The organism is Pedobacter hartonius (assembly GCF_900107535.1).
In the GTDB taxonomy this organism is placed as follows: Bacteria; Bacteroidota; Bacteroidia; order Sphingobacteriales; family Sphingobacteriaceae; genus Pedobacter; species Pedobacter hartonius.
Genome location: NZ_FNRA01000004.1, coordinates 1 through 57,671 on the forward strand (window position 1 = coordinate 1; position 57,671 = coordinate 57,671).

Annotated in this window: 55 protein-coding genes and 5 tRNA genes (1 of these 60 running past the window's edge); 34 read left to right on the forward strand and 26 right to left on the reverse strand. The window is 42.3% G+C overall.

Annotated elements, in window-relative coordinates; all coding sequences use genetic code 11:
• Positions 1 to 33: 33 nt before the first annotated feature.
• Positions 34 to 279, reverse strand: a complete 246-nt coding sequence (locus tag BLW16_RS08475; RefSeq protein WP_090556165.1) for a hypothetical protein — start codon at positions 277 to 279, stop codon at positions 34 to 36.
• 398 nt (positions 280 to 677) lie between these two features.
• Here BLW16_RS08475 and BLW16_RS08480 point away from each other — a divergent pair, with 398 nt between their 5' ends.
• The 4 genes from BLW16_RS08480 (at position 678) to BLW16_RS23680 (ending at position 3,137) form a co-directional block, all read left to right on the forward strand.
• Positions 678 to 1,238 (forward strand): hypothetical protein, encoded by a 561-nt coding sequence (locus BLW16_RS08480; protein WP_090556166.1) that lies wholly within the window; start codon positions 678 to 680, stop codon positions 1,236 to 1,238.
• 444 nt (positions 1,239 to 1,682) lie between these two features.
• The gene (locus BLW16_RS23670; RefSeq protein WP_245735182.1) at positions 1,683 to 2,180 is read left to right on the forward strand and encodes a recombinase family protein; all 498 of its coding nucleotides are present in this window, start codon (positions 1,683 to 1,685) and stop codon (positions 2,178 to 2,180) included.
• The gene (locus tag BLW16_RS23675; RefSeq protein WP_245735183.1) at positions 2,141 to 2,656 is read left to right on the forward strand and encodes a recombinase family protein; all 516 of its coding nucleotides are present in this window, start codon (positions 2,141 to 2,143) and stop codon (positions 2,654 to 2,656) included. The genes BLW16_RS23670 and BLW16_RS23675 overlap by 40 nt, the downstream gene beginning before the upstream one ends.
• 43 nt (positions 2,657 to 2,699) lie before the next feature.
• Entirely contained in the window at positions 2,700 to 3,137 is a 438-nt protein-coding gene (locus BLW16_RS23680) for a hypothetical protein (RefSeq protein ID WP_245735184.1), read from the forward strand.
• Positions 3,138 to 3,197: 60 nt separating this feature from the next.
• Here the strand turns inward: BLW16_RS23680 and BLW16_RS08495 are convergent.
• From BLW16_RS08495 to BLW16_RS08515, 5 genes are all read right to left on the reverse strand, one after another.
• Positions 3,198 to 3,285 (reverse strand) — tRNA-Leu (locus BLW16_RS08495).
• A 49-nt stretch (positions 3,286 to 3,334) separates the two neighbouring features.
• Positions 3,335 to 3,407, reverse strand: a tRNA-Gly gene (locus tag BLW16_RS08500).
• A gap of 43 nt (positions 3,408 to 3,450) precedes the next feature.
• Positions 3,451 to 3,535, reverse strand: a tRNA-Leu gene (locus BLW16_RS08505).
• Between the two features lie 49 nt (positions 3,536 to 3,584).
• Positions 3,585 to 3,657 (reverse strand) — tRNA-Gly (locus tag BLW16_RS08510).
• Between the two features lie 136 nt (positions 3,658 to 3,793).
• The gene (locus BLW16_RS08515) at positions 3,794 to 4,273 is read right to left on the reverse strand and encodes a regulatory protein RecX (RefSeq protein ID WP_090556168.1); all 480 of its coding nucleotides are present in this window, start codon (positions 4,271 to 4,273) and stop codon (positions 3,794 to 3,796) included.
• 71 nt (positions 4,274 to 4,344) lie between these two features.
• On the opposite strand from BLW16_RS08515, the gene BLW16_RS08520 reads away from it, so the two are divergent.
• Both BLW16_RS08520 and BLW16_RS08525 read left to right on the forward strand, forming a co-directional pair.
• Complete coding sequence (locus tag BLW16_RS08520; RefSeq protein WP_090556169.1) at positions 4,345 to 6,804, forward strand: bifunctional UDP-N-acetylmuramoyl-tripeptide:D-alanyl-D-alanine ligase/alanine racemase; 2,460 nt, start codon at positions 4,345 to 4,347, stop codon at positions 6,802 to 6,804.
• Positions 6,805 to 6,813: 9 nt separating this feature from the next.
• Positions 6,814 to 7,416 (forward strand): DUF502 domain-containing protein, encoded by a 603-nt coding sequence (locus BLW16_RS08525; RefSeq protein WP_090556170.1) that lies wholly within the window; start codon positions 6,814 to 6,816, stop codon positions 7,414 to 7,416.
• 1 nt (position 7,417) lies between these two features.
• On the opposite strand, the gene BLW16_RS08530 is transcribed toward BLW16_RS08525, so the two are convergent.
• Both BLW16_RS08530 and BLW16_RS08535 read right to left on the reverse strand, forming a co-directional pair.
• The gene (locus BLW16_RS08530) at positions 7,418 to 8,125 is read right to left on the reverse strand and encodes an LOG family protein (protein WP_090556171.1); all 708 of its coding nucleotides are present in this window, start codon (positions 8,123 to 8,125) and stop codon (positions 7,418 to 7,420) included.
• Positions 8,126 to 8,147: 22 nt separating this feature from the next.
• Positions 8,148 to 9,626: a sodium:solute symporter gene (locus BLW16_RS08535; RefSeq protein ID WP_090556172.1), complete on the reverse strand. Its 1,479-nt coding sequence runs from the start codon at positions 9,624 to 9,626 to the stop codon at positions 8,148 to 8,150.
• An 84-nt stretch (positions 9,627 to 9,710) separates the two neighbouring features.
• On the opposite strand from BLW16_RS08535, the gene recR reads away from it, so the two are divergent.
• From recR to trpA, 6 genes are all read left to right on the forward strand, one after another.
• The gene (gene recR, locus BLW16_RS08540; protein WP_090556173.1) at positions 9,711 to 10,328 is read left to right on the forward strand and encodes a recombination mediator RecR; all 618 of its coding nucleotides are present in this window, start codon (positions 9,711 to 9,713) and stop codon (positions 10,326 to 10,328) included.
• Positions 10,329 to 10,333: 5 nt separating this feature from the next.
• On the forward strand, positions 10,334 to 11,146 hold the full coding sequence (locus tag BLW16_RS08545) for an SDR family oxidoreductase (protein ID WP_090556174.1): 813 nt from the start codon (positions 10,334 to 10,336) through the stop codon (positions 11,144 to 11,146).
• 233 nt (positions 11,147 to 11,379) lie between these two features.
• Positions 11,380 to 12,366 (forward strand): anthranilate phosphoribosyltransferase, encoded by a 987-nt coding sequence (gene trpD / locus BLW16_RS08550; RefSeq protein ID WP_090556175.1) that lies wholly within the window; start codon positions 11,380 to 11,382, stop codon positions 12,364 to 12,366.
• Complete coding sequence (locus BLW16_RS08555) at positions 12,363 to 12,986, forward strand: phosphoribosylanthranilate isomerase (protein WP_090556176.1); 624 nt, start codon at positions 12,363 to 12,365, stop codon at positions 12,984 to 12,986. Before trpD ends, BLW16_RS08555 begins: the two co-directional genes overlap by 4 nt.
• Positions 12,987 to 13,017: 31 nt before the next feature.
• Positions 13,018 to 14,199: a tryptophan synthase subunit beta gene (trpB, locus tag BLW16_RS08560; RefSeq protein WP_090556177.1), complete on the forward strand. Its 1,182-nt coding sequence runs from the start codon at positions 13,018 to 13,020 to the stop codon at positions 14,197 to 14,199.
• Between the two features lie 28 nt (positions 14,200 to 14,227).
• Positions 14,228 to 14,995, forward strand: coding sequence for a tryptophan synthase subunit alpha (trpA, locus tag BLW16_RS08565; protein ID WP_090556178.1), 768 nt, complete (start codon positions 14,228 to 14,230; stop codon positions 14,993 to 14,995).
• Between the two features lie 384 nt (positions 14,996 to 15,379).
• Here the strand turns inward: trpA and BLW16_RS08570 are convergent, their stop codons facing one another.
• Positions 15,380 to 16,000: an L-threonylcarbamoyladenylate synthase gene (locus tag BLW16_RS08570; RefSeq protein WP_090556179.1), complete on the reverse strand. Its 621-nt coding sequence runs from the start codon at positions 15,998 to 16,000 to the stop codon at positions 15,380 to 15,382.
• A gap of 78 nt (positions 16,001 to 16,078) precedes the next feature.
• Here BLW16_RS08570 and BLW16_RS08575 point away from each other — a divergent pair, with 78 nt between their 5' ends.
• Positions 16,079 to 17,737 carry an FMN-binding glutamate synthase family protein gene (locus BLW16_RS08575; protein ID WP_090556180.1) on the forward strand — a complete coding sequence of 553 codons (1,659 nt, stop codon included), beginning with the start codon at positions 16,079 to 16,081 and terminating at the stop codon, positions 17,735 to 17,737.
• A gap of 101 nt (positions 17,738 to 17,838) precedes the next feature.
• On the opposite strand, the gene asnS is transcribed toward BLW16_RS08575, so the two are convergent.
• A complete protein-coding gene (gene asnS, locus BLW16_RS08580; RefSeq protein ID WP_090556181.1) occupies positions 17,839 to 19,287 on the reverse strand; it encodes an asparagine--tRNA ligase in 1,449 nt (482 codons plus the stop codon).
• 523 nt (positions 19,288 to 19,810) lie between these two features.
• The gene (gene sucC, locus BLW16_RS08585) at positions 19,811 to 21,001 is read right to left on the reverse strand and encodes an ADP-forming succinate--CoA ligase subunit beta (RefSeq protein ID WP_090556182.1); all 1,191 of its coding nucleotides are present in this window, start codon (positions 20,999 to 21,001) and stop codon (positions 19,811 to 19,813) included.
• Positions 21,002 to 21,133: 132 nt separating this feature from the next.
• Between sucC and BLW16_RS08590 the strand changes: the two genes are divergently transcribed.
• Genes BLW16_RS08590 through BLW16_RS08605 form a run of 4 tightly spaced genes read left to right on the forward strand, consistent with a single transcriptional unit; the run spans position 21,134 to position 24,559 of the window.
• The gene (locus BLW16_RS08590) at positions 21,134 to 21,784 is read left to right on the forward strand and encodes an ABC transporter ATP-binding protein (protein ID WP_090556183.1); all 651 of its coding nucleotides are present in this window, start codon (positions 21,134 to 21,136) and stop codon (positions 21,782 to 21,784) included.
• 3 nt (positions 21,785 to 21,787) lie between these two features.
• Positions 21,788 to 22,279 (forward strand): ATP-grasp domain-containing protein, encoded by a 492-nt coding sequence (locus BLW16_RS08595; protein WP_139298296.1) that lies wholly within the window; start codon positions 21,788 to 21,790, stop codon positions 22,277 to 22,279.
• Entirely contained in the window at positions 22,279 to 22,890 is a 612-nt protein-coding gene (locus BLW16_RS08600) for an HAD family hydrolase (protein ID WP_090556185.1), read from the forward strand. The genes BLW16_RS08595 and BLW16_RS08600 overlap by 1 nt, the downstream gene beginning before the upstream one ends.
• Positions 22,891 to 22,924: 34 nt before the next feature.
• Entirely contained in the window at positions 22,925 to 24,559 is a 1,635-nt protein-coding gene (locus BLW16_RS08605; protein WP_090556186.1) for a S41 family peptidase, read from the forward strand.
• Positions 24,560 to 24,775: 216 nt separating this feature from the next.
• On the opposite strand, the gene BLW16_RS08610 is transcribed toward BLW16_RS08605, so the two are convergent.
• From BLW16_RS08610 to lpdA, 8 genes are all read right to left on the reverse strand, one after another.
• Positions 24,776 to 25,717 (reverse strand): M20/M25/M40 family metallo-hydrolase, encoded by a 942-nt coding sequence (locus BLW16_RS08610; RefSeq protein ID WP_090556187.1) that lies wholly within the window; start codon positions 25,715 to 25,717, stop codon positions 24,776 to 24,778.
• A gap of 315 nt (positions 25,718 to 26,032) precedes the next feature.
• The gene (locus BLW16_RS08615; protein WP_008242129.1) at positions 26,033 to 26,893 is read right to left on the reverse strand and encodes a sigma-70 family RNA polymerase sigma factor; all 861 of its coding nucleotides are present in this window, start codon (positions 26,891 to 26,893) and stop codon (positions 26,033 to 26,035) included.
• Positions 26,894 to 27,249: 356 nt separating this feature from the next.
• Complete coding sequence (locus BLW16_RS08620; protein ID WP_090556188.1) at positions 27,250 to 27,855, reverse strand: hypothetical protein; 606 nt, start codon at positions 27,853 to 27,855, stop codon at positions 27,250 to 27,252.
• On the reverse strand, positions 27,821 to 28,621 hold the full coding sequence (locus tag BLW16_RS08625) for a metallophosphoesterase family protein (protein WP_090556189.1): 801 nt from the start codon (positions 28,619 to 28,621) through the stop codon (positions 27,821 to 27,823). Before BLW16_RS08625 ends, BLW16_RS08620 begins: the two co-directional genes overlap by 35 nt.
• A 52-nt stretch (positions 28,622 to 28,673) precedes the next feature.
• Positions 28,674 to 29,513, reverse strand: coding sequence for an MBL fold metallo-hydrolase (locus BLW16_RS08630; RefSeq protein WP_090556190.1), 840 nt, complete (start codon positions 29,511 to 29,513; stop codon positions 28,674 to 28,676).
• Positions 29,514 to 29,613: 100 nt separating this feature from the next.
• Positions 29,614 to 30,342: an aldo/keto reductase gene (locus BLW16_RS08635; RefSeq protein ID WP_217631549.1), complete on the reverse strand. Its 729-nt coding sequence runs from the start codon at positions 30,340 to 30,342 to the stop codon at positions 29,614 to 29,616.
• Positions 30,338 to 30,574, reverse strand: coding sequence for a hypothetical protein (locus tag BLW16_RS23485; RefSeq protein WP_217631543.1), 237 nt, complete (start codon positions 30,572 to 30,574; stop codon positions 30,338 to 30,340). Before BLW16_RS23485 ends, BLW16_RS08635 begins: the two co-directional genes overlap by 5 nt.
• 287 nt (positions 30,575 to 30,861) lie before the next feature.
• Positions 30,862 to 32,250 (reverse strand): dihydrolipoyl dehydrogenase, encoded by a 1,389-nt coding sequence (lpdA, locus tag BLW16_RS08640; protein WP_090556191.1) that lies wholly within the window; start codon positions 32,248 to 32,250, stop codon positions 30,862 to 30,864.
• A gap of 336 nt (positions 32,251 to 32,586) precedes the next feature.
• Here lpdA and BLW16_RS08645 point away from each other — a divergent pair, with 336 nt between their 5' ends.
• From BLW16_RS08645 to BLW16_RS08670, 6 genes are all read left to right on the forward strand, one after another.
• Positions 32,587 to 35,733 carry a TonB-dependent receptor gene (locus BLW16_RS08645; protein ID WP_090556192.1) on the forward strand — a complete coding sequence of 1,049 codons (3,147 nt, stop codon included), beginning with the start codon at positions 32,587 to 32,589 and terminating at the stop codon, positions 35,731 to 35,733.
• A gap of 169 nt (positions 35,734 to 35,902) precedes the next feature.
• Positions 35,903 to 36,511 carry a TetR/AcrR family transcriptional regulator gene (locus tag BLW16_RS08650; protein ID WP_090556193.1) on the forward strand — a complete coding sequence of 203 codons (609 nt, stop codon included), beginning with the start codon at positions 35,903 to 35,905 and terminating at the stop codon, positions 36,509 to 36,511.
• A 5-nt stretch (positions 36,512 to 36,516) separates the two neighbouring features.
• Positions 36,517 to 37,866: a TolC family protein gene (locus tag BLW16_RS08655; protein ID WP_090556194.1), complete on the forward strand. Its 1,350-nt coding sequence runs from the start codon at positions 36,517 to 36,519 to the stop codon at positions 37,864 to 37,866.
• A gap of 5 nt (positions 37,867 to 37,871) precedes the next feature.
• Complete coding sequence (locus BLW16_RS08660; protein ID WP_090556195.1) at positions 37,872 to 39,035, forward strand: efflux RND transporter periplasmic adaptor subunit; 1,164 nt, start codon at positions 37,872 to 37,874, stop codon at positions 39,033 to 39,035.
• Positions 39,036 to 39,057: 22 nt separating this feature from the next.
• Entirely contained in the window at positions 39,058 to 42,231 is a 3,174-nt protein-coding gene (locus BLW16_RS08665; protein WP_090556196.1) for an efflux RND transporter permease subunit, read from the forward strand.
• Positions 42,232 to 42,655: 424 nt separating this feature from the next.
• Positions 42,656 to 42,913 carry a hypothetical protein gene (locus BLW16_RS08670; RefSeq protein ID WP_090556197.1) on the forward strand — a complete coding sequence of 86 codons (258 nt, stop codon included), beginning with the start codon at positions 42,656 to 42,658 and terminating at the stop codon, positions 42,911 to 42,913.
• 191 nt (positions 42,914 to 43,104) lie between these two features.
• On the opposite strand, the gene BLW16_RS08675 is transcribed toward BLW16_RS08670, so the two are convergent.
• Both BLW16_RS08675 and BLW16_RS08680 read right to left on the reverse strand, forming a co-directional pair.
• A complete protein-coding gene (locus tag BLW16_RS08675) occupies positions 43,105 to 44,286 on the reverse strand; it encodes an AIR synthase related protein (RefSeq protein WP_090556198.1) in 1,182 nt (393 codons plus the stop codon).
• A gap of 106 nt (positions 44,287 to 44,392) precedes the next feature.
• The gene (locus BLW16_RS08680) at positions 44,393 to 46,576 is read right to left on the reverse strand and encodes a glutamine synthetase III family protein (RefSeq protein ID WP_090556199.1); all 2,184 of its coding nucleotides are present in this window, start codon (positions 46,574 to 46,576) and stop codon (positions 44,393 to 44,395) included.
• A gap of 259 nt (positions 46,577 to 46,835) precedes the next feature.
• Between BLW16_RS08680 and BLW16_RS23860 the strand changes: the two genes are divergently transcribed.
• The 7 genes from BLW16_RS23860 to fbp all read left to right on the forward strand — a co-directional run bounded on the left by BLW16_RS23860 (position 46,836) and on the right by fbp (position 50,387).
• Positions 46,836 to 46,967, forward strand: a complete 132-nt coding sequence (locus tag BLW16_RS23860; RefSeq protein ID WP_262497156.1) for a hypothetical protein — start codon at positions 46,836 to 46,838, stop codon at positions 46,965 to 46,967.
• A gap of 2 nt (positions 46,968 to 46,969) precedes the next feature.
• Positions 46,970 to 47,338: a hypothetical protein gene (locus BLW16_RS08685; protein WP_090556200.1), complete on the forward strand. Its 369-nt coding sequence runs from the start codon at positions 46,970 to 46,972 to the stop codon at positions 47,336 to 47,338.
• Between the two features lie 66 nt (positions 47,339 to 47,404).
• Positions 47,405 to 47,665, forward strand: a complete 261-nt coding sequence (locus BLW16_RS08690; RefSeq protein WP_090556201.1) for an energy transducer TonB — start codon at positions 47,405 to 47,407, stop codon at positions 47,663 to 47,665.
• 68 nt (positions 47,666 to 47,733) lie between these two features.
• A complete protein-coding gene (gene gloA2, locus BLW16_RS08695) occupies positions 47,734 to 48,117 on the forward strand; it encodes an SMU1112c/YaeR family gloxylase I-like metalloprotein (protein WP_090556202.1) in 384 nt (127 codons plus the stop codon).
• A 1-nt stretch (position 48,118) separates the two neighbouring features.
• Positions 48,119 to 48,826, forward strand: a complete 708-nt coding sequence (locus BLW16_RS08700; RefSeq protein ID WP_090556203.1) for a tRNA1(Val) (adenine(37)-N6)-methyltransferase — start codon at positions 48,119 to 48,121, stop codon at positions 48,824 to 48,826.
• A gap of 16 nt (positions 48,827 to 48,842) precedes the next feature.
• On the forward strand, positions 48,843 to 49,334 hold the full coding sequence (locus BLW16_RS08705) for a metallophosphoesterase family protein (RefSeq protein WP_090556204.1): 492 nt from the start codon (positions 48,843 to 48,845) through the stop codon (positions 49,332 to 49,334).
• Between the two features lie 24 nt (positions 49,335 to 49,358).
• Positions 49,359 to 50,387, forward strand: coding sequence for a class 1 fructose-bisphosphatase (fbp, locus tag BLW16_RS08710; protein ID WP_090556205.1), 1,029 nt, complete (start codon positions 49,359 to 49,361; stop codon positions 50,385 to 50,387).
• Between the two features lie 11 nt (positions 50,388 to 50,398).
• Here fbp and rnhA read toward each other — a convergent pair whose 3' ends face one another.
• Both rnhA and BLW16_RS08720 read right to left on the reverse strand, forming a co-directional pair.
• A complete protein-coding gene (gene rnhA, locus BLW16_RS08715; RefSeq protein ID WP_090556206.1) occupies positions 50,399 to 50,872 on the reverse strand; it encodes a ribonuclease HI in 474 nt (157 codons plus the stop codon).
• Between the two features lie 83 nt (positions 50,873 to 50,955).
• A tRNA-His gene (locus BLW16_RS08720) sits at positions 50,956 to 51,031 on the reverse strand.
• 408 nt (positions 51,032 to 51,439) lie between these two features.
• On the opposite strand from BLW16_RS08720, the gene BLW16_RS08730 reads away from it, so the two are divergent.
• The 4 genes from BLW16_RS08730 (at position 51,440) to BLW16_RS08745 (ending at position 55,447) form a co-directional block, all read left to right on the forward strand.
• A complete protein-coding gene (locus BLW16_RS08730; protein WP_090556208.1) occupies positions 51,440 to 52,012 on the forward strand; it encodes a UbiX family flavin prenyltransferase in 573 nt (190 codons plus the stop codon).
• Between the two features lie 126 nt (positions 52,013 to 52,138).
• Positions 52,139 to 53,458 (forward strand): tRNA (N(6)-L-threonylcarbamoyladenosine(37)-C(2))-methylthiotransferase MtaB, encoded by a 1,320-nt coding sequence (gene mtaB / locus BLW16_RS08735; RefSeq protein WP_090556209.1) that lies wholly within the window; start codon positions 52,139 to 52,141, stop codon positions 53,456 to 53,458.
• A 29-nt stretch (positions 53,459 to 53,487) separates the two neighbouring features.
• Positions 53,488 to 54,642, forward strand: a complete 1,155-nt coding sequence (locus tag BLW16_RS08740) for a prolipoprotein diacylglyceryl transferase (RefSeq protein WP_090556210.1) — start codon at positions 53,488 to 53,490, stop codon at positions 54,640 to 54,642.
• Positions 54,643 to 54,652: 10 nt separating this feature from the next.
• Positions 54,653 to 55,447 (forward strand): inositol monophosphatase family protein, encoded by a 795-nt coding sequence (locus BLW16_RS08745; RefSeq protein ID WP_090556211.1) that lies wholly within the window; start codon positions 54,653 to 54,655, stop codon positions 55,445 to 55,447.
• Positions 55,448 to 55,512: 65 nt separating this feature from the next.
• On the opposite strand, the gene BLW16_RS08750 is transcribed toward BLW16_RS08745, so the two are convergent.
• The 3 genes from BLW16_RS08750 to BLW16_RS08760 form a co-directional block, all read right to left on the reverse strand.
• Positions 55,513 to 56,064, reverse strand: a complete 552-nt coding sequence (locus BLW16_RS08750; RefSeq protein ID WP_090556212.1) for a NifU family protein — start codon at positions 56,062 to 56,064, stop codon at positions 55,513 to 55,515.
• Between the two features lie 76 nt (positions 56,065 to 56,140).
• The gene (purB, locus tag BLW16_RS08755; RefSeq protein WP_090556213.1) at positions 56,141 to 57,487 is read right to left on the reverse strand and encodes an adenylosuccinate lyase; all 1,347 of its coding nucleotides are present in this window, start codon (positions 57,485 to 57,487) and stop codon (positions 56,141 to 56,143) included.
• Positions 57,488 to 57,588: 101 nt separating this feature from the next.
• Positions 57,589 to 57,671, reverse strand: partial view of a hypothetical protein gene (locus BLW16_RS08760; protein ID WP_090556214.1) — the 3' end only. The gene runs 136 nt beyond the window's last position; 83 of the gene's 219 nt are visible here — the last part of the coding sequence; the start codon falls outside the window, past its right edge; its stop codon occupies positions 57,589 to 57,591.

Below are 57,671 nucleotides of genomic sequence, written 5' to 3' on the forward strand. Positions count from 1 at the left end.
CCCTTATAATTGTATTGAAAAGTGGCCCACTGATTATCGTAATGACTGGCCCGCTATCATCCGTTTTCGCTGGCCCAGTATCACCGTTATAGACACCCTTAATAAAGGGCATAGGCGATGATCAGTTAGAATGTCATGAATTACCTCAAGAAAGAAAGTAACTTCTTCATAGGTATATTTTGAATTGATTGCATCAATTGCGGCCTGTTCCTTTAACGAATAGGGTGTTGTAGTTATACCTTTTTGTTCCGATGGTAAACTTGATGTGTTTTTTGTCATATCTCTCAGGTTAATCTGAAAGACTGGGAAAGCAAAAAAGGGTCGCCCTTAACGCTCATTCTGTAGTGAAGGTGTAGGACCACCACCGTTTTTCAACGGCCGAACACAGAACAAGCAGGCGACCCAAGTCCTAAGACTATACGCAAATATAGCTCAAGATTTGAGTATTCACCTACTTCTTGCATTCGAACGTCCTACTTTTCACTACAAGTTCTTTCAGTAATTGTATAAATTATTCCAATTATGGATACTTAACTCATTTTTCTAATTCATTATTTTCAATAGTATAAATCAAATTTAAAATATTATTTGCTAAATAACAAATTTAAAATACAAATATAAGCAATAAATATCATGTTGCTTGTTCCCCACACTATATGCCTTTACATTCATATGAAATGGCATTGACAAGTAAAAAGGTATATCAGCATTTAGGCTCATTTTTGAAGAATCAGAATATCAGTAACAATGAAATTTATTTTAAAACTGGTATAGATCCAACAAGAATAAGTAAGCTGAGCAGACCTGAAAAAGATACCATATCGGCTTTAGAATTCTACTTAATTGCTCTTGCTATCGGTGCTGATTTAGATGAAATGGCAAATCACGTATTTAGTGATTACAGGCTTAAAGAAACCCCAATCAGTTCTACTGCCCAGACTCATAAGCTTACCGAACTTGGTAAATTTCTGAATGAAGGTTTGATCCTTCAGAAGACTGTTGCACACAGGACAAATATCAAAGAAAGCAAACTTAGTAGCCTTTCAAATGATAAGAATATAGTGCCAATGGCCAAAGATTTATATCTGATTGCTTTGGCTTTAAATAAAAAGCCAAGTGATGCATTTAATTTTGTGAATAAGGATGTTGTACTTAACTCCTCCAACGAAGAAGAGCAACTAAGAGAAAAGTATAAGAAATTGCTTCTCAATGCTAAAACTAAACGGGATGGTATCTAACAGAGGCCTACAAACCTTCGTTTGCCGTCTCCATTTTCAGGTAACACTTCTTGCATAATTGGACTTCGGATAGAGTAAAGGCCAGAGGCCTTTACTCTATCCGAAGTGTTTATTCTTTCGCCCCGCCAATCTATACAACCATTGTATCGCAGTGTTACATGGGTAAATCAGGTTCCTGCATCTTGCTCAAAATTTAAGAATATGCGAGTTGAGGATCGAAAAGTCACACCGGAGATAGCCGTAAAAATCCTTCAGGAACATGGAACAATTGTCTCTTTGGATGAAGCAGAATTGATTTTGGATTTTATGTACCGATTTGCTAAATTGGTAAGTGATCAGCGTGTTACAGTCGAAAAACATAATCGTTATGATCATAATCCGGACTGCGAAACTCACACAAGGTAAGCAGGATTCATAATCTATAATCTTATTTAAGGAGGGCTTATGGCAATCGCACATTTGTACATTCGTGTCAGCACTGACGAACAGGCTGATAAAGGATTTTCTGAAAGAGACCAGGAAGAAAGGCTACGTACTCATTGCACCCGCAATAATATACAGATTGGCAAAGTGCTGATCGAAGACTATTCCGCCAAAACATTTGATCGTCCTGAATGGAAAAAAATAATGACAGAACTCAAAAGAACCAAAGGCAAAAATTGTGATTACATCATGTTTACCAAGTGGGACAGATTCAGCAGGAATACTGCCGATGCATACGGTATGATCAATTCCCTAATGTTGCTTAAGATAGAGCCGGTTGCAATCGAGCAACCCCTTGACCTTTCTGTGCCTGAATCCAAAATCATCTTGGCAGTTTACTTATCTATGCCAGAAGTAGAGAATGACCGTAGAGCGTTGAACATCTTTTATGGTATGCGCAAAGGAAGAAAAGAGGGGAGATGGATGGGGAAAGCATTCCGGGCTATGTCAATAAAATAACTGAAGATGGGAAGAAATATATCACGTTTTCCGAGCCTGAAGCTTGGCACATGAAATGGGCATTCGAAACAATATCCAAAGGGCTTTTAGCCACGGAGCATGTGTTTAACCAAGCTAAAGAAAAGGGACTAAAGTGTAATAGAAATAGTTTTTTGCAGGCAATCAAAAATCCTTGTTATTGTGGAAAGGTGATTGTTCCTCAATTTAAAGATGAAGATATGTACCTAGCTGAAGGAAAACATAAACCTTTGATCTCAGAAAGGCTATTTTACGAAGTGCAAGATGTTTTAAAGGGCAAAAACCGGAACAAAGGAATAAAGATAGTATCCCATAACCTTTTACCTCTGAGAGGCTTTCTTCTTTGCCCGGAATGTCAAAAGGTATTAACTGGTAGTCCTTCAAAAGGCCGTTACGCATACTATTATTACTACCATTGTCAGAAACAATGTAAAGTCAGGTTCAAAGCAGGTAAATGAAGCCTTTGAATACGAATTACAGAAATTTGTACCTAAGCCAGGCATGGCAGCACTGTTCAAAGAAATTGTCAACGATGCAACCAGAGATAGCACAGCACATGTCCAGTTAGAACGTAAAAAATGTATCACTGAGATCACTACTCAGAATAACCGCATCACCAAAGCGAGGGAGCTTTTATTGATGGATCATATTGAAGGCGAAGAGTACAAAATACTTAAAAAAGAATCTGAAAAAAAGATCATCAGACTGGAAGCTAAACTCAAAGATTTGACCACGGAAAATTCAGTTGACACCGAAATTCATTCAATTCTTGATAAAGCATTATATAGCCTCATAAACTTGACTCAGCTATATAGAAATGCAGATGTTGAAGGGAAACGTGTGATAATTGGTTCGATATTTCCAGAAAAATGGAGTTTGACGGCACTATACATCGAACCACCCAAATCAATGAAGCAGCCTCTCTTATCTACTTCATAAACACCAATTTATCTCAAAAAAAAACAGGAGTCAAGTCGAAAAAACGAACTGACTCCTGTATGGTACTCAGAGCGGGAATCGAACCCGCACGACTTTTAAGGTCACAGGATTTTAAGTCCTGCGTGTCTACCAGTTCCACCATCTGAGCAGGTGTAAAACCTTATAAATATAAAAGCCTTCAATAAAGAAGGCTTTAGAGCGAAAGACGAGATTCGAACTCGCGACCCCGACCTTGGCAAGGTCGTGCTCTACCAACTGAGCTACTTTCGCATTGGTATGTAAAACTGTATACTAAGGATACAGGTAATGTTTGTACTCAGAGCGGGAATCGAACCCGCACGACTTTTAAGGTCACAGGATTTTAAGTCCTGCGTGTCTACCAGTTCCACCATCTGAGCAGGTGTTAACCTTTTAAATTAAACGCCTTCCGGTAAAGAAAACATTTAGAGCGAAAGACGAGATTCGAACTCGCGACCCCGACCTTGGCAAGGTCGTGCTCTACCAACTGAGCTACTTTCGCATTGGTTTTATTCACATCATCCGATGTTTCCCGGCTGAATACAAGTTAAAAACTGATTACCTTGTTTCCGTTTGGGTTTGCAAATATAAATACTTTTAGATTACTGTCAAGTTATTTTTCATAATAAATAGGGGTTCTAGCTTAAGTTATTGGCCTTCAGTACCTCCGAAATCAAATTACTTTCAAATCCCTTTCCCATCAGGTAGGTTACCAGTTTATATTTCTTTTTATAGGGGTCTTTTTCTGCAATAAAGGGTGCTTTTTTTTCTGCTGCAGCTAAAATAGCGCCCACATAGTCATCATAGTCAATCGTATTTAACGCTTTGATGATCATTTTCTCCGGAACCCTTTTCAGTTTCAGTCCCTGTTTGATCTTAATCTTTCCCCATTTCTTGATATTGAACTTTCCCGATACATAAGCCATGGCAAAACGCTCCTCATTCAGGAAATTATTGAGAATAAGTTCTGAGATGACCTCTTCCACTTCGTCATGGTGCAGGCCCCATTCGTACAGTTTGTCCCTCAGCTCCTGTTGTGAACGTTCCTGGTAAGCGCAATAGTTTTCCGCCCTGGCGGATGCAGCTCTTTTATCGTAAACGGGTTTTGATTTTTCCAATGGTTATACAGATCAGAACGCAAATATCTGCATTTACTTATTAACTTTACCCAAACCTTTTATCCTGATCAATGAGTGAGAGCAGCTACACAATTCAGCAGATCGCTGAGCGCTTAAATGCCGAATCTTTCGAAGTAAAACATGATACTTTGATCAATACACTTCTAATCGACAGCAGGAGTGTGGTCAGTCCGGGAACCTCCCTGTTCTTTGCCATAGAGGCCCATCGGGACGGACATGAGTTTATCGGCGATGCCTATAACACGGGTGTCAGGAGTTTCGTGATCAGCAATGCCAGCTATCGGGATGTTTTCCCGGATGCTAACTTTCTGCTCGTACCGGATGTATTGCTGGCGCTGCAGCAGCTCGCTGCGGACCACCGCGGTAAATTTGACCTGGATGTAGTGGCAATTACCGGCAGCAATGGTAAAACTGTAGTCAAAGAATGGCTGTATCAGCTGCTGGCGGCCGATTTTAACATCGTACGCAGCCCTAAAAGTTTCAATTCCCAGATTGGCGTGCCATTGTCTGTCTGGCAGCTCAGTGCTGATCATACGCTGGGGATCTTTGAAGCGGGGATCTCCAAAAGTGATGAAATGGAACAGCTGGCCACCATTATTCAGCCCACCATAGGTATTCTTACAAACATCGGGGAAGCACATGCCGAAGGTTTCTCCTCAGCCGGTAAAAAGCTTTTAGAAAAGCTAAAGCTTTTTACCGGCGTTAAACTTTTTGTGTATTCACCGGATTATACCGGGGGTATAGCCCTGAAAGATCTTCCCGGGGAGCGCAGATTTTCCTGGAGCACAACAGTGAAGGCCGACCTGGAAATTCTGTTCGTGGAGCCGATCAAAGGCAGAAGTTATATCAGGGCGCGCTACAAAAGCGAAGAAATAGAATGCCTGATTCCCTTTAGTGACAGGGCATCAGTAGAAAACGGGATCATCTGCTGGGCTACCCTGCTGGCACTGGACTATACGCCTCAGGAGGCTGATCTCAGGCTGGAAAAGCTCACTTCGGTCAACATGCGCCTGACCTTGAAGAACGGCATCAACCAATGTTCAGTCATTGATGATTCCTATAGTGCCGATATCTCTTCCCTGGCAATAGCGCTGGATTTTCTGAGACTGCAGAACCAGCATGTGCTGAGAACCCTGATCCTTTCCGATCTGTATGAAACAGGGAAGAATGATAAAGACCTGTACGCCGAAATCGCATCCCTGCTCAAGCAGAAGCAGGTGAACCGTCTGATTGGCATCGGGCCGCATATTTCCGAATCTGCAGGGATTTTTGAGTTGGAAAGTACATTTTATGAGAGTACACAGGCCTTTCTGGAAAACTTTCCGGCAATGCATTTTAACAATGAGACCATCCTGGTGAAGGGAGCAAGGCGTTTTGAATTTGAGCGCATCAGTAAATTACTTACGCAGAAGATCCATGATACGGTGATGGAGATTGATTTGAATGCGCTGGCGAATAACCTGAAGTTCTATCAGTCGAAATTAAAACCTGGTGTAAAGGTGATGGCAATGGTGAAGGCCTTTTCCTATGGCAGCGGAAGTTTTGAGATTGCCAACCTGCTGCAGTACCACAAGGCAGACTACCTGGCCGTAGCCTATGCCGATGAAGGGATCTCCCTGAGGAAAGCAGGTATTACCCTGCCGATCATGGTGATGAGCCCTGAGCCTTCTGCATTCGAAGCCATTGTAAAGCACAAGCTGGAACCGGAACTGTACAATATGGATATCCTGAAGGCCTTTGTAGATTTTCTGCCTGATACACAGTTTTCCTATCCCGTGCACCTCAAAATAGATACAGGTATGCACCGCCTGGGATTTGAAGAACCCGATCTGCCCGATCTGCTGCCTGTGCTCCGGCTGGAAGAAAAGATTAAAGTGGTCTCGGCCTTCTCACATCTGGCAGCCAGTGAGGATGCGCGGCATGATGAGTTTACCACATATCAGCTAGACCGTTTCCTGGCGATAGTGAAACAGGTCCGTGCAGAGTTAGGTTATGATTTTATACGTCATATTTCCAATACCTCGGCAATTACCCGTCATCCGGAAGCGCAGCTGGATATGGTGAGGATTGGAATTGGTCTCTATGGTTTTGATTCCGGTTTGAAGAGCAATGCCGGGCTGCATACCGTGGGTGTGCTCAAAACTACCATTACCCAGATCAAAACCATAGGTCCTTTAGAAACTGTCGGTTATGGCCGCAGGGGAGTTTTACCCGAAGGGGGGACAATCGCTACCGTGAAGATCGGTTATGCTGATGGCTACCGCCGTTCATTTGGAAATGGGGTAGGCAGGATGCTGGTCAGCGGGAAACCTGCACCTACGATCGGTTCCATTGCAATGGATATGTGCATGCTCGATATCACGGGAATTGAAGCAAAAACGGGGGATGAGGTGATTGTTTTCAACGATCAGTTAACTATTGGCGATTTAGCAGATCAGATAGGGACCATTCCATATGAGATTTTAACAAATATTTCTCAAAGGGTTAAACGGGTGTATTTTTATGAGTAATTTTGTGTTATGAACAAGATCGGAGGCGCTTTATTAAATTATCTAATTAAGGGATTATTGATTGTTCTGCCTATCGCGCTGAGTATTTATATCGTGATCTGGGCTGTAACGACTGTAGACAGCTGGCTGAATGTCAATAATATTCTGGGGGTTGATCCGCGGACAGGAGGAAGCAGGAACATTCCCGGCTTAGGGCTGGCGCTGGTGGTTACACTGATCCTGGTAGCGGGAATATTTGTCACCAACTTCGTGACCGAACCGATGTACAACTGGTTTACCCGCTGGATGAACAGGTTGCCGGGGCTGAACTTTATCTATTCTTCCATCAAGGACCTTACCGAAGCATTTGTTGGTGATGAAAAGAAATTCAACCACCCTGTGCTCGTAGAATTGAATGGTGATATCAAAAGAATAGGCTTTCTGACACAGAATGACCTGGCATCTATTGGCTTGCCGGGAGAATGTGTGGTGTATTTTCCTTTTTCCTATTCCTTTGCAGGGCAGGTATGTGTAGTCACAAAAGATAAGGTAAAAGAACTGAATATGAGTGCTGCCGAGGCGATGAAGCTGGTGGTATCAGGAGGGGTTAGCCATATCAGCACCCCCCTGTAATTTAGAAATTCGGTTTCAGTACATATTTGTCGTAGAACCTGAAGATATGCTCGGCTGCATCTTCAGCGCTGTCTACCACGCGGAAGAGGTTCAGGTCTTCTGCATGAATATTGTGTTCTTTTTCAAGCATTGTATTTTTTATCCATTCTACCAGTCCGCCCCAATAGTCTTTGCCCACCAGTACGATAGGAAAACGGGCAATCTTACCGGTCTGGATCAGGGTGATCGCTTCGAAAAGCTCATCCATGGTACCCATCCCGCCTGGCAGGACAATAAATCCCTGGGAATATTTCATAAACATCACCTTCCTGATAAAGAAATAATCAAATTCCAGCAGTTTGTTATGATCTATGTATTTGTTGTGGAACTGCTCAAAAGGAAGGTCTATGTTTAAGCCAACAGATTTACCGCCGTTCATATGTGCACCTTTATTGCCGGCCTCCATAATGCCGGGGCCGCCGCCGGTGATGACGCCATAACCGCGATCGGTGAGCAGTCTGCCGCATTCTACGGCGATCTCATAGTATTTACTGGTTTCTGCGGTTCTTGCTGAACCAAAGATGGATACACAGGGGCCAATTTTAGCCAGTTTCTCAAAGCCGTCTACAAATTCGGCCATTATTTTAAAGATCTGCCAGGAGTCGGTCACTTTAATCTCCTGCCAGTTTTTATTTTCAAAAGCGCTTCTTATTTTCTCTTCACTGGTCATGCTGTAAACTCGTTATTAATAATTAAAATTTGGTTTGGGTAACAGCTATTTTTCCTGTTATCCAAAGTAATATAAATGTAATGAGGGCATTCAAGATAATCAATTCAAAACCTATTTCATAACCAAACCAGTGTACACTGTTACTTTTGATAAAGAAAGACAATAAAGGTGACGCCACACAGATATATGGCACCATTTTATCTGCTACCGCGCGGTTGGTGAACATACCTAAGGTAAATAATCCCAGTAACGGCCCGTAGGTATAGGTTGCCGCGATGAACATAGAGTTGACAACAGAATCATCATTGATGACCTTAAAGATCAGGATCACGACTACCATCAGGACGGAGAACCCGATATGTACCAGGTGCCTTTTTCTCACCAGTTCAGGCGTGTTCTGATCTTCCTTTTTATCGAAGTGTAAAAAATCCATACAAAAGGAGGTCGTCAATGCCGTTAACGCTGAATCTGTCGTTGCAAAAGTAGCGGCAGTTAATCCCAGCATAAAGATGATTCCGGGAATAATATTCAGGTGGTTCAGGGCGATTTCCGGATAGAGATTATCTGGTGTTTTTAACGCCGCAACATCAATTCCGTTCTTTTCGGCAAAGATATAGAGCAGTGCGCCCACGCTCAGAAAAAAGATGTTCATGATGACAAAAACACCGGTAAAGGTGAACATATTTTTCTGTGCTTCGCCAATGGTCTTCATACTCAGGTTTTTCTGCATCAGGTCCTGATCGAGGCCCGTCATGGCAATGGTGACGAAGATACCGCCCAGGAATTGCTTCAGGAAGTGCGATTTGGTTCCCATAAAGTCGTCCCAGAAGAACATCTTTGAATAACTGCTGTTCTTCACCGCTTCAAATGTTCCGGCGACGTCGAGATGTAACGACCGGGATATAAAGATTATGGACAGGATAACGGAGAGCAGCAGGAACACTGTTTGCAAAGTATCCGTAATAATGATTGTTTTCAGTCCGCCTTTATGGGTATACAACCAGATGAGCACCAGGCAAAGGACAATCGTAAGCCAGAAGGGTACATTCCAGGCATCAAATATAAACCGCTGCAAAACTATAGCTACCAGGAACAGGCGCAAAGAGGAACCGATTGTTCTGGAAAGCAGGAAAATAACAGCCCCGGTTTTATAACTGTGCGGCCCGAGGCGTCTTTCCAGGTAAGTGTAGATCGAGATCAGGTTCATCCTGTAATAAAGGGGCAGCAGTATTGTTGCGATAATGATAAACCCTACGGCATTTCCCAGAACGAACTGAAAATAGCCGAATTCACTTTTACCGACAGCTCCCGGTACAGAGATGAAAGTCACGCCGGAAAGTGCGGTACCGATCATTCCAAAAGCTACCAGGTACCATTTTGAGTTCCTGTTGGCGATAAAAAATGAGGCATTGTCTGACGAGTTCCTTGAGGTAAAATAAGCTACTCCTACTAACAGGGCAAAATATCCTAGGAGGAAAGATAAAAGTATGGCTGGGGTCATGGTTCGGGTTCGGCTTGAAAGCGAATGTAAGAAAAATCATATTTTAAAAATCAAAATAACAGAAGATAAATCTAAATTTGTAGAATGAACTTTTCTTCCAAGCTTCTTGAAGATGCTGTTAATGAATTTTCTAAATTACCGGGGGTAGGGCAAAAAACTGCATTGAGGCTGGTACTGCACCTGCTGGGCAAAGAGCAGGAGGAAGTGGATACTTTCGGCAATTCCATGATCAGGCTAAAAAGGGATATTAAACACTGTAATATCTGCCATAACATATCAGACCTTCCTGTATGCAGTATCTGTTTGTCGCCCAAGCGCGAAAAGGAAGTGATCTGCGTGGTAGAAGATACCCGTGATGTAATGGCGATAGAGAATACTTCACAGTATTTTGGTGCCTACCACGTGCTTGGCGGTTTAATCTCACCTATGGATGGCATCGGCCCCTCAGATCTTTTTATTGATTCACTGGTGCAGCGTGTGGCTACAACCCCTGTAAAGGAGATCATCCTGGCACTCAGCGCAACAATGGAAGGTGATACCACGCTGTTCTATCTCTATAAAAGACTTAAAGATTTCCAGGTTCCCATTACAACCATTGCCCGCGGAATAGCCTTCGGGGGTGAGCTGGAATATGCAGATGAGATCACACTCGGCCGGTCTATCGTAACAAGGGTACCTTACGTCAATTCAATTATAAAATAATAACCATGGATTTTAAAGATAAAGTGGTCATCGTAACCGGTGCCTCGTCCGGCATAGGAAAATCATGTGCAGAGGAATTCGCAAAACGCGGTGCAAAAGTGGTTCTTGCCGCAAGACAATTTGTAACGTTGTGTGAAATTGCAGCCGGCCTGGAACAAAAGTACGGTGTCAAGGCACTGGCGGTGCAGGCAGACGTAACCAAAGAGGAAGAATGCGAGCAGCTGATCAAACAGGCCGTATCAACTTTTGGTAAGGTAGATATCCTGCTGAACAGCGCTGGTATATCCATGCGCGCGCTGTTCATTGAAATGGATCTGTCTGTGATCAGAACGGTGATGGAAGTGAACTTCTATGGTGCTGTGTATTGTACAAAATTCGCTTTACCGGAAATCCTAAAAACCAAAGGGGCTATTGTTGGGGTATCTTCTTCCGCAGGTTATCGCGGATTGCCCGGAAGGACTGCATATACGGCCTCTAAATTTGCTTTAAATGGTTTTATGGAGGCATTGAGGACGGAATTGTTACGGAAGGGGGTACTCGTGATGGTGGCTTCCCCGGGTTTCACTACTTCTAATATCCGTGTCACGGCATTGGATAAAAATGGAGAAATGCATGGCGCTACCAATATGGATGAAGGTAAAATGATGTCTCCTGAAGAAGTTGCCGAAAGGATTGCAAATGGAATAGCAGGCCGCAAGCGTGATTTGATTATGACTGTTCAGGGAAAACTAGCCATCTGGATGAATAAACTGTTTCCCGCACTTACCGATAAGCTGGTTTACAAACACTATCAAAAAGAAGGAACACTGAAGGAATAACCCGGTGGACCAGTGCTGGTTTCTGTTTAAATAATGCCATAACTGCCTGAAATTTTAGAAATGTTTGCAAATATTAAAAAACTATTACATATTTGTTTCAATGATACTTACAAACGGACATAACAACTGGTGGTGGCACAGCGCTTAGCGTGTGTAACCCCATTCTGTACGTTTTATTTTATATAAAAATATTTTGAGGGTTGCTTTATAGCAACCTTTTCTGTTTTACAACCATGAAGAAAATACTGAACCACTTATTTGAAAACAAATCTTTTAGCCGACAGGAATCCCAGCGGATTCTGACGGCAATCGCATCAGGTGAATTTAACAATTCGCAGATCGCGGCATTCATCACTGCTTTTGGCATGCGTAATATTACCGTTGCCGAGCTGCAGGGCTTCCGCGATGCAATGCTCGACCTCTGTGTAAAAGTAAACTTATCAGATTATGACCTGATAGACCTCTGCGGAACCGGCGGTGACGGAAAAGATACCTTTAATATTTCTACGCTGGCTTCGTTCGTTGTAGCCGGAGCGGGATATAAAGTTGCCAAACACGGTAACTACGGCGTTTCTTCAGGTTGTGGCTCTTCCAATGTGATGGAATACCTCGGCTATCAGTTTACAGCCAATGAAGATGAACTGAAACGCAGCCTGGACCGCGCAGGGATCTGTTTTATACATGCTCCTTTGTTCAACCCGGCGATGAAAATAGTTGCCCCGATACGTAAAGACCTGGGGGTTAAAACATTTTTTAATATGCTTGGGCCAATGGCAAATCCTGCACAACCCAGGAATCAGATTGTTGGTGTATTTAGCCTGGAGCTTGCCCGCCTTTACGCCTACCTGTACCAGGAAACGGATAAGAACTATACCATTATACATGCCGTAGATGGCTTCGATGAGATATCCCTTACCTGTGATGTGAAAACCTTTAGTAAAAGCGGCGAAGCATTGCTTAAAGTTAGCGACCTGGGGTTTGAGGAGATCAATGAAAATGAGATCGTAGGCGGTGATACGGTTCATTCATCTGCTGATATCTTTATGCATGTACTGGAAGGGGTAGGAACAGACCCTCAGCAAAATGTAGTACTTTGTAATGCAGCCATGGCCATCCAAACCATCAAGCCCGAACAATCCTTTGCAGATTGTTACTATGAGGCTGAAACCTCACTAGTGGGCGGACTGGCCCTGAAAAGTTTTAAAAGCCTTCTAGGATGAAAGCTCAGCTGAAAATTTGCGGAATGAGAGTACCGGCCAATATTGCCGAGGCCATTGCATTACAGCCGGCATATATGGGTTTTTTGATGTATCCCGGCTCTAAAAGATTCATAGCAGATCTCGACGCAGCGACCATCATTTCTATTCCTGCAGATATTAAAACTACTGGTGTTTTCGTTAATGAAGAGCTGGAAGCAGTGAAAAAGGCAATTGACCTGTACCATTTTAAAGCCGTTCAGTTACATGGAAATGAAAGCCCGGATTACTGTATGGAGCTGCAAGGCAAAGCCGAAGTGATTAAAGCCTTCGGAATCGATGAGACATTCGATTTCAGTACACTGGAGGCATACGCTGATGCAGTAGACTATTTTTTGTTTGATACCCAAACGCCGGAGCACGGAGGTTCAGGAAAGGCATTCAACTGGCACCTGCTGGAGAATTATACTTTGCAAAAGTCCTATTTCCTCAGTGGTGGAATAGGCCTGGCGAATGCTCCCGGATTACTGGAGATCAGGGATGAACGTTTTTATGCTATTGATGTGAACAGCCGGTTTGAACAGTCCCCGGGTTTAAAGGACATCGCCCGGCTCACCGAATTTAAAAAATTATTAGGCTGCTAACGGATACAGTGGCTGATTAAATGATAACACTATGAACTATTTTGTAAACGAAAAAGGTTACTACGGAGATTTTGGGGGAGCATATATTCCTGAAATGCTTTACCCGAATGTTGAAGAACTGAGACAAAACTATCTTAAGATCATCAACGATGCAGATTTTCAAAAGGAATTTCATGCATTGCTGAAGGATTATGTTGGAAGGCCTTCGCCACTTTATCTGGCTAAACGCTTATCAAAAAAATATAATGCCCATATCTTCCTGAAAAGGGAAGACCTGAACCATACAGGGGCGCATAAGATTAACAATACGATCGGTCAGATTTTACTGGCCGAGAAGCTGGGAAAGAAAAGGATCATTGCTGAGACCGGTGCCGGGCAACATGGCGTGGCCACTGCTACCGTTTGCGCCCTGCGCGGCCTGGAATGTGTGATTTACATGGGTGAAGTGGATATTCAACGTCAGGCACCCAATGTGGCAAGGATGAAAATGCTGGGTGCTACGGTTATTTCGGCAGTATCTGGCAGTAAAACACTGAAGGATGCAACCAATGAGGCCATGCGCGACTGGATCAATAACCCTGTTGATACACACTATATCATCGGTTCTGTTGTTGGCCCGCATCCCTATCCTGATATGGTATCCATCTTTCAGTCTGTCATTTCTGAAGAAACGAAAAAACAGCTGATGGAACAAACCGGAAGCGACCAGCCGGATTACGTACTTGCCTGTGTAGGTGGCGGCAGTAATGCCATGGGTATGTTCTATCATTTCATTGGTGATGAAAATGTAAAACTGATTGCCGTAGAGGCTGCAGGTAAGGGCGTAAGCAGCGGATTTTCTGCGGCCACTACATTCCTGGGCAAAGAAGGAGTCTTACATGGCAGCAGGAGCATCCTGATGCAAACGGCAGACGGACAGGTGGTGGAACCGCATTCTGTTTCTGCCGGACTGGATTATCCCGGAATTGGTCCGCAACATGCACACTTGTTTAAAACTACAAGAGCACAATATGCTTCCATTACAGATGAAGAGTCACTGGAAGCAGGATTGTTGTGTACCCAGATGGAAGGCATCATTCCTGCCATTGAAAGTGCCCACGCCCTCGCTTACCTGGAGAAAATGGAATTCACAGGAAATGAAAATGTTGTGGTGTGCCTTTCCGGAAGGGGAGATAAGGATATGCAGACTTACATGAACTATTTCGGATTTTAACACAGCAATTTTCTACAACAAAGAACAAATGAACAGAATTGACCTATTATTCAAGGAGAAAAAGAACAATATCCTTTCTATATATTATACCGCAGGTTATCCTGGTTTGGGAGATACCGTTGCGATTGCAGAGGCCCTGCAGGAATCAGGAGCAGATATGCTGGAAATCGGATTTCCGTATTCAGATCCGGTAGCGGACGGGCCGGTGATACAGGCCACCAGCAAGCAGGCGCTGGATAATGGAATGGACCTGAACCTGTTATTCGAACAGCTGAAACAATTGCGTAAAAAGGTAACTATTCCTGTACTGCTGATGGGTTACGTTAATCCGGTATTGCAATATGGCGTAGAAAACTTCTGCAAGGCTTGTGCCGATGCAGGAATTGATGGTTGTATAGTACCAGATCTGCCGATGTATGAGTATGAAGAGTTATATCAAGGTGTTTTTCTGAAATATGGCTTGCGTAATATCTTTTTGGTTACCCCCCAGACTTCTGATGAACGTATCCGGAAAATAGACGGATTAAGTGATGGGTTTATCTATTTGCTTTCTGCATCAGCTACTACAGGGAAAAACCTGAATGTTTCTGATGTCACTACAACTTACTTCTCCAGGGTTGCCGCAATGGAACTGAAGAATCCTACGCTGATCGGATTTGGGATCAGCAGCAAGGAGACCTTTGAAAAAGCATGCAAGTATGCCAATGGCGGAATCATCGGTACCGCATTTGTAAAGGCTGTGGCAAAGGGAGATCTGAAAGAGAATATCAGCTCTTTTATGAAGATGTTCAGGTAATATCAGGCTGTCCTCTTTGATGTGCAAAATTCAAAGTCTTTTACATCATTGGCTGGGATGATCTCATTTGGATATCGGCATGTTATCAGCCTTTTCAGTTGAGTTTTCAAGGGCTTTGCTGAAAAACAAGCCCTCTTTTCCCGGCGAGTGTTTTAAGCTCCGTCTGTAGCACGGTGGCATAGAAGATCCCTGAGAAGATCTTTAAAAATATGGTTGTTTGTGTCATTCCGGCCTTGTCGTTCTTTTGCGCAGCAAATTAATGCAGTCGGAATGATACAACAACTATATTTTCCAATCAGATGATCTTTTGTTAAACGATACCATCCAGGAAAACAGCCAGGGCACAAATTATTCCTGAATACAGCGAATGACCACGGTATAAAATTACAGGTAATTTTCCAGTATACCCTTTCCTTCGCGGATGATTTCAAAGTCGCCCATAGTACAGTCTACTACTGTAGATGGCTCATTGTCTCCATAACCGCCATCGATGATAAGGTCAACCAGGTCTTTATACTTCTCATGGATCAGTTCCGGATCAGTAGAATATTCGATGAGTTCATCATCATCTTTGATGGAGGTAGAGAGGATTGGATTTCCCAGCACCTTTACAATTTCCCTCGCAATGTTATTGTCAGGCACCCTGATACCCACAGTTTTTTTGTTTGAACTAAGTAGTTTCGGCACATTGTTATTGGCATTAAAGATGAAAGTAAAAGGACCGGGCAATGCTTTCTTCAACAATCGAAATACCGTGGTGTCAATGGGTTTTACATAATCTGAAATGTGGCTCAGGTCTGAGCAGATAAACGAGAAATTTGCTTTTTCAGGCTTAATTCCCCGGATCTGGCAGATCCTTTCTATAGCCTTTTGATTGGTAATATCACAGCCCAGCCCGTATACGGTATCGGTGGGATAAATGATAATTCCTCCTTTTTTAAGCACCTCGACAACCTGTTCGATGGCCTTTGGATTAGGATTCTCCGGATATATTTTGATAAGCATATGTAAATTTACTAAAAACTTTCATCCGTAATTTGATAATTATCGTACTATTGATGATTAATTGTTAAACCTGTTTGTATGAGAAAAGCATTTATTGCGATTGCCGCGTTCCTGGTCGCGGCAACTTTGATGATAAGCATAGCATGGCCACCTTTTTACTGGGCATTTATCTTTATCGGCCCGGTTGTCTTATTGGGTATATATGACCTCTACCAGCCTAAACATAGTATTGTAAGAAACTATCCCGTAGTAGGCCGGTTACGGTATCTTGCCGAAGACCTGCGCCCTAAAGTGTACCAGTATTTCGTGGAGAGCGACACCAATGGGAAACCCTTTAACAGGTTAAACCGGTCGCTGATCTATCAGCGTGCAAAAAAAGAAAATGATACTATCCCTTTTGGTACACAGCTGGATGTCTATGAGAATGGTTATGAATGGCTAAGCCATAGTATCGCGGCTATCAGCCATCATGAACTGGATGAAGACCCGAGAGTGCTGGTAGGAGGGCCTGATTGTGCATTGCCTTATTCCGCCAGTATATTTAATATCTCTGCCATGAGTTTTGGTTCCTTAAGCCAGAATGCAATCCTTGCGTTAAACGGAGGCGCCTTTATGGGAAACTTTGCGCACAATACAGGCGAGGGTGGGATCAGTGATTACCATGCCGGCCCCAAAGGTGATCTGATCTGGCAGATCGGGACGGGTTATTTCGGTTGCCGCAACCATGACGGAACGTTCAATTACGACGCTTTTTCAGTGAGGGCAAAGGCAGAACAGGTGAAGATGATCGAAATCAAGCTCTCGCAGGGCGCCAAGCCCGGGCATGGGGGAATACTTCCGGCAAGAAAGGTGACGCCCGAAATTGCAAGGATCAGACTGGTGAAGGAAGGCTATGATGTGATCTCTCCCCCTGCGCATTCTGCATTCTCTACGCCCCTGGAAATGATGGCTTTTGTGAAAAAATTAAGGGAGCTCTCCGGCGGAAAGCCTGTGGGTTTTAAGTTATGCATCGGGCGTAAAAGTGAATTCTTTGCTATTTGTAAGGCCATGACAGAATCAGGTACCTATGTGGACTTTATCACTGTAGATGGAGGTGAGGGTGGTACGGGTGCCTCTCCGCAGGAGTTTTCTAATGCTGTAGGGATGCCATTAAGAGAAGGACTGGCATTTGTCTATGATGTGCTCAGCGGGTTTGATCTCAAGAAACATATAAAGATCATTTCTTCCGGAAAGGTATCCTCAGGATTTGACCTGGTGAAAAATATAGCCCTTGGAGCCGATATGTGTAATTCTGCCAGGGGGATGATGTTTGCCCTCGGATGTATCCAGGCTTTAGAATGCAACAGCAACACCTGCCCTACGGGCGTAGCTACCCAGGACCCCAGTTTAATGAAAGGACTGGTTGTTGATGATAAAAAGGTACGTGTGTTCAACTATCACCGTTTAACGGTGGCCAGTGCAGTAGAGTTACTGGGTGCTGCAGGACTGCGGCACACCTATCAGCTGACCCGCGCATATATTAACAGAAGGATCTCAACGAATGCAATTCAATCCTATATGGAGACCTTTCCCTATATCCCTGAAGGAAGTTTATTGAATACGCCTTATCCTTTACGGTTTGAACTGGGGATGGCGCTGAGCACAGCGGCCAGTTTTGCACCAACAGACTACCAGGTAACTTCTATCGATTACGCGCATGCGAATTCATTTTCGGATACCTTACCGCAATCCAATTAAACGTTCAGTTACTGGTTGACCGGTCAGCCGGAATAGGTAGTTATAAACAAAAAACTCCCTGTAAGGGAGTTTTTTGTTCGATATTGTATGAGCGCAATTGATTAAAACTCGGCGTTCTTCGGGTAACGCGGGAAAGCGATCACATCTCTGATGTTGGTCATGCCGGTAACAAATAATACCAGGCGCTCAAATCCCAATCCAAAGCCTGCATGCGGAGCTGATCCGAATTTCCGTGTATCCAGGTACCACCATAGTTCCTCCTGAGGAATATTGAGTTCTTCCATACGCTGGGTAAGTTTGTCCAGGCGTTCCTCTCTTTGTGATCCGCCGATCATTTCACCAATACCAGGGAACAAGATATCCATTGCGGCTACGGTTTTCCTGCCTTCTGCATCAGGTTCATTCTGGCGCATGTAGAACGATTTAATATCCGCAGGATAATCTGTAAGGATCACCGGCTTTTTGAAATGCTTTTCTACCAGGAAGCGTTCATGTTCAGATTGCAGGTCGGCACCCCATTCATTGATCAGGTATTTGAATTGCTTTTTCTGATTTGGTTTTGACGAACGTAAAATGTTGATCGCTTCCGTATAGGTAAGACGCTGGAAATCGTTATTTAAGCAGAAATTCAGTTTGTCCAGGAGTGAAAGTTCAGAACGCTCATTTTGCGGTTTCGTTTTTTCATCTTCAAGCAGGCGGGTATTTAAAAACTCAATTTCTTCCTTACAGTTTTCCAGGGCATAGCTGATCACATACTTCATCATATCCTCAGCAAGCTGCATGTTATCTTCCAGGTCGGCAAAAGCCACCTCAGGTTCAATCATCCAGAACTCGGCAAGGTGACGTGTAGTGTTCGAGTTTTCTGCACGGAATGTAGGGCCAAAGGTATAGATCTGGCCGAAAGCCATTGCTGCCAGTTCACCTTCCAGCTGACCGGATACAGTGAGGTTGGTGGCTCTTCCGAAGAAGTCTTCCGAAAAATCTACCTTACCATCTTCGGTTCTTGGTGTGTTATCGAAATCAAGCGTAGTTACTTTAAACATTTCTCCTGCGCCCTCAGCATCAGAAGCAGTGATCACAGGGGTATGCATATACACGAACCCCCGTTCATTATAAAACTGATGTATGGCAAAAGCCAGGGCATGACGGACTTTAAAAACTGCATTAAAAGTATTGGTACGGAAACGCAGGTGTGCAATTTCTCTTAAAAATTCCAGGCTGTGTTTTTTAGGCTGCAAAGGGAATTTCTCCGCATCACTATCGCCAAGGATCTCAATGGTATCTGCTTTCACCTCCACACTTTGTCCTTTACCAAGAGAAGGTATCAATGTACCTGTAACCGCAATAGCCGCACCGGTAGTAATTCTTTTTAATAATTCTTCTGATGTATTTGTGAAATCAACAACGATCTGGATGTTACCCATACATGAGCCATCATTGATCGCAATAAACTGGTTGTTACGGAAGGTTCTTACCCATCCCATTACCGTTACTTCTCTGTTAAAATCTGCAGTGCCTAACAGGCTTTTTATTTTTTCTCTTTTAATCATGATTTTCTTGTGGAGCGCTCAAAAATAAGGAATTCCATCTAGAAATAAGAGGAGAGGCAGGAGAAGTTTAATTGTGTTTATTTATTGACGTTTTTGTGAATTTATTACAATTATTTATTTTTTGACATAATTTTCAGTGTTAAAATCATATTAAATTAATTTTTATCTATATTTTGTGTGATAGTTTTGGCTTTATATCTATTTTTACATTGTTTAAACCTTATTTTGTTGTTATAATTATATTTACTCCTATTTTATAGGCCTTTTTCACGTATTTAATGGTGTTTTTATGTTTATTAAGTGTTTTGAAATAAAAAAAACAAAATAAATGTTGCAATTGTGTTATAAGTTCGTATGTTTGTATTGCTCGTTTAATTTATATTTGGTTTAAAGATCCTCCGACCCACAAGTTGGAGGATTTTTTGTTTATAGGGCATTCCGGAATAAAGTGCATAAAAAAATGCCAACTGAATTAACAATTGGCATGGGTATAATTATAAAAGGCTCAGCCTTTAATATAAAATTAAGCCAGAACTTCAGTAACAAGTGCAGCTGCATCTTTCAACGCGATTGCAGAGAATACTTTCAATCCGGATTCATCGATTAATTTTTTGGCTTCTTCAGCGTTTGTACCTTGTAAACGGCAGATAATCGGAACAGGGATATCACCTATTTCATTATAAGCATCAATAACACCTTGTGCAACGCGGTCACAACGGACAATACCACCAAATATATTGATCAGGATAGCTTTAACATTTGGATCTTTAAGGATGATGTTAAAACCGGCTTTCACAGTTTGTGCATTTGCAGTACCACCAACGTCAAGGAAGTTCGCAGGCTCACCACCAGCGATTTTAATGATGTCCATTGTAGCCATTGCCAAACCGGCACCGTTAACCATACAGCCAACATTTCCGTCCAGTTTTACATAGTTTAAGTTTGACTCACTTGCTTCAACATCAGTTGGATCCTCTTCCAGTTTATCACGCATTGCTGCATAATCAGGATGACGGAACAAAGCATTTTCGTCCAGGTCTACCTTCGCATCAACAGCAATAATTTTATCGTCTGAAGTTTTTAAAACAGGGTTGATCTCAAACATCGCAGAGTCAGTGCTGTCATAAGCTTTGTATAAAGCAGTAACAAATTTCACCATTTCTTTGAATGCTCCGCCGCTTAAACCAAGATTAAAAGCAATTTTACGGGCCTGGAAACCTTGAAGGCCTACGGCAGGGTCAACTTCTTCTTTGAAAATTAAGTGAGGAGTATGTTCTGCAACTTCTTCAATATCCATACCGCCTTCGGTAGAATACATGATGATGTTTCTGCCAACTGCACGGTTTAATAAAACGCTCACATAAAATTCTTTTGTTTCAGAAGCACCTGGATAGTAAACATCCTGAGCAACCAGAATCTTATTTACTTTTTTACCTTCAGCTCCGGTTTGAGGAGTAATCAGTTGCATACCTAAAATATCGGTAGCTCTTTGTTTAACCTCGTCCAGGTTTTTGGCTAATTTAACACCACCGCCTTTTCCTCTGCCGCCAGCATGGATTTGTGCTTTAATCACTACCCAGTCAGAGTTATAGTCTGCTTTCATCTTTTTAGCAGCTTCTACAGCTTGCTCAACAGTTTCGGCAACTATGCCCTCTTGTACGGCAACACCAAAACTTTTAAGTATTTCTTTACCTTGATATTCGTGTATATTCATTAGCTGAAAAATTTGATCCAAATCTACAATTTCAGATTGGTTTTAAAAACTTATTCTGGGTTTTATCCTGCGGTAAAAGGTGTAATATTAACGTTAACTGGATTTAATCTCAACTTTTTGTAAGTTTGCTACATGCTAAAAGCTATAGGTATTAAAAAAGCTTACGGAAATCTGCCGATCCTTAAAGGTGTGGATTTTGAAGTCAGTAAGGGAGAGATCGTCAGTATCATCGGGGCATCGGGTGCCGGCAAAAGTACACTTTTACATATTTTGGGTACGCTGGACAAGCCTGACGCAGGTACTGTGGAACTGAACGGTACCAGGATCAACAAACTTTCAGGGGCACTGTTAAGCGTTTTCAGGAATGAAAATATAGGATTTGTGTTTCAGTTTCACCACCTGCTGCCAGAATTCACAGCGCTTGAAAACATTTGTATTCCCGCCTTTATTGCAAAAAAAAGCAGGAAAACTACAGAATTGCGTGCGATGGAGCTCATGGACCTGCTGGGTCTGAAGGAGCGCGCATCGCACAAGCCCAATGAACTTTCCGGGGGTGAGCAGCAGCGTATTGCTGTTGCGAGGGCACTGATCAATGATCCGTCGATCATACTGGCCGATGAACCCTCCGGTAACCTGGATTCAGCCAATGCACAGTCGCTTCACCAGTTTTTTATTACCCTTCGTGATAACTTTAAGCAAACCTTTGTGATCGTTACCCATAATGAAGACCTTGCCCAGATCAGCGACAGGGTTGTTACCATGAAAGATGGTTTAATTGTATAAGATTTGAAAACATTGATTACCGGAGGGAAATCTTCCCAGGCACTAAAACTATTAAAGGCATTTACAGAAAACCAGGTTTTACTGGCAGATTATGGCGAAACTCCTTCTTTTTCGTCTGCACAATATCAATTTATAAGCCTTGGCGACAGAAATGAAGATACCACAGCTCATAATCTGCTGAGTGTATGTCTTGATCAGGAGGCAGACTGTCTGTTGCCGCTTTATATCTTTGAGCTCGAAGCCGTAGTAAAGTCACTGATCTTATTTGAGGAGTTTAACATCCATGTATTATTGCCGGACCTGGCTACCTTTCCATTATACCCTTTAAGCGGAGCCTCCAATACGCAGAGCTGGGCCGTATACAACAGGGGAGAGCTGATCTACGCTTCAGCCCCGGAATTGCAGCCTGGAGGGAACACAGTCGGACTGAATGGTGTCTTTTATATAGATCAAACCCCTGAGGGAATTAAGCGAACACTATTTACGGTTTCCTGATGAGTTACAAGGATTATATCAGGGACAACCGGGCCTTTGTATTTGAGCTGGACAATGTGCTCTACCCGGAAAAAGACTACTGGCTGCAGGTATATTATCTGTTTGCCCAGTTCATTGAATATGCTGAGCAAATTGAAGGTGCCGGTATCATCCGTTTTATGGAAGAGACCTACCGCAATGACGGTCATTCCGGGATCTTTCAGAAGACGGCAATACAGTTTGATCTGCCTGAAAAATATCAGGTTAACTTTGATTTGCTGCAGCAAAATGCCAGGCTGCCTTTGAAATTACTGCTGTTTGCGCCTGTCCTTAGTTTTCTAAGGGAAGTTAGGGCTGCAGGCAAACCTGTCTTTTTATTGGTTGACGGAGATCCTGCAATACAGCTGAACAAGATCAGGCAAATGGAGTGGAATGGCCTTGAACAATATATGAAGGTGTATTTTCTGGCCGAAATGGCCAATGGATATATAGATGGTATTGAAAGGATTACGGCTGAAAGTAGTGTTAAAAGTGAAGAAATTCTCGTTATCGGGGCAGAAAAAGATGGCACGAATTTAGCATATTTTAACACGTTAAGGTTTCTGACGGTCGACAAACTTTCCGTAACTTAATTGCGTAATTACCAGTAGTCTATATTCCATTCCTATGAATACTATTTTTACTAAATATCGGTTCGGCATACTCTCTATATTTATCCTTTGTATTGGCGGTCTGACTGCCTGTAAAAAGAATAAATCGGAGGAGGCTACTACAACCACTACTGCGGGAGTACCTTCAACGGGCTCGCGCAGGGAGCTTACGTTAGATTCGCTATTTCTTTATGCCAAGCAGATCTATTTCTGGAATGATGCCCTTCCTGAATACAGTACGTTTAATCCAAGACAATATTCATCAAAATCTGTTGATCTCGATAATTATGATGATGAATTGTATGCGATCACCCAGCTGAAACTAAATCCTGCAACAGGCAAGGCCTATGAATATTATGGTGACGGTTTCCCGAAATACTCCTACATTGAGGATATCACTACAGCGAATCCGGCAGTAACTTCCAGTGTAGACGGCAGGGCCAATGTAGATACCGAAGGTAACGGATATGATATCGGAATCAGGCCAGTTTATTACCTGGTTCGTAACTCTGATACTTATTATCTTTTTATAACTGCTGTTTATCCGGGATCACCGGCCGCCGCCGCAGGTGTGCAAAGAGGATGGGTAATCACCAAGGTAAACGGTACAGCAATTGGTACAAACTATTCTACCGAACGTTCATCTGTCAGTGCTGCACTGGATGGGGCTTCTGTGAAAATTGAGGGATATAACTATGTAGACAAGGTTCCTTTTAATCTCACTTTAAACAGGGCCTCTTACAAAAGTAGTCCCGTGTATGCTTCAAAAGTAATCGTAAGGCCTGGTAAGAAAATCGGCTATCTGGCCTTTGCACGGTTTTCGGCCTTAACAAACCAGGATGCGCCAAGTGATACAAATCTGGATCCTGTATTTTCTAATTTCAGTACACAGGGAATTACAGACCTGGTAGTTGATCTCCGGTATAATGGAGGCGGATATATTCAAACAGCCGAATATCTTGCAAACCTGATTGCACCTTCAGGCACGACAGGTAAGAAAATGTACACTGAGATTTATAATACTGCGATGCAGGCTAATCCTAAAACAACGATCATGGTCAATCAACCGCTGTTAACTTCAGCTGGTAAGGTTCAGTTCCAGGATGGTAAAAGGCTTACCTATGCTGATATCGATTATTCCCAGGCTGGTAACACCACTAACTTCACAAAACAAGGAACACTGAATTCAGTTACCAATGTGGTATTTATCGTAAGCGGCAGTACCGCATCTGCGAGCGAGCTGCTGATCAACTCTCTTAAGCCCTATATGACTGTGCAGCTTGTAGGAGGGACTACTTATGGCAAGCCTGTAGGTTTCTTCCCCATTACACTGGAGCACAGGTATGACGTCTACATGTCGCTTTTTGAAACACGGAATGCAAATAACGAAGGAGGATATTACGCAGGGATGGTTCCGGGCACGGTTGTGGATGACAATTCGCAATATCCTTTCGGCGATGAAAGAGAACAGAATCTTTCTGCAGCTTTAAACTTAATTGCTCCGGGATCTGTTTCCAGTCAGAGTGCTGCCAGCAGCGTCAAGGACCGGAGTTCACAGGTATCTTCATTCAGTTATTCTGGTGTTAAGCCGGCCAACCCGCACAGCGAATTTGTTGGTATGATTGAGAAGAAACATAATTTGAAGAAATAAACAAATCACATCAGGCCGACCGCATAGTTCTATCAGGAACAGGGGATTCTCCGGGTAGGTATTCAGGTCAGGACGCTATGAAAACCCCATAACTGCGGCGCGACTGCGCTGTTTAAAGCAAAAAAGCGCAGTCGCACCGCAGTTATAGCTTATTTAAAGCGTTTTAAGCGCAATCAATGACTGAACAAGGGAAGAAGAAGGCTGAACAGTGCCGGTTTACCTTCTTTTAGACTGGAGCTTTTCTCTGAAGACCTTTTCTACGGTACGGTCTTTATCAAAATTATCGATAATTTCCAGGATGCCGTTAGCAGCATTGATAAAAAATTCCTGGTTGATATTCTCAAAAGTATCAGTTGACTTGTGGTAGTCTTTGTGATCTTCTACACCAAAGTAAACAAAAGGAATATTCTTGTTATTAAAGGCCGCCTGGTCACTTTGTTCTGTCCAGTCGTCAATCCCTAACTTTGGGTTGTCATGTCCGAAAAGGATCTTCAGATCAGGGATGGTAGTGACAATGTAATTCTTTAACTGATAGTTTTTATAGGTGCCAGAAGCATATAGTTCTCCTTTATCATTGTGACTGATCATGTCAAGGTTAATATTAAGCCTGATTCTTTTCAGATCAATAGGCAGATGGCTGACAAAATATTCCGAGCCCTTTCTGCCAAACTCTTCTGCGTCAAAAGCAGCAAAAATCAGCGTATAGTTTGGTTTGCTTTTTGCGTAATGCGCGGCTATTTTCAACATTCCGGCTACGCCGGATGCATTGTCATCAGCTCCGTTGAAGATCTTGCCATTGATGATCCCAAGATGGTCGTAATGGGCTGATATCACAATTACTTTACTGCTGCTTCCTGGAATATATCCGATCATATTTCGTCCCAGTATTTTAGGGTCGTCAATTCCTGAGAAAGTGAAAGACTGCTGATAGCTATTCAATAAAGGAAAAGATTTTAAACCAATTTCTTTGAAACGTTTGCTAATATAATTTCTGGCCATTTCTGCCCCTTTTGTTCCTGTTTTCCTACCCTCATAGGCATCTGAGGAAAGCGTTTGAACATCTTTTAATAACTGATCTGAATGTGCCGGAAGATTAGATGTTTTTACCGCATTGCAACCCGCTGCCAGTAGCAGGGGTAGGAGTAAATATAATTTCATAGCAATAGGTTTAGTTGAGTACAGCTTTTAATGTGTTACGTAAAGCCTAATATATTACAAATTAATGACAGATCAATAGCCAAATGAAAAAATTAACTTTGTTGGAGTATCTGTCTGATTTATAAACTAAAAATTATTCAAAAAGGGTATACGGCACTATTTTTAATGGATAGAGACGCGTTATAAGAATGTTTTGTGATGAAAGGATGAGCTATGACTGAGTCATATTTTGAATCCGTTTGAGTAAAACGGCCCAAAAACAGAAAAAGATTGGCTTTGCCAATCTTTTTCTGTTTTAAGAATAAAGGTTTTGTATTAACCTAAATATGATTTTAATATTTTGCTGCGGGAAGTATGGCGCAGGCGTTGTAAAGCTTTATCTTTAATCTGACGTACGCGTTCACGTGTTAAATTGAATTTTTCTCCTATCTCTTCCAGAGATAGAGGATGGTTGGTGCTCAGACCAAAGAACAGCACGATAATCTCTCTTTCACGTTCTGTTAAAGTAGACAGTGACCGTTTGATCTCTTCAGAAAGAGATTCATTGATCAGGCTGCTGTCCGTATTTGGTTCATGGTTTTCCAGTACATCAAGAAGTGTATTTTCTTCACCCTGTACAAATGGAGCATCCATGGATACATGACGGCCAGAATTACTTAACGTATCTGAGATTTTATCAACCGTAGTTTCGAGGATATCTGCCAGTTCTTCCGGAGAAGGTTCGCGTTCGTATTCCTGTTCTAATTTTGAGAAAGCTTTACTGATCTTGCTCAATGAACCCACCTGGTTTAAAGGAAGGCGCACGATACGGCTTTGTTCAGCGATAGCCTGTAAAATAGACTGACGTATCCACCATACAGCATAAGAGATAAATTTGAAACCCTTGGTTTCATCAAATCTTTTTGCAGCTTTGATCAAACCCAGGTTACCCTCGTTAATTAAATCACCTAAAGTTAATCCCTGGTTCTGGTACTGCTTTGCAACCGAAACCACAAAACGCAAATTCGTTTTGGTTAAGCGTTCTAAAGCGGCCTGGTCACCCTCACGTATCTTTCTTGCCAGTATTACTTCCTCTTCTGCGGTGATTAAATCTACTTTCCCAATCTCATGAAGATATTTGTCTAGAGATTGACTCTCGCGATTGGTTATGGATTGGGTGATTTTGAGTTGTCTCATTTATGTGCTTTGGTGCTCGTTATTAATTGAACGTGCAAAAGTAAGGATTAAAAGGCAATTTTAAAACATAAATTCCTGAAAACGTTACACTTTACACTCGTTATTTATGTATTTGTTAGACAGCAAAAATTATTCCAAAGTACTTTTGACAGTTGGCCGGATATATACTCATATTTATTATATTTTTATTATAAGTCAATAACAAATAGTTGTTTTATAATATATTACGTATATTATGTTAGTTGGGTTTTTATGCTATAACAATATCGTTTTATGAGTTTTAAATTATAAATTGAGCGTATATTGCCAACTCAGGTCAGTTACTGTCAGAAATAGACCAATTAGTGTATGGAATACTAGAAGTTCATCTTTAAGCCGAAGCCAAGGCGAAAAATGTCAGTAAACGGAATTCCTTTTCTATCATGGTACCAGTTGATTGCATATAAGTCGTTCGTATTGGCTTCGACATAGAGACTGATAGATTTTATTTTGGTGCTCCCATCTCCCAGTATTTTGAGTTCTGATGTTAAACCGAGATGCTCTCTCAGTGCGGGCGACCAAAAATAGTAGCCTTTGTCATAAACCTGTGAGTCAAATTCAAATCCGAAATCCTGTCCGAAGGTGTAGGAAAGAAATGCAACGGGGTTAATAGGATGAAAGATGAGCTGGTCACCGATGTGGATAGCAAATGGTTTATAATCCAGTTTGACGGCTGCAATATCCAATTCTCCGCCTTTATTTTTTGGCACATAGCCGAAATGAAAGCTCAGGGTACTTTTTTCTTTCCATAAATTGTAACCTAAGCCACCGCTGATATAACCAATGCTGCCTGCGTATTGAATGCTTACCTGATCGGGGATCAATGTATTGATCAGTTTTGATTGGGCGACTGCGGTCTGCACACTGAAAAGTAGTAAAGGAAGGATATTAAAAAGTAACAGGGTGCGAAGTAAGTTGGCCATTTGTAATGTCAATGATGGTGAAAGTCTTGTTTAAGATCGTATTGGTGATGATGAAAGGTATTCCTGTGCCGTTAGCCCTGTAAATTGAGTCTGCCGAATGCCGGTGGGAATGAACAGCAGCAAGCATTCCGGGAGTGCTGTTAAACAAACTTTCATAACCGGCCCTTAGGGTCTGGTCAAAATCTGCATCTATTGGAGGGATATGCGCGAAGGCTACGATATACTGGGTACCTTCGTCTTTTGAGAGGTTCATACGAAGCCAGTCCAGATCAGGACTGCTGCCGTCAAAACTATGCTCCCTGCTGTTTGCATCATGGCATACAAATTTGATGCCTCCATAATCGAAAGTGAAGTTTTGGTTACCATACATCCGCTGGTAAACAGAATTACCTTCTGCGTTTTCGTCGTGGTTGCCTATTACCGTAATGAAAGGGACTTTTAATTTGTTATAGATATCATAGATACCCTGAAACTCCGTCAACAGACCGAAGTTGGTAACATCACCATTCAGGATAACGAAATCGATGTCGTTCTGTGAATTCACATAATCTACAAAACCCTTACTGTCTGTGTAATCTGTATGGGTATCTCCTGAGACTGCAATCCTGATCTGCGGGCCGGCAGTCTTTTTTGACAGTTCAGAAATTTCACGCGCGTTTACACCCTCCGGGGTGGTGGCGTCAAACTTTTGATTCGGGCTGAATTCGTTTCTATTACAACTAAATATAAATAGCGCTAAAAGATAAAGTAGTATTTTTTTTCTCATTCTTATTTTTAAACGATATAATGTTTAAAAAGTTGGGAATAAATATGGGTTATTATAAATCTGACAATTTGAAGATATTTTTCAGTTTGATGCCTTTTTCTGTTTGCTGCACGGTACAGCATTCATTCAGAGCATCATGTTCCAGATAAAGAACATATTCGCCGGCTGCAGCTTCTTCAAGGAATTCCTTTTTTTCTTTTAGTGTTTGCAGGGGAAACATATCGTATGCCATTACGTAGGGTAGAGGAATGTGTCCGGTAGAAGGAAGCAGGTCCGCGGCGTAAACAACAGTATGTCCTTTGTATTTCAACTGCGGTAGCATCATGGCATCTGTATGGCCAAAGGCAAAACGCACATTAAAATCAGGTAAGAATTCTGTTTGCTGCCGGGTTTCGATGAATTTTAGCTGTCCGCTTTCCTGGAGAGGAAGGATGTTTTCACTCAGAAAAGATGGTTTTTCCCTGACGTTTGGATGTACCGCCCAGTCCCAGTGTTTTTCATTACTCCAGTAGGCAGCATTTTTGAATGCCGGCACAAGCTGATCGCCCTGGCGCATGATTGCACCACCTACATGATCGAAATGCAGGTGTGTAAGAAACACATCGGTAATGTCATCGGTGCTGAAACCTTTTGCGGCCAGTGATTTTTCCAGCGTGTCATCCCCATGAAGATATAGATGGCTGAGCATCTTTTCCCCCAGTTTATTGCCTATACCGGTATCGATAAGGATCAGGCGGTTGCCCTCTTCAACCAGCAGGCAGCGCATTGCCCAGGTACACATATTATTGGCATCTGCCGGATTGGTTTTTTGCCATATGGATTTGGGTACCACGCCAAACATGGCGCCTCCGTCAAGTTTAAAAAGTCCGGTTTCTATCGTGTGTAAGATCATGCAGGATTGGTTTTGCGTAAAAATAAAAAAAAAGCCGTCTTATCAATAAAATAAGGGATGCCTTTTTGTGGGTATCAGGTAGGGAACGGTTTTACCAACCCTAATTTGAAATTCCTGCAAGGTCATTCAGATTTGCTATTGCCGTATCGTCAAGTACTATAGAGCTGACATTAATATTTTCCTGGAGATGTTCGATATTTGCGGTTTCTGGTATCAGGAAAATGTTCGGAGCATGTTGAAGCAACCAGGAAAGTCCTACCTGCGATGGCGTAAGCGACAACCGTTGGGCAATCTTAATGACTTCCTGATGTTCCGAAACTTTAGGCCAGCCCGGTACATTTCCTCCAAATGGAAAGAAAGGTATCCAGGCGACTTTATGATCCGAACAAGCAACCAGCAGGCGCTCAAATTCCCGGCTGATAAGACTATATACATTTTGTACCGCTGCTATTTCTGCCGGGACTGCCCGTTTAAACACGTCTAAGGTTACTCCGCTTAAGCCAATTGCGCCAATTTTTCCTTCATTGCGAAAATCTATCATTGTGGCCATTTGATCGTCAATATCAACTACCTGATTTCCCTCAGGGGATACCATACTTGGGCCAGCGTCAAGTCCCAGACTCCTAAGATTATTTTCGATGCTTTTGCGAAGATCTTCAGGACGCTGTGCAAGTTTAATCGGAATCTTGCCATTTGGATTTGGGTCGGCACCTATTTTACTTGCTAAAAATATGTTGGTGTTTGTTTTCAATACTTTATTGATCATGCTGTTAACAACCCCATTTCCATAAAATTCTGCTGTATCAATATGATTTACGCCAAGGTCAATGCCCGTTGGAGAATAGCAATAGCTTTAGTTGGATCGCCTTATACTGCTCCAATTGCATCGCGCCATATCCAAGGCGGGCTACGTCTTGATGACCAAGTCTGAGTGAATCCCCCTCAGGCGTAATTGATCTTGCATCGTGGCCATTTGAGGACATTCCATTTACTGGCTGTCTGACAGCATCCTTTCCGGCGCTTTTTTCATAACTTTTATCTTGCTCTTCTGGTGTTACCATAATAAAAATCTTAAATGAGTAATTGAAATAACAGGTAAACTAAGTATGTTATTAATAGATTTATAACTATTTTAATTAAAATATTTTACTTAAAAGATATTATTTCATGGTAAGAATTGCTGGCCTTTATGGTGATCTTCAATAACCTTTAGCCTGCGGAAATTATATAATTCCAAATTGAAGTCAAAAGTTCTGAGAAGGACTTGTGCAGGTTATAAATGAAGAGACCGTTTCATAATTACTTATGAAACGGTCTCTTTAAGATGATTTTATTTGCTGTATGTAGCCTACAGGTGAATTACTTCTCCGTATGCATCGGCAGCAGCTTCCATAATCGCCTCACTCATTGTAGGGTGCGGGTGTACGGATTTGATAATTTCATGACCTGTAGTTTCTAACTTACGGGCAACAACGATCTCAGCGATCATCTCAGTCACGTTAAAACCGATCATGTGTGCACCTAACAGTTCTCCGTATTTTGCATCAAAGACCAGTTTAACAAAACCATCTTTCGCACCGGCAGCACTCGCTTTACCTGAAGCTGAGAATGGGAATTTTCCGATCTTTAACTCATAACCTGCAGCTCTGGCAGCTTTTTCTGTATACCCCACGGAAGCAATTTCCGGAGTACAGTAGGTACATCCCGGGATATTGTTGTAGTCCAGTGGCTCAGGGTTTTGGCCTGCGATTTTCTCTACACAGATAATTCCTTCAGCAGAGGCAACGTGGGCCAGGGCTTGTCCGCTAACGATATCGCCGATGGCATAATAACCTTTTACTGAGGTATTGTAAAACTCATCTACAACAACTTTTCCTTTTTCGGTTTTAATACCGGTTTCTTCCAAACCTATATTTTCGAGGTTAGCAACTACACCAGCGGCAGAAAGTACGATGTCACACTCAATTGTTTGCATACCGGCAGCAGTTTTCACCTGCACTTTACATCCGCTTCCTGAAGTGTCTACAGATTCCACACTTGAAGAGGTCATCACTTCGATGCCTACCTTTTTGAAACTGCGTAATAATTGTTTGGAGATATCTTCATCTTCTACAGGAACGATGTTATCCAGAAATTCCACCACGGTAACTTTTGTACCCATTGTAGCATAGAAATATGCAAATTCTACACCGATAGCGCCAGAGCCTACTACCAGCATAGACTTAGGCAGTTCCGGTAAAACCATTGCCTGTCTGTAACCGATGATTTTCTTGCCGTCCTGTTTTACACTTGGCAATTCTTTTGAACGGCCGCCTGTTGCTACAATAATATTTTTTGCTGTATGTTCCTGTGTAGAACCATCAGCGCCTTTAACCTCTACCTTGTTTCCTGGTTTAACTTTACCAGTACCCATGATCACGTCAATCTTATTTTTCTTCATTAAGAATTGAACGCCTTTACTCATTCCGTCGGCTACACCACGGCTGCGTTTGATCACTGCAGCAAAATCTACATCAGCTCCGGCAGTTGTAATACCATAATCAGCAGAGTGATTGATATAATCAAATACCTGTGCGCTTTTCAATAATGCCTTGGTTGGAATACAGCCCCAGTTCAGGCAGATTCCACCTAATGATTCACGCTCTACAATTGCAGTCTTTAAACCCAACTGTGACGCTCTGATTGCAGCAACGTATCCGCCGGGACCGCTGCCTATTATAATTACATCGTAGTTCATATCTTTTTAAATGGGAATTAACTAAGTAAAGCCCAAAATTAAAAAAAATGTTCGTTAAACCTGCGAATAAGATTGCTGTACTTCGCTTTTCTTTACAAGCAGGATGACCCTGCGCTGAGGCTAACAGTAGACTCGTTTTTATTCTTTTAAACAAATAACTGCTCAACTGCTGGTTAAGGTTGTGTTATTATTGTTAAATGTGGAAAAATAATGCGCCTACTTAATGATTTCTTAACATTGCGAACGGATGTTTTGATTTTTTATTATATATTTTTGCTGCCAATTAACTATTTGGGTGCGCATTGCACATTACTTATAATATTTACTTCAAAAAGTATGAAGAAAACTCTACTATTTAAATTAGTAGTCCTCATTTTCGCTTTTGCCGGGATAATCTTCTCCGCAAATGCGCAGGTTACTACATCTACCATGTCAGGAGTTATTAAAGAGACCAAAGGTGCTCTTCCTGGTGCAAGCGTACGCGCTACACACGTTCCAACCGGTACTGCATACACCACTACTACATCAGCAGATGGCCGTTTCACCATTACAAACATGCGTTCGGGTGGTCCTTATACAGTTGAAGTTACTTTCATCGGTTACCAGGCTTATAAATCTGAAGGCATTTTCCTTAAATTAGGAGATAGTTACGCATTTAATGCTACACTAAATGATGATGGAAATCAGTTGGAGGAAGTTGTTGTTGCTGGTAAAGCGGATAAAACATTTAACAGTAAACGTATTGGTGCCGCTACCAACATCAGTAAAGAACAGCTGGAAAAATTACCCTCAATTTCACGTTCAATCCAGGACTTTACACGTTTAACACCTCAGGCAAACGGTAATTCATTTGCAGGAACAAATAACAGGTTTAACAGTATCTCTATTGACGGTGCTGTAAACAATGACGTATTTGGTTTAGCCGCTAACGGTGCACCGGGTGGCCAGGCTGGTACACAGCCAATATCACTGGATGCGATCCAGGAGATCCAGGTGGTACTATCTCCATATGATGTATCTAACGGGAACTTTGCCGGTGGTGGCGTTAACGCTGTTACCCGTTCAGGAACAAACAGGGTTGAAGGATCTGCTTATTTCTTAACCAGAAATGAAAATCTGACAGGTAAGAAAGTTGGTGATGTCAATCAAAAAGCTGGTGATTTTACCAACTCAACTTACGGTTTCAGAATTGGTGCCCCAATCATAAAGAACAAATTGTTCATTTTTGTGAATGCTGAAAAGACCAAGAACACAGCACCAACCACATTCAATGCCGGTGATGCTGGTTCTGTTTTGACTGTTGCTGATGCAAACACTATTTTAAATACCCTGAGAACAAGATACGGTTATGAAGGTGGCTCGATCGATGCAATTGATGCTGAAACAAAAAGTGACAAGATTTTTGCACGTATTGACTGGAACATCAACTCTAAAAATCAGTTGACCATACGTCACAATTATATCAAGGCTTCTGATGATAACATTTCCAGAAGTGCAACTGCATTCCGTTTCGGTAATAATGCTTATAAGTTTAATAACGAGCAGAACAACTCAGTTCTCGAATTAAGAAGCCAGATCTCTGAAACATTATCAAATAACCTGATCATAGGTTATTCAAGAATCAGAGACAGCAGAGATGCAGTTGGACAGCTTTTTCCTCAAATCAGAATTAACGGCTTTTTAGGTGGCGCATCGGCTGTTGTAGGATCAGAGGCTAGCTCCACAGCTAACTCTCTGAACCAGGATGTTTTTGAATTTTCTGATAACTTCAAGATCTTCGCAGGTAAACATACTTTTACTGTAGGTACGCACAATGAATTTTTTAAATTCAAAAATGTGTTTTTAAATAACTATGCAGGAAGTTATGCATATAATAACCTTGCAGACTTTTTAGGAGGAACCGCTAAGCCGGTAACTGCAGCTGCTACGTATTCAGTTGTACCCGGTGATAATAAACCAGCAGCTGCCTTTGATGCTGCACAATTAGGATTCTATTTCCAGGATGAGATTGAAGCGTTCACAGGCTTCAAATTAACCGCTGGTTTAAGAGCTGATGTCCCAATGATTTTTGATACCCCACCGGCAAATCCGCTGGTACCTGTAGCTTTCCCGAATAACCGCACTGACCAAACTCCGCAAAGACGTATATTGGTTTCACCACGTGTAGGATTCAACTGGGACCTGACAGGTACAAGATCTATCCAGCTGCGCGGAGGTTTTGCTTTACTGACAAGCCGCGCACCTTTTGTATGGTTATCTAACGGATTTACCAACAATGGGGTAGTTACTGGTGCCGTAAATGCTACAAACAGCACAGGAACATTTATTCCTGATCCGGCCAATCAACAGGCTGCAGGTGGTAGCGTTACTACTTATGAGGTCAATCTGATCAACAAAAATCTTAAATTACCTCAAACCTGGAGAAGCAACATCGCATTGGATGTAAAACTTCCGGGCGGAGTATTGGGTACTTTAGAAGCTATTTACTCGAAAACAGTGAATAACATTATTTATAGCAACATCAACTTAAAACCGGCTACTGCAACAATCCCTGCAGCCTTAACTGGTGGTAATGATACACGTCCCCTGTTTAATTACAGCGGCAATAAAGTAAATTCAACATTTACGAATGCATTCTATTTAGACAATACCAGTAAAGGTAGTTCATATAACCTGACTGCAGAACTGAAAAAAGGGTTTGACTTTGGTTTATACAGTACGATTGCCTATACTTACGGGCAGTCACATGATGTGAATTCAGGTACCAGCAGTACTGCATCGTCGAATACCAACTTTGTACAAACTACTACAGGACCAAATGATGCTCCTTTAGCGATTTCTAACTTTGATGTACGTCACAGGATCGTAGGTAGCTTAAACTACTCGATCTATTATGGTAAACAAAAATCTTCCGGTACAACAATTTCATTGGTTTATGTAGGTAAATCTGGTACGCCATTTACTTATTTATATAATGGTGACCTGAACAATGATGGGGCTAACGGGAATGATCTTTTATATGTTCCGCGTAACCAGAGTGAGATCAGGCTTTCGCCTCTCGCAGCGTCAGGATCTCTTCCTGCTTTAACTGTAGATCAGCAATGGGCTGACTTAAATGCTTTCATTGAAAGTGATCCTTACCTGAAAAAACTGAGAGGACAGTATACTGAACGTAATGGTGCAAGAATGCCATGGGAACACCAGTTTGACTTAAGACTGATGCAGGATATCGGTACGATCTTTAAAGGTTCTAAAAACACACTTCAGATCTCATTTGATATCATTAACATTGGTAACCTGTTAAACAAAGACTGGGGCCATCTTTACTCTCTGGGTAATAATGCTTCTACTTTAGTGAATTACCTTACTGCTAATGGCGGATCTTACACTTTTAGAAAACCATCTACTCCTACGGCTTATTCGGTTGTTCCTTTTGCCTCAAGATGGCAGGGGCAACTTGGTATAAGATATCTCTTCAACTAAGTTAGCTTAATTGAATTTTAAAGGCCATCCTTAATCGGGTGGCCTTTTTTGTGTGCCTCTCTACCAGGTGTTTAAGCCTTCTTAACAGATTTGTTACATGCATCACTTTTTTGTCATATTAGGCTTAACAAGATTTCCCTAAATAAATTTTCTGTTTATTTGTAACCGAATGAACGTTCAATTAGAAGATAACTACGGAAAAAGAGAGGCCGTCTTAAAGAGTACACTCGCTCTGATTAAAGAGTATGGCTTCCATGGAACGCCTATGAGCATGATTGCAAAACATGCGGGAGTAGCGGCAGGAACGATATACCATTATTTCGATTCCAAAGAAACGCTGATTGTGGAATTGTATATCCACGTTAAAGACAGACTGGCAAAAGCTATTTTAGTTTATGATGACAAAAAACTGCCTTATAAAGACCGCTTTTTTAATCTGATGATCAATCAGTACAATTTTTACATTGAGAATCCCGATGCACTGGTCTTCCTGGAGCAATATGTCAATTCTCCGTTTGCAAAAAACTACCCTGAAAAAGAGAGCCAGCTATTTATAGATAAGGTACATACGTTTTTCAATTATGGCATAGAAAATGCTTACTTCAGGAATATTGACCCTCGTTTATTAGCACCTACAGTGAAAGGTACATTAGTCGCCGCAGCAAATTTCCAGTTATCTGAGCACATCGTGTTTTCCAAAGAAGACCTGATTGAAGTCATCAATATTGTCTGGGACGGAATCAAAAGGCAAAATTTACAGCACATTCAATACCCTTAATATATATGAAATCTTACAATCTACTAACAATGTTCTTCTGCATACCGCTTCTCCTGCCAGGGGCAATGTATGCACAGACAACCGTCAAAGAGCAGCCAACATTAAACAATGCAACACTTCAGGAATGTATTGATTATGCCCTTGGTAACAGGCCCGGTGTGAAACAGTCAGTAATCGATGAAGAAATTGGCGAAACGGAAATCAAATCAGCGTTATCGGGTTGGTTACCGCAGATCAACGGAACAGGAACAGCTAACCATAATTTTAAACAGCAAACGTCTGTATTAACAAACAATGGACAGCAATCCCTGATTACCGTAGGTGCCAAAAATACATCATCGTTTGTATTACAGGCAGATCAGCAAATTCTAAATGCCGGACTGATCCAGGCCTCCAGAACTGCAAAGTATTTCAGACAGCAGTACAAACAAAATACAGAGAATACGAAGATCAACACCATAGTTGACGTGAGTAAAGCTTTTTATGATGTTCTGACCAGTAAAGAGCAACTCAACATTATCGCTGAAAATATTGCGCGTTTAGAGAAACAGCTGAAGGACGCAAGTTCACAATACGAGGCCGGGCTGGTAGATAAGACAGATTTTCAAAGGGCGCAAATCAGTCTCAGTAACTCCAGGGCAGACAGAAAAAGAACTGAAGAACTGCTGAAATATAAATATGCTTACTTAAGAGAACTGATAGGATATAGTGCTGATAAGGACTTTGGCCTGTCCTATGAGACAAATGCAATGGAAAAGGAAATCGATGTGGACACAACGCAGATGATGACCTATCAGAACCGTGTAGAATATCGTTTGCTGCAAACCCAGCGTGAATTGCAAAGGATTAACACCAGTTATAACAAGCTGGCTTATTTGCCTACACTGTCTGGTTTCTATAATTACAGTTTCAACTATCAGAATGCTACGATCAACGGATTATATGATACCAATTACCCTGGTTCCATTGTGGGTTTAAAACTGACTGTTCCCATCTTTCTTGGTGGTAAACGTACGCAGGAAATCAGAAGATCGAAATTACAGGAAAGCAGGATAGACCTGGATCTGCAAAATTCGAAAAATCAGATCAATACGCAGTATGAGCAGGCGATGGCAACATATAAAGCCAACCGCAATGACTTGAATACCAACAGGTCTAATGTTGATCTTTCCAGACAGGTATACAATACCATGAAACTTCAGTATGATGAAGGTATCAAGACCTATCTGGACCTGATGACTGCAGAAACTGATCTTCGTACAGCGCAGATCAATTACTTAAATTCATTATACAATCTTCTTTCATCAAAACTCGACGTAAAACAAGCATTAGGTACTATAACAGTTAATCCATAACAGACATGAACACACATTACATAAAATTAAGCATTGCAATTCTTGGTTCTATCGCCTTGGCATCCTGCGGTGGCGGAGATAAATCTGCCCAGCAGCAGGGACCGCCTCCGGCTACTCCTGTAAGTACCTATACCGTAGCGGAACAGCCTGTAACAACTACCGACACCTATCCGGGTATTGTTGTCGCCTTAAACGAGGTTGAACTGCGCCCGCAGGTGGGAGGTTATATTACTGCGATCTATATTAAAGATGGTCAGAAAGTAACCAAAGGTCAGAAATTATATGAAATTGACCGTACAAAATATCTTGCAGCTTACAACTCTGCAAAAGCAGATGTAGCTGTAGCAAAGGCAAACCGCGATAAAGCAAAAAAAGATGCCGACCGTTATACAAAACTTGCTGCACAGGAAGCTGTGGCCAAGCAACGTGTGGATTACGCACTGACAGATCTGGCAAATGCCGAATCTCAGGTTGCAGCAGCACAAGCGAATCTTGCTTCTTCTGCAAACGATTATCAGCGTTCCGTTATTGTTTCACCTTTAACGGGAACCATTGGTATTTCACAGGTAAAACTTGGGGCTTTAGCTACTGCAGGAAATACGCTTTTAAACACCGTATCTACAAACGACCCGATTGCTGTTGATATCTCTGTTACACAGGCTGAAATCCCACGTTTTATAGCATTACAAAAAAGTACTTCTGCCGTTAAGGATTCACTGTTCAGCATCGAGATGCCGGATAAAAGTGTTTACAAACGCCGTGGAAGAATTGTTGCGATCGACCGTGCGGTTGATCCAACTACAGGTACGATCAAAGTGAGGATCAGTTATCCTAATGAAGGCGGCAACCTTGTTTCAGGAATGAACGTAAACCTGCGTGCCTTAAATAAAGAAATTGGTAACCAGGTAGTAATACCTTATAAAGCTGTAACTGAGCAGTTGGGCGAGTTCAACGTAATTGTCGTTGGTGATAGCAGCAAAGCTGTTCCAAGAGTAATCAAAGTTGGAAAACAGGTTGAACAGAACATCGTCATCAAAAGCGGACTGAAAGTAGGGGAAGTGATTGTAGTTGATGGTGTACAGAATGTTAGACCGGGAGCTGTGGTAAAAGCAGTATCTCCTGAAGAAGCAAATCAGACAGCCGGCGCAGCAGCACCAGCAAAAAAATAGTTATTAAAAGATTTTCAAGCATATGATATCAGAAGTATTTATAAGGCGCCCGGTCACGGCAATCGTCATCTCCATCTTAATCGTACTGATCGGGACTATTGTGATCACCACATTGCCGATCAGTCAGTACCCAAGTATTGCCCCGCCAACAGTTACAGTTACCGGTACCTATACAGGCGCGGATGCCCAGACTGTGGAGCAAACAGTAACCACACAGGTGGAAAGTCAGATCAACGGTACGCCGGGAATGAAGTACCTGCAATCCAACAGTACGTCTGACGGACGTTCGGCAATTACCGTTACATTTGATGTAGGGAGCAATGTCGATATTGCTGCGCTGGATGTTCAGAACAGGGTAGGTATTGCTGAGCCAGGTTTGCCTGAAGCGGTGAGGCGTTTGGGTATTACAACCAAAAAAGCGAACAATGACATCCTCATGGTAATCGATTTGTACTCTCCAAAAGGTACATACGACCAGAAGTTTATCTCCAACTATATCAATTTATATATCAAAGATGCGCTTTTACGTATCAAAGGTGTGGGTGATGTACAGGCCTTTGGTCAGCCCTTTAGTATGCGTGTATGGCTTGATGCCAGCAAAATGAGCAGACTGGGATTAACCCCGGCTGACGTTTCTGCTGCCATCAACGAACAAAACACACGTATTCCCGGTGGTAGTATAGGCGGAAGGCCTCAGAGCAGTGCACAGACATTCGAGTTCTCCGTGGTAATGGACGGTGACTTAAACACTGAAGAGCAATTTAGAAATATCGTGATTAAAACCGGTACAGATGGTTCACCTGTTTATCTGAAAGATGTAGCAAGGGTAGAGCTGGGTGAATTTGCTTATCCGACTACCTCTAAGGTAAACGGTAAAGTAGCTTCCCTGCTGGCAATTAACCAAACTCCTGGTGGTAACGCTGTGGAAACGGCCGATGGTATCGAAAAGACAATGGCCGAGCTTAAAAAGAACTTCCCAAAAGATCTGGACTTTGTAGTAGGTTACGAGACTGTATCCATTGTTAAGGTATCCATCAGTGAGGTGGTACATACTTTAGTAGAAGCACTGATCCTGGTAACGATTGTGGTATTCTTCTTCCTGCAAAGCTGGAGGGCTACCCTGATTCCTGTACTGGCCATTCCTGTATCCATCATTGGTACTTTTATTTTCTTTACCCTGCTGGGCTTCTCCATCAACGTACTGACGATGTTTGGTTTTGTACTAGCGATTGGTATCGTGGTGGATGATGCGATTGTTGTGGTTGAGGCCGTCCAGCATTATATGGACCATGAAGGGCTTTCTGCACCTGATGCAACACGTAAGGCAATGGCAGATATTACCGCTCCGGTAATTGCGATTGCATTGATCCTGGCTGCGGTGTTTGTCCCGGTAGGCTTTATCCCCGGATTGGTTGGACTGCTTTATCAGCAATTTGCGATCACAATTGCGGTTTCGGTATTGTTATCTGCCTTTATCGCACTATCGCTTACTCCTGCACTATGTTCATTGCTGTTAAAGCCGATGCACCTTTCTGAGGAAAGCAGAGGACTGAACAAATTCTTCTTTAAATTTAATACCTGGTTTGCTAAGGTTACCAATAAATATTCCAACGGCGTAAAATGGGCGCTTAAAAAAGCACCATTGGTGATGATTATCCTGGCGTGTATCTATGTAGGTACCGTGGGGCTTTTCATTAAGAAACCTTCAGGATTTATTCCAACGGAAGATGCGGGTATCTTCATCATGGGGGTTACACTTCCTGAGGGTTCATCATCAGCCAGAACTGACCATTTCATGGACAGGATTACTGACAGTATCCAGAAGAAACACCCTGAAGTACAGAATATCTCGGCGATCAATGGTATCAACATTCTGAACAGGTCGTTCAAATCGAATGCCGGTACGTTCTTCGTTCAGCTAAAAAACTGGGATGAGCGTGATAATGATATCCAAAGTGTATTAACAGACGTTTCAAGAATGTTTGCAGGTGATAAAGAAGGTAGTTTAATTGCGGTAACACCGCCTCCAATACCAGGTTTAGGTATCAGCGGTGGTTTTACCCTGCAAATTCAGGAACAGCAGACCGGTGATATCAAGAAGTTTGAAGCCGTAGTAGGCAAGTTCCTTGCAGCTGCGAAGCAGCGTCCTGAGATTGGAATGGCGTATACGCTGTTTAACGCCAGAACACCAAACTACAAGTTTCATGTAGACCGTGATAAGGCAAAGAAAATGGGTGTTTCAATTGGTGATGTATACAGTACGATCTCAGCTTATCTGGGTAGTAGCTATGTCAACGACTTTACCAAGTACGGCCGTAGTTTCAGGGTAGTCACACAGGCGGACACAAATTTCAGAAGCAGTATCCAGGACATGGATAAATTGTATGTGAAGAACAACAAGGGTACTCCGGTTCCGATCAATACACTTGTTACTTCTACAATTGCAGAAAATGCCGCGATTATCAATCACTATAACCTGTTCCGATCAATAGAGGTCAGCGGATCTGCAAAACCCGGAAGAAGTTCTGGTGATGCATTGCAGGCCTTGCGCGAAGTAGCGGCACAAACACTTCCACCAGGATATATCTTTAATTTCTCCGGACTAAGTTTGGAAGAAACTGAAGCTGGTAACAGTACAACGCTGATCTTCGGACTGATCGTTGTCTTTGTATTCCTGCTGCTTGCAGCATTGTACGAAAGCTGGTCGGTACCGTTCTCGATCCTGTTGGCAGTACCGCTTGGTTTATTCGGTGCAATCCTTGCGCTGATCTTCCTTCCGAAGCTGGATAACAATATCTATGCACAGGTTGGTTTGATTACCCTGATTGGTCTTTCCGCGAAAAACGCGATTCTGATTGTAGAGTTTGCGAAAGAGCGTGTTGACTGGGGGATGGAACTGATTGCTGCAACTATTGAGGCTGTTAAGCTGAGGTTGCGCCCGATCGTGATGACTTCACTCGCGTTTATCCTGGGGGTTATTCCACTGATCATCTCTACAGGCGCAGGTGCGGTATCACGTCAGACAATTGGCTGGACAGTGGCTGCAGGTATGCTTTCGGCAACAATCTTAGCATTGTTCATTGTTCCGGTACTGTTTGTACTGATTACCAAACTGGCTTACGGTAAGAAAAAACTTGCAGAACTGCAGGCGAATTACAAACCTGAAGACCACGAGGATACCTTACACGCAGATTAGTCATTCAAAAAGGACGATTTGCTTCGTCTGTAAAGAAACAGCCGCATCATATGTTTATATGTTGCGGCTGTTTTGTTTATTTAAAAATATTTAACCACGTAATGGCATAACTGTAATAAGTTGGGGCTAAGATAGCGAATCAGAATGAAGAAAAGTTAGTTGCAGATAGTAATCCTTTTGCGTTAGCGGTGATTGCGGCGAAAGCGGCGCTGATGCTGGGAAATGCAGATGATGATGGAGAACGTGATCTGCGACTTCTATAAAAGAAAATTGCTGAGGTTATTCATCTCGAAAAAAATCCCAAAAGAAAAAATCGAAGCGCTGCTTTACTTTCTTCGCTTTTATATATTTATTTGAAAATAATGATTATAATACTAAATTTGATAATGAAGTAAAATTATTAACTTTTGGTAATAATGTTAGTATGAAAATAGAAGAACAATTAATAGAAATCTGGAAAAGAGATGCAACAGAGCAAGATTTGCAAGAAGGTTTAGAAAAAGGTTTGCAGCAGGGTTTGGAAAAAGGCCAGGAAACTGGTCTGAGAAAAGCCAAGGAAAAAGAAGTACTTAATTTGATCGCAAAACTGGGGTTCTCAACTGAACAGGCTGCGGATTTTGCTGAGACACCTGTTTCGTACGTAGAGGAATTACTACTTGCCCGGCATGATAAGCTGAACTAAGAAATGGCTTTCGGGCTCCGGTATTCAAAAATATATTGTTTGTGTATTGCTTTATATTGCTGCGTTGTTGGAACGTCGTTGGATTATCCCTGATAGGGCGTTGAAAGGTTTTTTTTGCTTCCAACACCCTGTCAAGTACCTATAAAAGTAGGTTCAGCACAAAACAATACACGGGCAATACCCGGAGCGTACTATTCGTAGTTGAAGTTTCCTTTTTCGCTAATGATGGTAACTTGTTTTTTGCCGGCAGATTCAACTCTTCCGATGATCTGCGCATCGATATTGAAGCTTTTGGAGATGGCAATGATATCTCCGGCAATCTCCTGAGGCACATAAAGCTCCATTCTGTGGCCCATATTAAATACCTTATACATTTCCTCCCATTCCGTTCCTGATTGTTCCTGTATCAGCTCAAAAAGCGGTGGAACAGGGAACAGATTATCTTTAATCACATGAATGTCGTTGTTGATGAAGTGAAGCACCTTAGTTTGTGCGCCGCCACTGCAATGAACCAGCCCATGGATCTGTTTTCTGTGTTTCTCCAGTACTTCTTTGATGACCGGAGCATAAGTACGGGTAGGGGATAATACCAGTTTTCCGATCGTGATCTCTGTGTTTTCATCAATCCTGATTTTATCGGTCAGTTTCTTACCGCCGGAGAAAACCAGACTAAAAGGTACAGCGGGATCGAAACTTTCAGGATAGCTGTTTGCTACAGATTTATCAAATACATCATGGCGTGCAGAGGTGAGTCCGTTGGAACCCATTCCGCCATTGTATTCCTGTTCATAAGTTGCCTGACCTGATGAAGAAAGGCCAACAATGACATCTCCCGGCTGAATATGGTGGTTACTGATAATATCTTCACGTTTGATCCGGCAGGTAACGGTAGAGTCTACGATAATCGTACGCACAAGATCGCCTACATCGGCAGTCTCGCCGCCAGTGGAATATATTGATATCCCCATCTCACGCAGTTCTGCGAGGATTTCTTCAGTTCCGTTGATCACGGCGGCAATTACTTCCCCGGTGATCAGGTTCTTATTCCTGCCAATCGTAGAGGATAAAAGGATATGGTCAGTTGCACCTACACAGATCAGGTCATCCAGGTTCATGATGATGGCGTCCTGCGCAATCCCTTTCCAGACAGAAATGTCGCCGGTTTCTTTCCAGTATACATAAGCCAGAGAGGATTTGGTGCCTGCACCATCAGCATGCATAATATTACAAAAAGCATCATCATTGCCCAGGATATCAGGGATTATCTTACAAAATGCCTGTGGGAAAATACCTTTATCTATGTTTTTGATGGCTTGGTGCACATCTTCTTTCGAGGCAGAAACGCCACGCTGGTTGTACCGGTTATCACTCATATTGCTGCAAAGATAGGGAAACGCATGAATGTAGACGATTCAGGCGTAAAAAAAATAACCTCTGCTTTTTAAGGGCAGAGGTTACAATTCATTAGATCAGCATATTCTATTTTAAAAATAATAATTCTCTGAATTTAGGCAACGGCCAAACACTGTCGTCAACCATTTGTTCCAGTTTATCAGCATGGTAACGAATCGTATCGAAATGAGATTTCACATGCAGATCGTAAGCGATCGCTTTTTCTCTGTGATCTTCAACGCCGTTAGCAGTTTTACGCTCTTCAAGCATGGCATCAATGCTGTTTTTAACAACAGCAAGATGTTCAGATAACTTGTTGATGATAGAAAGAGGAGTTTCCAATGCTTCTTTACCCAAGCCAACTTCTTTCAGGCTTTTTGCGTTTAGCAACAGTTCATTCTGGTAAGCGATAGCTGCAGGAATGATCATTGTGTTTGCTACTTCACCCATTACCCTGGCTTCGATCTGAAGTTTTTTGTAATAGCTTTCTAAAAGGATCTCATGACGGGCATGTAGTTCACGTTTGCTGAAGACGTTGTTTTTCTCAAATAATTCAGTTGATTTATCAGAGATATAGGCATCTAAGGCTACGGGAGTAGTTTTGATGTTGGCCAAACCACGTTTAGCAGCTTCATCTTCCCATTCCTGGCTGTAACCATTTCCTTCAAAACGGATATCTTTAGATTCTTTAATATATTTTTTGATCACAGTTAGCAGAGCGATATCTTTTTTCTCTCCTTTTTTGATCAGTTTATCTACATCAATTTTGAATTTGATCAGCTGATCTGCCATGATTGTGTTCAGCACAGTCATAGGAGCTGAAGAGTTTGCAGATGAACCTACCGCACGCAATTCAAATTTGTTACCTGTAAAGGCAAACGGTGAAGTACGGTTACGGTCAGTATTGTCTAACAGGATTTGCGGGATTTTAGGGATACCTAACCACAAAGCGTTGTCTTCTTTGATCTTTTTGCTGATGCGTGAGTGCTCGATTTCATCTAACACTTCGTTTAACTGCTGACCTAAGAAAATAGAGATGATCGCCGGCGGCGCTTCGTTTGCACCTAAACGGTGATCATTACTTACCGAAGCAATACTTGCTCTTAAAAGATCTGCATGCTCATGGACAGCTTTAATGGTGTTCACAAAGAAAGCAAGGAACATCAGGTTGTTTTTTGGTGTTTTTCCCGGAGCCAGTAAGTTTTTACCGGTATCAGTGATCAGCGACCAGTTGTTGTGTTTACCTGAACCATTGATGCCTGCATATGGTTTCTCGTGTAATAACACTTTGAAATTATGTCTGCGGGCAACTTTTTCCATCACATCCATTAACAACTGATTGTGGTCAATTGCAAGATTGATTTCTTCATATATAGGAGCGCATTCAAATTGTAATGGCGCAACTTCGTTATGACGGGTTTTCAGGGGAATACCTAATTTCAGTGATTCATTTTCAAAATCAACCATGAAAGTGAAAACACGTTCAGGGATAGAACCGAAATAATGGTCATCCAGTTGTTGTCCTTTGGCAGACATATGACCGAATAAAGTACGGCCTGTTAATGCCAGGTCAGGACGGGCGTTGAATAAGGCAAGGTCTACCAGGAAATATTCCTGCTCAATACCTAAAGAAGCAGTTACCTTGCTGATGCCTTTATCAAAATACTGACATACATCAACAGCTGCTTTATCCAAAGCATTTAATGCCTTCAATAAAGGCGCTTTATAATCCAGGGCTTCGCCTGTATAAGCTACAAATACTGTAGGGATACATAATGTTTTTCCAGCTTTGCTTTCCATAATAAATGCGGGTGAGGAGGGATCCCATGCAGTATAACCTCTTGCTTCAAATGTATTCCTGATACCACCGTTCGGGAAACTTGAAGCATCCGGCTCTTGTTGTACTAATGCACTGCCAGCAAATTTCTCAATTGCACCTTCACTGCTTGGCTCAAAAAATGAATCATGTTTCTCTGCTGTTGAACCTGTCAACGGCTGAAACCAGTGAGTATAATGTGTTGCACCTTTAGACATCGCCCAATGTTTCATTGCGGTAGCAATCTGGTTTGCATCATCCTGATTGATTAATTCCCCTTGTTCGATAGCAGAGATTAATTTCTCATAAACGTCTTTCGACAAGAAATCTTTCATTTTCTTTTTATCGAACACATTAGAGCCGAAAAACTCAGAAATCTTAACCGAGGGGGCTACAACTTCTGGGGAAACTCTATTTTGTGCTTCTTTTAATGCATTTGTTCTTAAGCTTTTCATTAGTTTCTTTAAAATTTGACCAAAAATAGAATTTTAATAATTAAATAATCAACAATTTCATGTAAAAAATTCAAATATCTACAACTTTGGTGGGGAATCTTTGTTTCATAACTTATCCCCTAGTCAGATTTCAGAATTTACATCCCTTCTGATACACCGTTAACAGTAGTATCAGGGCGGAAATCTCCTTCTATTTAATCTTTTTTCGTTATGGAATCCAATAACTTATTACATCATGTGATTGAACTTAATTCTAAACATGATCATTAATATTTCAACAGATCTTTACAAAACCAGCTGGACTGAGCTGGTTTTTAAAAACAGGAACAAAGCCTATGGCGCGTACAAACTGCGTGCAGAGTCGTCATCAATTACCGTCAGGTCAATTTAATAGTGGCCCCGGCGTTTATCCTGCTGGCCGGCCCCGGTATTTACAGGAAACTTTATCCTGAACCTGTCGTAACTGAAGTTGCCATACGTACTTTTGATGAACCGCCTGTCCTTCCGCCCGTAACACGCAAACCTCCTGCAGAAAAGACAGACCTGCCGAAAGCCGATCCTGCACAGGAAAAACTTAAAACGGTGAAATTACCCTCCCGTATAACCACAGTGGAACGGCCGGAAATTGAAGAGGCGCCACCTGCTGTTAAAGACCTGGAAGATGCGGTGGTCGGCCAGCTGAGCCAGGCCGGTGCTGCTACCCATGAATCCGCTGCACCTGCTGCGGTAAACCGGTACAGGAAATGCCTGGGTTCCGGCTGAGGACAATTCGTTATATGATTCATCAGTTCTGGAAAAGTACCCTGAATTTGAAGGGGGAATGGCGGCATGGGCAAAGTTTATCCAGAATTTAAGGTATCCGGATGCTGCCCAGGAGGTGGGGTGCAGGGAAAGGTATTCCTGAGTTTCGTAGTGGAGAAGGACGGATCGGTATCGGGCGTCTCCGTCATCAGGGGGATCGGCTCCGGATGTGATGAAGAGGCGATGCGCGTCATTAGGAAATCGCCAAGATGGAAACCTGGCATGCAGCATCACAATCCTGTGCGGGTACGTTATACAATGCCGCTGTCTTTTATGTTCGGCCAGTAAATAGATTTGAATAATATGCTTACGATCGGGGCCGGTGCAATTGCCGGCTCTTTTTTTATCTTTGCAGTATGTTAAAGAGAATCCATCATGTTGCCATTATTTGCTCAGATTATGAACGGAGCAAAGATTTCTATGTGAATATATTAGGCCTGACGGTTGTGCAGGAAGTTTACAGGGCAGAAAGAAAGTCTTATAAGCTGGATCTTTCCGTTGGAGGGCTGTACCAGATTGAACTTTTCTCTTTTGAGAACCCACCTGTAAGGCCTTCAAGACCGGAATCCCGCGGACTGCGTCATCTGGCTTTTGAAGTAGACGATGTTGCTGCCGTAGCCGCTACGCTGAACTCCAGAGGAGTAAAAACTGAAGCAATCAGAATTGATGAGTACACGGGAAAACAGTTCACTTTTTTTAGTGATCCTGATGGTTTGCCGCTTGAACTTTACCAGTCCTGATATGGGAAGCATTTTCAAATTTAAACAGTTTGAGATCAACCAGGACGGCTGTGCAATGAAAATAAATACCGATGGCGTCCTCTTGGGCGCCATTGCTGTTCATGAGCACCCGCATCACCTGCTGGATATTGGTACCGGAACGGGTGTCATTGCAATGATGCTTGCGCAGCGCTTTATTCATGCCAGGACAGATGCCGTAGAAATAGATGCATCTGCAGCCGCGGCGGCGGATAAAAACTTTCAGCATTCTCCTTTTGCGGACAGGATGCAAGTATATTCGGTTTCGTTTGAAAAATTTACTACTGAGGTAAAATATGATCTTATCGTTTCCAATCCCCCATATTTTATCAATGACCTCAGGAACGTGGAGAAGCGTAAAGAAATCGCCCGGCATACGCATGAGGATTTTTTCGATCTGCTGCTGCGAAAGGCAGCGGCAATGTTGAGTGTCACAGGTGCACTCTGGATGATCCTGCCGGTGAAACAGGCCGAAAAGTTGGCAGTAAATGCGGTGTTATACAAACTCTATCCTTCCCGCATTGTCCATATTCATTCAGATGACACTAAATCTGCCTTCCGGCAGATCATTTGCATGGACTTTAACCGGCATCAGCAATTGCAGGAAGAGCATGTTTATATATACAAAGCGAAAGACCAATACACAGACCAGTATAAACAATTGCTGAAGGATTTCTTCCTTGCATTTTAGTTTTAAAAAGACCGTTATGAAGAAAATAGGATTAATATCAGATACACATGGTTATCTGGACGATGCAGTGTTCAAACACTTTGAATCCTGCGATGAAATCTGGCATGCCGGTGATTTCGGGCCTGATGTAGCAGACAAGCTTGCAGCATTTAAACCGCTGAAAGGTGTTTATGGAAATATAGACGATAAACTCATCAGGGCCGAATTTCCGGAGCATTTACGTTTTAACTGTGAAGAGGTGGATGTCTGGATGACGCATATCGGCGGATATCCGGGTAAATATGCCCCTAACATCAGGGCAGAAATTTACAATAAGCCACCAAAACTTTTTATTACCGGTCATTCACATATTTTGAAAGTGATGTTTGATCCGAAAATCCAATGCCTGCACATAAATCCCGGAGCAGCAGGCAAATCGGGGTGGCATAAAGTCAAAACTTTAATTCGTTTTTGTATTTCAGATGAAAAAATACATACATTAGAGGCCATAGAGTTAGGTAATAGATAACGTATTAAATACACTAAGTAAATTATGGCGGGGATAAAAACATTAGGACAATTCATCATCGAGAAACAAGCAGATTTCTCTTATGCAAAGGGCGAGCTTTCCAGGTTATTGCGGGATATTGGCATCGCGGCCAAGATCGTAAACAGGGAAGTGAACAAAGCCGGTCTGGTAGACATTCTCGGAGAGGCAGGTACGATCAACATCCAGGGAGAAGGACAGAAAAAACTGGATATCTTTGCAAATACGCAATTTATCTCTGCACTAACCAGTGGGGGAGAGTGTTGTATCGTGGCGACTGAAGAAGAAGATGAATTTGTACCTATAAATTCTCCGGTATCAAAAAATGCGAAATACATTGTTTGTATAGACCCGCTGGATGGCTCCTCCAATATTGATGTGAATGTTGCCGTAGGTACTATCTTTTCTATCTACCGCAGAAAATCTACTGAAGGAATGGCGACACTGGCCGATGTGCTGCAAAAAGGCACAGAGCAGGTAGCTGCGGGATATGTGATCTACGGATCATCTACCATGATGGTTTATACTACTGGTAAAGGGGTGAACGGTTTTACACTTGATCCCTCTATCGGTGAATTCTGCCTGTCACACCCGGACATGAAAATGCCGGAAGACGGCAGTATATATTCCATTAATGAAGGGAACTATGTGCATTTTCCGAAAGGTGTAAAAAAATATATCAAGTATGCCCAGGTGCATGATGCTTCAACAAACAGGCCTTATACATCGAGATATATCGGCTCTATGGTGGCTGATATTCACCGCAACCTGATCCTTGGCGGTATCTATATCTATCCCACTACTGCGAGTTCACCAAACGGGAAACTGAGGTTGTTGTATGAATGTAACCCGATGGCTTTTATTGTGGAACAGGCTGGTGGTTTCGCTTCAGATGGCTTTAAGAGGATCCTGGAAATAGAACCTGTTGAGTTGCACCAGAGGGCCTCTATTTTTATCGGTTCAAAGAAAATGGTAAGGATGGCCGAACAAATGATGACAGAATTTGCGGTTGAAGCAGGCGAGATTAACCTGTAACCGTGATCATATTATAATAAAGTACTCCTGTTTCTTTCAGCCTCGAATTCAAAATCGATTTCGAGGCTGCTTTTTTGTTTGCCGGCCGCTACTGCAAGTACATCGCAGCGTTCGTTTTCGGGATGGCTGTTATGGCCTTTGATCCATACAAACTTCACATCATGGAGTTTATATACCGCAAGGAAACGCATCCACAGATCTTTATTCTTTTTACCCTGAAATCCTTTTTTTACCCATCCAAACACCCATTTTTTCTCTACAGAATCTACTACATATTTTGAATCTGAATAGATGGTAACCTGCTCTCCTGGTTTTTTGATACTGCTGAGCCCTACAATTACGGCCAGTAATTCCATCCTGTTATTGGTGGTCATGCGGAACCCGCCACTCAGTTCTTTGTAATGGCTGCCCGATCGGAGAATTACTCCGTAACCACCAGGACCTGGATTGCCGCTTGCTGAGCCGTCGGTATAAATTTCAATCATTTTTATGTCCGTGATGTGGTCCCTTTATTTTAAATTTGTCTTTAAACAAAAAAAGCAGCCGTTTCAGGCTGCTTTCAAAACTTGGGTGGAATATGGGGCTCGAACCCACGACCCTCGGTACCACAAACCGATGCTCTAACCAACTGAGCTAAAACCACCATGTTTTTCAGTTTGACAAAAGTACAATTTTAATATGTCTATACAAATCTTTTTGAAGAAGAATTTGATTTTTTTTTTAAACAATTCATAAACAGGTTCTTGCATTTAAATAAATTTTTAAAAAAAATATTGTTTGAGGTCTGCCGCGGCAAAATACGGGCATAAGTCTGCATATATGTATTTAAACGCATGTTTTGCCTGCACAACATTTCATCTTGATTTAACATTTAAATGTTAAATATTTACTATTAACCTAAAAAAGAATGTTCAAACTTTCGTTTTATTCGAAAAGAATATTACATTTGGGCTTACCCTTTCAAGGGTATGTTTTTCATAGGTAGATGTAGGGCCGAAAATTTATTTTCGGCCCTTTTTTGTTTATGTACGTTATGTATCTTTATCCATCCTATGAATAAGAAGAAAATCATTGTATCAATCACCGGTGCCAGCGGTTCAGTCTATGCTAAACTATTAATGGATAATTTGCTGCAGCTGTCTTCACAAATTGAGAAGGTAGGTGTGGTCATGTCGGACAATGCCAAAGAAGTATGGCGTTTTGAACTGGGCAATAGTGATTATGATCACTATCCTTTCGATTTCTATCAGAAAATGGATTTCAATGCACCCTTCGCTTCCGGCTCCGCTAAATTTGACACCATGATTATTATTCCCTGCTCCATGGGAACGCTGGGAAGGATTGCACATGGCATATCAAATGACCTGATCTCAAGGGCTGCTGACGTGATCTTAAAGGAGCGCCGGAAACTGATCGCCGTAGTACGGGATACACCTTTCAGTCTGATCCATATCAACAATATGAAAACGGTGACTGAAGCAGGCGGGATCATTTGTCCTGCAAATCCTTCGTTTTATAGTATTCCCAAAACTATTGAAGACGTGGCGCAGACCGTGGTGAGCAGGGTGATCGATCTGGCGGGGCTTGAACAGGACAGTTACCGCTGGAATGATAATAATTCATAGAATTTGACAATCCGCTAATCGTTGCTATACTGTAAGCTCATCTAAATGGTTATCTTTGCATTTTGGATGGCTCCTCTGATGCGGTCAATAAATGGCACTGACGGGATCCGCAGCAATTGAATAATAATGAAGAAAGTAGCATTTTATACATTAGGTTGTAAGTTAAACTTTTCAGAGACTTCAACCATTGGCCGTCTTTTTACTGACGCAGGTTATGCCGTGGTAGATTTTACCGACGCTGCCGATGTATATGTGATCAATACCTGTTCTGTTACGGAACATGCGGATAAAAAATGCCGTAAGGTGGTAAAAGAGGCACTTAAATATGCTCCAAATGCGTATATTACTATTGTAGGTTGTTATGCACAGCTGAAACCGGCGGAAATCGCTGAGATTGAAGGTGTGGATATGGTGCTGGGTGCAGCAGAAAAATTCCGTATCGTGGAATATATTTCAGACCTGACCAAGTTGCCGAAAGCTGTTGTTCATCAGCAAAATATAGAAAAAGTTAACCATAATTTTATAGCGGCCTATTCCATAGGTGACCGTACCCGGACCTTTCTAAAAGTTCAGGACGGCTGTGATTACCCCTGTACCTATTGTACAATACCTCTGGCCAGAGGTAGCAGCAGAAGCGATACCATAGAAAACGTGCTGAACAGGGCACAACAGATTGCCGAAAGCGGAGTGAAAGAAATTGTACTGACAGGAGTGAACCTGGGCGATTTTGGTATCCGTAACGGGCAGCGTGAGGATAAGTTCTTTGATCTAGTGAAGGCACTTGACGAGGTAGAGGGAATCGAAAGAATCCGTATCTCATCGATCGAACCTAACCTGTTAAGCAATGAGATCATCAGCTTTGTAGCAGGCTCAAAGAGATTTGTACCCCATTTTCATATTCCCCTGCAATCAGGTTCTGACAAGATCCTGGGGCTGATGAAAAGACGTTACCGCAGGGAACTGTATACTGAACGGGTGGCTACGATCAAAGCGCTGATCCCTGACTGCTGTATCGGCGTGGACGTAATTGTGGGTTTTCCGGGTGAAACCCATGAAGATTTCCTGGATACCTACCAGTTTTTAAATGAACTGGATATCTCTTATCTCCATGTGTTTACTTATTCCGAGCGCGAGCAGACTGAAGCAGCAGATATGGCTGGTGTGGTTGCAGGAAGCGCACGTGCAGACAGAAGTAAAATGCTGCATATCCTTTCAGATAAGAAACGAAGGGCCTTTTATCAGTCGCAGATGGGCTCCATAGCCGAAGTTTTGTTTGAAGACGATCAGAAAAACGGATTTATGCACGGCTTTACCAAAAACTATGTGAAGGTCAAAGCGAAATACGATCCTGTAATGGTCAACGAAATTAAAACAGTCAGGCTGATTGAGATGACCCCGGAGGGCGAAGTGGAAGTTATGGAAACTGAAGAAGTTTTGGCACATTAATCCTATATTCGCGTAAAAAAAATACGCAAATGTTCCCTACGGTTTCCCATTTTATTGAATATGCTTTCGGGGTACAGATCCCTCTCCCCCTGAATACTTTTGGCTTGCTTGTGGCACTGGCTTTCGTTGCCGGTTACTGGGCATTTACAGAGGAGTTAAGACGCAAAGAGATTTTAGGCCTGTTACATCCGATCAAAAGAACCGTATCAGTTGGCAAACCGGCCAGTACTAACGAGATCTTATTTAATGGTGTATTCGGCTTTCTGATTGGCTATAAGCTGGTCTATGCTTTTTTTAATTACCGCTTATTTGTCAGCGATTCGCAGGGAGTACTGCTTTCTTCCAAAGGAAATCTGCTTGGCGGGCTGCTCTTTGCAGCCATCTTTGCCTATTGGGATTACAAGGAAAAAAGCAAGTTTAAGCTCAGCCAGCCCAAACAGGTTGAAGTAACCGAACATCCCTATGAGCTTACCGGCCATATGATCGTATGGGCTGCAGTGTGGGGCCTTCTCGGCGCAAAAATCTTTGATAACCTGGAACACTGGGACAGTTTTGTAAAAGATCCTATAGGAAGTTTACTGTCTTTCAGCGGACTTACCTTTTACGGCGGCCTGATCTGCGGTGGAGCGGCAGTATTGTACATTGCAAAGAAAAATGGCATCAAGCCACTGCATATGCTGGATGTTGGCGGGCCGGGTATGATGCTTGCTTACAGTGTAGGCCGTATCGGCTGCCATTTGTCAGGCGATGGGGACTGGGGGATTGTAAACCTGCATCCTAAGCCATTTGGCTGGTTGCCCGACTGGCTATGGGCTTATACTTACCCTAACAACGTAGCAATGGAAGGGATACCTATCCCGGACTGTACAGGCCGTTTTTGTTCGGTACTTCCCTTGCCTGTATATCCAACCCCAATTTATGAGGTTATCGTCTGTTTCATCCTGTTCCTTATCCTGTGGCGTATCCGCAAACAGATTAAACTTCCGGGAATGATGTTTGGCATTTACCTGATGATGAATGGCCTGGAACGCTTTTTCGTTGAGCTGATCCGCGTGAACACCAGGTACCATGTAGCGGGGCTGGCTTTCACCCAGGCAGAACTGATCTCTTCGATATTATTTATTTGTGGCCTGCTCCTTGTTGTGTTTTCTATCAAAAACAAAGAGAAACACGCGAACTACTAAATTTTAAGATTTGAATTACGAATTACTGAGTACACAAGTGATCGCCATTGCGCGACTGGCAGGCAATTTCATCAGAAAGGAATCAATGAATTTCAATGCCAATGCTATCGAACTGAAAGGATTGAACGACCTGGTTTCCTACGTGGATAAAACTGCTGAAGAACAACTGGTAGATAACCTTTCAAAATTGATACCCGGTGCTGGTTTTACCACAGAAGAAGATACCGTCAATACCACCGGGAAAACCTATAACTGGATCATTGACCCGCTGGATGGGACCACTAATTTTATTCATGGCGTACCCACCTATTCAATCAGCATTGCATTATATGAAGAAGATAAGCCCGTTTTGGGTTTGGTATATGAGATCAACAGGGCGGAAATGTTCTACAGCTATAAAGATGCACCTGCCTTTCTGAACAATGAGGAGATCAGGGTATCGCAACGGAGCAGTCTTTCTGAGAGTTTGCTGGCAACGGGCTTTCCCTATTACCAGTTTGACAAACAGCCGCAGTTTATGCAGCTGCTGACAGAACTCATGCAGAAAACACATGGTTTAAGGAGAATTGGCTCAGCGGCAGTTGACTTGGCTTATGTAGCCTGCGGCAGATTTGATGCTTTTTTTGAATATAACCTGAATGCTTACGATGTAGCTGGTGGCGCTTACCTGGTGCAGCAGGCAGGAGGCAGGATCATGAATTTTAGCGGGGGCGATGAATTTATCAATCAGCGGGAGATCCTGGCTACCAACGGGCTGCTTAACGAAGAGATGCTTGAAGCATTGCAGCGAAATTTTAACAGCTAATTATTGTATAAACGAAGAAGCCGTTTCACAGTCAATGTGAAACAGCTTCTTTTGTTAATTCTTCTTTACAGTGCGTTGGAAACAACTTCCTTCACTTCAGGAACCATACGCTGCAATAAATTCTGTATACCAGATTTTAAGGTGATGGTTGATGAAGGACATCCGCTGCATGAACCGCGAAGTTCAACAGTTACTACACCTTCTTCAAAAGATTTATAACTGATTGCGCCACCGTCCTGTTCAACAGCAGGGCGAACGTAATCATGCAAAATCTGCTGGATCTTCACTTCCAGGTCAGATCCTTCAAAATCAGGGGTTTCTTCAGCGGTAGCTTCTTTAATTTTATATTCTGATTCAACAGCACCTTTAACAAACTCTTTCAGTATCGGTTCAATATCTGCCCATTCAGCATCTTCTGTTTTTGTAACGGTAACGAAGTTACTCGCAAAAAATACCCCGCTTACAAAATTAAACTTGAATAATTCTTTCGCAAATGGAGAGTGTTCTGCACTTTCCCTGGTGGCGAAATCTTCACTGCCATTGATCAGAAGTTTATTTACCATAAACTTCATAGTGGCAGGATTCGGGGTTTGTTCTGTATATACGTTAATAGTCATGGTCTCTTTTTCTTACAAAAATAAATAATTCGTAATTCAAATGCAGATATCGATGTCTGTTTTAGGTCATTATATGTTAAAACACGCCTGTGTAGTTAAAAGGCGTAATTTGTTTCAGTTCCTGCTTCAGGTCTTCATCGATCTGCAGGCCGTCAATAAAGTTGGCCATGGTATGTGCCGTGATCTTCTGATTGGTACGTGTGAGGTCTTTCAGTGCCTCGTAGGGGTTAGGATAGGCTTCTCTTCGTAATACCGTCTGAATCGCTTCTGCAACTACGGCCCAGTTGTTTTCCAGATCGGCCGCAATAGCTTCATTGTTAAGTAACAGTTTATTGAGCCCTTTCAGGGTAGAAGAGATTGAAATTACTGTATGGGCCATAGGTACGCCTACGTTTCTCAATACAGTTGAATCCGTCAGGTCTCTCTGCAAACGGGAGATCGGCAGTTTAGCTGCGAAGAACTCAAATAAGGCATTGGCAATCCCCGCGTTACCTTCTGCATTTTCAAAGTCGATCGGGTTTACCTTGTGTGGCATGGCCGAAGAGCCAACTTCTCCTTCTTTGATTTTTTGCTTGAAATAGTTTTTGGAGATGTATGCCCAGATATCCCTGTCGAGGTCAATAATAATCGTATTGATCCTTTTTAAGGCATCACACTGTGCCGCAAACTGATCGTAGTGCTCAATTTGTGTGGTATGCTGTGCACGGCTTAGTTCCAGGATATTGTTGACAAAATTATTGGAAAAATCTACCCAGTTGATCCCCGGGTATGCGATATGATGGGCATTGAAGTTTCCGGTGGCACCACCGAACTTGGCACTGTTGGGAATACTCTTCAGGTTTGCCAATTGTATCTCCAGTCTTTCGGCAAATACAAGGAACTCTTTGCCCAGTTTAGTAGGGGAGGCCGGTTGCCCGTGTGTATGTGCCAGCAGAGGGATGTCCTTCCATTCGCCCGCCAGCTCCTGCAGCCTGCTGATCAGCTGACCGATCTGAGGATAATATACTGCTGTCAGTGCCAGTTTAAAGGTATAGGGTATTGCAGTATTGTTTATATCCTGAGAGGTCAGTCCAAAATGGATGAACTCTTTGAAATCCTGTAAACCTAAGTTATCAAATTTCTTTTTGATAAAGTATTCAACAGCCTTCACGTCATGATTGGTAATTTTCTCCGTATCCTTAACTTCCTGAGCATCTTCAGCACTGAAGTCGTTGAAGATCGCGCGCAGCTGACTGTAGTTTGCTTTGTCGAACGCCGCAAGTCCTGTTAATCCGGTTTCACATAATGCGATGAAATATTCAATTTCAACGTATACCCTGTATTTGATCAGCGCATGTTCAGAAAAATACTGAGCAAGGTTTTGTGTGGTATTTCTATAGCGGCCATCAACTGGTGATATCGCTTGTAAAGGAGATAAATTCATGAATCAGAATGGTTTTGCAAAATGCAAATGTACCAAAATGCGGGCACAAAAAAAAGGCTTTGGAATTATCCAAAGCCTCTTATAAAAGTTATTTAAGCTTATTATTTAGCTACGCTATCTTTTTTAACTTCAGTTGTAGTAGTTTTAACAGCTGTATCTTTTACAGTTGAATCTTTAACTGAAG

What these genes read in the sequence shown, in the direction of transcription:
- BLW16_RS23485 (WP_217631543.1), bottom strand. Translation starts at nt 30,574, where the DNA reads ATGGTAACACCAGAAGAGCAAGATAAAAGTTATGAAAAAAGCGCCGGA.
- BLW16_RS23675 (WP_245735183.1), top strand. Translation starts at nt 2,141, where the DNA reads ATGGATGGGGAAAGCATTCCGGGCTATGTCAATAAAATAACTGAAGAT.
- BLW16_RS08730 (WP_090556208.1), top strand. Translation starts at nt 51,440, where the DNA reads ATGAATAAGAAGAAAATCATTGTATCAATCACCGGTGCCAGCGGTTCA.
- trpB (WP_090556177.1), top strand. Translation starts at nt 13,018, where the DNA reads ATGAACTATTTTGTAAACGAAAAAGGTTACTACGGAGATTTTGGGGGA.
- BLW16_RS08520 (WP_090556169.1), top strand. Translation starts at nt 4,345, where the DNA reads ATGAGTGAGAGCAGCTACACAATTCAGCAGATCGCTGAGCGCTTAAAT.
- gloA2 (WP_090556202.1), top strand. Translation starts at nt 47,734, where the DNA reads ATGTTAAAGAGAATCCATCATGTTGCCATTATTTGCTCAGATTATGAA.
- BLW16_RS23670 (WP_245735182.1), top strand. Translation starts at nt 1,683, where the DNA reads ATGGCAATCGCACATTTGTACATTCGTGTCAGCACTGACGAACAGGCT.
- BLW16_RS08615 (WP_008242129.1), bottom strand. Translation starts at nt 26,893, where the DNA reads ATGAGACAACTCAAAATCACCCAATCCATAACCAATCGCGAGAGTCAA.
- BLW16_RS08700 (WP_090556203.1), top strand. Translation starts at nt 48,119, where the DNA reads ATGGGAAGCATTTTCAAATTTAAACAGTTTGAGATCAACCAGGACGGC.
- BLW16_RS08525 (WP_090556170.1), top strand. Translation starts at nt 6,814, where the DNA reads ATGAACAAGATCGGAGGCGCTTTATTAAATTATCTAATTAAGGGATTA.
- trpD (WP_090556175.1), top strand. Translation starts at nt 11,380, where the DNA reads ATGAAGAAAATACTGAACCACTTATTTGAAAACAAATCTTTTAGCCGA.
- BLW16_RS08530 (WP_090556171.1), bottom strand. Translation starts at nt 8,125, where the DNA reads ATGACCAGTGAAGAGAAAATAAGAAGCGCTTTTGAAAATAAAAACTGG.
- BLW16_RS08630 (WP_090556190.1), bottom strand. Translation starts at nt 29,513, where the DNA reads ATGATCTTACACACGATAGAAACCGGACTTTTTAAACTTGACGGAGGC.
- BLW16_RS08655 (WP_090556194.1), top strand. Translation starts at nt 36,517, where the DNA reads ATGAAATCTTACAATCTACTAACAATGTTCTTCTGCATACCGCTTCTC.
- rnhA (WP_090556206.1), bottom strand. Translation starts at nt 50,872, where the DNA reads ATGATTGAAATTTATACCGACGGCTCAGCAAGCGGCAATCCAGGTCCT.
- recR (WP_090556173.1), top strand. Translation starts at nt 9,711, where the DNA reads ATGAACTTTTCTTCCAAGCTTCTTGAAGATGCTGTTAATGAATTTTCT.
- BLW16_RS08605 (WP_090556186.1), top strand. Translation starts at nt 22,925, where the DNA reads ATGAATACTATTTTTACTAAATATCGGTTCGGCATACTCTCTATATTT.
- BLW16_RS08705 (WP_090556204.1), top strand. Translation starts at nt 48,843, where the DNA reads ATGAAGAAAATAGGATTAATATCAGATACACATGGTTATCTGGACGAT.
- sucC (WP_090556182.1), bottom strand. Translation starts at nt 21,001, where the DNA reads ATGAATATACACGAATATCAAGGTAAAGAAATACTTAAAAGTTTTGGT.
- BLW16_RS08625 (WP_090556189.1), bottom strand. Translation starts at nt 28,621, where the DNA reads ATGAGAAAAAAAATACTACTTTATCTTTTAGCGCTATTTATATTTAGT.
- BLW16_RS08665 (WP_090556196.1), top strand. Translation starts at nt 39,058, where the DNA reads ATGATATCAGAAGTATTTATAAGGCGCCCGGTCACGGCAATCGTCATC.
- BLW16_RS08480 (WP_090556166.1), top strand. Translation starts at nt 678, where the DNA reads ATGGCATTGACAAGTAAAAAGGTATATCAGCATTTAGGCTCATTTTTG.
- BLW16_RS08690 (WP_090556201.1), top strand. Translation starts at nt 47,405, where the DNA reads ATGGGCAAAGTTTATCCAGAATTTAAGGTATCCGGATGCTGCCCAGGA.
- BLW16_RS08750 (WP_090556212.1), bottom strand. Translation starts at nt 56,064, where the DNA reads ATGACTATTAACGTATATACAGAACAAACCCCGAATCCTGCCACTATG.
- BLW16_RS08740 (WP_090556210.1), top strand. Translation starts at nt 53,488, where the DNA reads ATGTTCCCTACGGTTTCCCATTTTATTGAATATGCTTTCGGGGTACAG.
- BLW16_RS08660 (WP_090556195.1), top strand. Translation starts at nt 37,872, where the DNA reads ATGAACACACATTACATAAAATTAAGCATTGCAATTCTTGGTTCTATC.
- lpdA (WP_090556191.1), bottom strand. Translation starts at nt 32,250, where the DNA reads ATGAACTACGATGTAATTATAATAGGCAGCGGTCCCGGCGGATACGTT.
- BLW16_RS08610 (WP_090556187.1), bottom strand. Translation starts at nt 25,717, where the DNA reads ATGAAATTATATTTACTCCTACCCCTGCTACTGGCAGCGGGTTGCAAT.
- BLW16_RS23680 (WP_245735184.1), top strand. Translation starts at nt 2,700, where the DNA reads ATGGCAGCACTGTTCAAAGAAATTGTCAACGATGCAACCAGAGATAGC.
- BLW16_RS08555 (WP_090556176.1), top strand. Translation starts at nt 12,363, where the DNA reads ATGAAAGCTCAGCTGAAAATTTGCGGAATGAGAGTACCGGCCAATATT.
- BLW16_RS08645 (WP_090556192.1), top strand. Translation starts at nt 32,587, where the DNA reads ATGAAGAAAACTCTACTATTTAAATTAGTAGTCCTCATTTTCGCTTTT.
- BLW16_RS08680 (WP_090556199.1), bottom strand. Translation starts at nt 46,576, where the DNA reads ATGAAAAGCTTAAGAACAAATGCATTAAAAGAAGCACAAAATAGAGTT.
- BLW16_RS08590 (WP_090556183.1), top strand. Translation starts at nt 21,134, where the DNA reads ATGCTAAAAGCTATAGGTATTAAAAAAGCTTACGGAAATCTGCCGATC.
- BLW16_RS23860 (WP_262497156.1), top strand. Translation starts at nt 46,836, where the DNA reads ATGATCATTAATATTTCAACAGATCTTTACAAAACCAGCTGGACTGAG.
- fbp (WP_090556205.1), top strand. Translation starts at nt 49,359, where the DNA reads ATGGCGGGGATAAAAACATTAGGACAATTCATCATCGAGAAACAAGCA.
- trpA (WP_090556178.1), top strand. Translation starts at nt 14,228, where the DNA reads ATGAACAGAATTGACCTATTATTCAAGGAGAAAAAGAACAATATCCTT.
- BLW16_RS08575 (WP_090556180.1), top strand. Translation starts at nt 16,079, where the DNA reads ATGAGAAAAGCATTTATTGCGATTGCCGCGTTCCTGGTCGCGGCAACT.
- mtaB (WP_090556209.1), top strand. Translation starts at nt 52,139, where the DNA reads ATGAAGAAAGTAGCATTTTATACATTAGGTTGTAAGTTAAACTTTTCA.
- BLW16_RS08670 (WP_090556197.1), top strand. Translation starts at nt 42,656, where the DNA reads ATGAAAATAGAAGAACAATTAATAGAAATCTGGAAAAGAGATGCAACA.
- BLW16_RS08650 (WP_090556193.1), top strand. Translation starts at nt 35,903, where the DNA reads ATGAACGTTCAATTAGAAGATAACTACGGAAAAAGAGAGGCCGTCTTA.
- BLW16_RS08475 (WP_090556165.1), bottom strand. Translation starts at nt 279, where the DNA reads ATGACAAAAAACACATCAAGTTTACCATCGGAACAAAAAGGTATAACT.
- asnS (WP_090556181.1), bottom strand. Translation starts at nt 19,287, where the DNA reads ATGATTAAAAGAGAAAAAATAAAAAGCCTGTTAGGCACTGCAGATTTT.
- BLW16_RS08620 (WP_090556188.1), bottom strand. Translation starts at nt 27,855, where the DNA reads ATGGCCAACTTACTTCGCACCCTGTTACTTTTTAATATCCTTCCTTTA.
- BLW16_RS08570 (WP_090556179.1), bottom strand. Translation starts at nt 16,000, where the DNA reads ATGCTTATCAAAATATATCCGGAGAATCCTAATCCAAAGGCCATCGAA.
- BLW16_RS08545 (WP_090556174.1), top strand. Translation starts at nt 10,334, where the DNA reads ATGGATTTTAAAGATAAAGTGGTCATCGTAACCGGTGCCTCGTCCGGC.
- purB (WP_090556213.1), bottom strand. Translation starts at nt 57,487, where the DNA reads ATGAATTTATCTCCTTTACAAGCGATATCACCAGTTGATGGCCGCTAT.
- BLW16_RS08535 (WP_090556172.1), bottom strand. Translation starts at nt 9,626, where the DNA reads ATGACCCCAGCCATACTTTTATCTTTCCTCCTAGGATATTTTGCCCTG.
- BLW16_RS08675 (WP_090556198.1), bottom strand. Translation starts at nt 44,286, where the DNA reads ATGAGTGATAACCGGTACAACCAGCGTGGCGTTTCTGCCTCGAAAGAA.
- BLW16_RS08600 (WP_090556185.1), top strand. Translation starts at nt 22,279, where the DNA reads ATGAGTTACAAGGATTATATCAGGGACAACCGGGCCTTTGTATTTGAG.